The organism is Rhizobium sp. 42MFCr.1, from assembly GCF_000377185.1.
GTDB classification, from domain to species: domain Bacteria; phylum Pseudomonadota; class Alphaproteobacteria; order Rhizobiales; family Rhizobiaceae; genus Rhizobium; species Rhizobium altiplani.
In genome coordinates this window covers 175,694-231,030 of sequence record NZ_KB897822.1, presented here as the reverse complement: position 1 = coordinate 231,030, position 55,337 = coordinate 175,694, and the positions used below count along the sequence as shown (strand labels likewise).

The window sequence follows — 55,337 nt, the reverse complement described above, 5'->3', positions numbered from 1 at the left end:
GTCCTAAACGCCCAGAACGTTCCCACGGCCAGCACCAGACCAATCGCTCCCGACACGAGGACAATGCCGGTCTGCCACCCTTCGGACGCGGAGAGCATTCCATAGAGAAAAATGACTGTTTCGGCTCCTTCCCGGGCTACGGCAAGCGCCGCCAGGCAAGCCAGACCCAGCCAGTTGCCAGCCCGTACATGCCCGAGCGCCTCATTGCGCAGTCCCCCGCTATCGCCCTGTTCCATCCGGCGCATCCAGAACACCATTCGCACCATGAGGACTGACGCCAGCGACGCCATGATCATCTGGAGTATTTCCTCGGCATCCCCGTCGAGCAGTGCGGAGGCCCGGCTCATGATCAACGCCAGGGCGGCGGCGAACAGGATGCCAGAGGCAACGCCCGCGGCAATCCATCCGACGGCTGTTTTTTGAGCAGAAGGCCCCTCCCGCAACGACCAGGTCAAAAGGATCCCGACGACGAGCAAGGCTTCAAATGTTTCCCGCCAGACCACGGATGCGATCTCGAAGGACTGCAGATAAAGATTCGCGCTCATTTGGCGACCATGCTCGCCGGTGGCATGTCGAGGTGAAAGTCGTCGAAGAAGGCATAGGTTCCGACATCCAACGAGCGAAACACGAGAAAGCTTGAGGCGCCCGGAGCGAGCACCTTTTCCTTGCGCAGCGGAATGCTTTCGAATTCGACCGGCGTCGAGCCGTCGTTGTGAAGCTCAAGCTTGAAACGCGTGTTGGCTGGCACCTCGATGACGGATGGCGAGATCATCCCGTTGCTGAAGTGAATCTGGATGATCGGATCGTCGCCCTGCGCAACGGCGGGCGTCACCGCGAGGCAGACCGAGAGCCCCGAAACGAGCGTCCGCAGCCACATCAGTAGCCGCCCTTCTTTCCGACACCGGCAAACACGAATTCATATTTCAGGGTAAATGCTTCAGGCCAAGCGGCTACTCCGGTCTCCTTGTCGACATGCCGGCCGAACGACATCATGCCGTGACCGCCAGGGTGCACGGTGAGTTCAAGCGCATAGCGGCCTGGCCCTGAGAGCTTGACGTTGTCGCCGTAGTGCGGCCCGTCGCTTGCGACCATCGCCTCAAGGGCACCCCCCTGTTCGGCGCCATTGTCCAGGTTCTTCACCCTGTATTCGACATGAAGACCCGGCACCCAATCGCCCTCGGCAAAGCCATTCGCGTTCTCGGCCGTGGCGTGTATGTCCGCTTCCAGATGAACGTCGGATTCGGCCGTTGCAAGCATCATTCCCGGAGGATCCATTTCGATCGGCTGAAGATAGACGGCTGCCACTTCCATCCCACCCGCAAGCTGCGGCGCTCCGATCGGATATTCCGCGGCGCGCACAGCAAAAGGCATGGCGGCGAGAAGAACAGGCGCGAGGCAAAGGCGGGTAGCTCGAAGCATTGTGTGTGATCCGTAAAAGGTGACTGAACGGCTCACCTTTATCAGCGCAATTGCCCCGCTCTTTGCGCTGGCGCAAAGATGAGGACTTCGCAAGGCTGATTTGACATTCCTCAACGCCCGTTCGTGCAGATCGTGCCATCGACAAGAAAAAGGAGGCGAGCGTGACCGAATTTCTAGCCGCGTTTGCGGTGTTTCTGGCGCTTCATTCGATCCCCGCTGCACCAGCGGTTCGCGCAGGCATCATCAGTCGGATTGGGAGGAGGACCTACTTCGTCGCCTATTCAGCTGCCTCGCTGCTGGCCCTGGCGTGGCTGTTTGCCGCTGCGCTGAAACTTGACTATGTGCCTTTGTGGGACCTGCAACCCTGGCATGCGGCGATCACGTTTGTCCTGGCTCCCCTGGGCGGCTTGCTGGTGATTGCAGGACTTATTAGTCCCAATCCCCTTTCGATCACCGTCCGATCATCGGAAAGACCTGGCGCCGTGGTTGGTATCACCCGCCATCCGGTTCTCCTGGGATTCGCGATCTGGGCAGCGGGACACATCATCGCCAATGGCGATCTGCGGTCCATTCTGTTGTTCGGCGGTTTCGCCCTCTTTGCCATCGGCGCCATACCGATGATCGAGAAGCGGGCAAAGCGGCGGCTTGGATCACGGTGGGAGAGCCTGGCTGCGCCGACCTCGATCCTGCCTTTCCGGGCGTTTCTGGCTGGAAGGCGACCCGCCTTCGACGTGCCCTTGGTCGCCTCCATTCTCCTGACTGGTATCCTTGTTGGCTGGCTTTTGTTTGGCGGCGGTCATGCCCTGCTTTTCGGCGCCGACCCTGTTGCAATATTCGGCTGATCGAATAACGCCTCGCCAAGCCAGGCGCGCGATTGATGCGGGACAGGAAGTCCAAGCAGATCGACTGCCCGACGAGCGAGGTGGTCTACCACCTCCTGGATGGACTGGGGCCGATTGTAGAATGCCGGCACGGGCGGCATGACGATCGCTCCCATTTCCGTGACGGTGACCATGTTGCGAAGGTGTCCGAGATGCAACGGCGTCTCGCGGGTGAGCAGGACCAGCCTGCGCCTCTCCTTCAGTTGAACATCCGCCGCCCGAGAAATCAGGTTTTGAGACAGGCCGGTGGAGATCGCTGCCAGCGTCTTCATGGAGCATGGCGCAACAATCATGCCGGTGACCGGAAACGAACCGCTCGCGATGGCCGATCCAATGTCCTTGTTGTCATATGTCCTATGTGCCTTGAGCAGCATGCGTCCGTGGGCTTCAGCCGAAACTTCGTGAGCGAGTGTCCGGCAGCCACTGTCGGAAACAACGAGATGCACCCTTACATTCAGCGAGACCAGCAGATCGAGCGCGGCGACGCCCAGCGCAGCGCCTGACGCTCCGGTCACTGCAAGCACGACATCCTTGTGTTCAGATACCCGCGTCACGTCGCAGCCTTTCCCATGTTTGCGCGGCCTTTTCCTCAAGGTTTTCGGGCATCTCCAGCACTCGACCCCATTCCCTTTCGGTCTCAGCACCGATCTTGTTGGTAGCGTCCAAGCCCAACTTGGCGCCGAGCCCGGACTTCGGAGACGCGAAGTCGAGGTAGTCGATTGGCGTGTTTTCCAGCACTACCAGGTCCCGCGAGGCATCGAACCGGGTTGCGACCGCCCACATGACCTCCTCCCACTTCCTGACGCTGATATCCGGATCGACGACAATGATGAGCTTCGTATAGTTGAACTGCGGGAGCATCGACCACAGCCCCATCATGATGCGGCGAGCCTGACCCGGATAGCGCTTGTCGATCGAAACGACGACTGCCCGGTAGGAGCAAGCTTCCGGCGGAAGCCACAGATCCCTGATCTCCGGAAACTGGCGCTTCACGATCGGGATGAAAAGCTCGGTCATCGCCTCGCCCAGCCGTGATGGTTCGTCTGGCGGGCGCCCGGTATACGTCGAGAGATACACCGGCGAGCGCCGCGTGGTTATCGCACTCAACCTGACGACTGGAAACGGCTCCACGGAGTTGTAGTACCCGGTATGATCTCCATAGGGTCCCTCTGGCGCCGTTTCCTCAGCGGAAACGTAGCCTTCGAGAACTATTTCGGCATTTGAAGGGACCGCAAGCGGGACAGTGAGCGCGCTGGAGACCTCGGTTCTCGATCCGCGCAGAAGGCCGGCGAAGTTCAGTTCGCTCATGCCTTCGGGAAGTGGAATGACGCCGGCGAGAAGCGTCGCCGGATCGGCTCCTATCACAACGGCGATCGGCATATCGAGGCCCTTACGCTGCCACAGCCGGAAATGCTTCGCGCCGCCACGATGGGCCAGCCACCGAACGATCAGCGACGACCGGTCGCGGACCTGCATCCGGTATATGCCCACGTTCACGTCCCTGGGGTCGTCGGGATTGCATGTAATCACCAGCGGCCAGGTCACGAGAGGCGCCGGCTCGCCTGGCCAGCACCATTGCACCGGAAGCTGCCCGAGGTCGATCTGCTGTCCCTTGTAGACGACCTCCTGAGAGGCAGCCGCCCTGCGCAAGCGAGGTCGCATGCTGCCCACCGCCTTGAGCATTGGCAGCTTGCTCCATGCATCGGCGAGCGACACGGGTGGTGTCGGCCGCTGAAGCTCGGCCAGGTCATCCGCGAGGCCCGTCAACCCCGCTTCGCCGACGCCAAAGCCGAGCTCGATCCGCTGCCTTGTACCGAACAGATTTGCAACGACCGGTATCGGGGAGCACCGTCCGTCGGCATTTACGGGGTTTTTGATGAGGAGGGCGGGGCCACCCTCGGAAAGCACTTTCTGGTGCAGGGCGGTCAGTTCATGCACGAGCGACACGGGCTCCTCCACGACAAGCAGCAGTCGTCGCTGCTGCAGGTCGCGAAGGAAGGACTGCAGGTCGCCATGGCGTTTGGCTTTTGGCTCTTCGTTACGCATGACGCTGAAATCGACGAGGAAACCGTCTTTGTCTTTGTCTCAGATCAAACAGAGCCTCGCCAAGAAAAACTAGGATTGCCCTGTTCAATCTGAGAGGCCGTAATGCTCGCCCCATCTCGCCTGATGGCGACCGCCCGCATCATTCCATTGCCGATCGTCGGGCGCATTGCCGACTTCCTGCTCAAGGAGGTTCTTTCAATTCATCCGAAGCTCTTCGACCGGCTCGGTGAGTACAGCCGGTCCCGCTTTGCATTCGTGCCGTCGGACTTCCCGTTTTCATTCCTGATTTGCCCAAAAGATCGCACTGTCCAAGCCTTTCGTCGCGGTACCCACATGGCCGCTGACACCACCATCTGCGGACCGCTGGTCCTGATGCTGGCCCTTGCCGAGGGCAGGATTGACGGCGACGCCATATTCTTCGCCAGAAAGCTCACTGTCACGGGTGACATGGAGGCGGTGCTGGCACTTCGAAACGCCCTTGATGACAATGAAATAGACCTCGTTGACGCAATCGGGAGATTGTCGGGCCCGATGACCCGTTCCATCACCGGAGCCCTTGGTTCGGTCCGTCGGCAAGCACTGAAGGCGCATGGTGTCCAATGGAGCTGATCTGCCCTGCAGGAACCCCTGCATCGTTTCGCGAGGCCGTCGATGCGGGGGCAGATGCCGTTTACTGCGGCTTTCGCGACGAGACAAACGCGCGCAACTTCCCGGGTTTGAATTTTGATCTCGCCGAGCTTCGTGATGCAATGGGCTACGCACGCGCGCGAAAGGTGAAGACGTTTGTCGCTCTCAACACGTTCATGACCGCCGGCAAGGAAGATCTCTGGTACCGCAGGGCAAGGGAAGCGTCGGAAGCGGGCGCCGACGCCCTCATCGTTGCAGACTTCGGATTGATGGCGCATGTCGCGGAACATCACCCGGCACAGCGCCTCCACATCTCCGTTCAGGCGTCTGCCTCCAATCCCGAGGCCCTTTCATATCTGGTCGACTGTTTCGGTGCTGCCCGGATCGTGCTGCCGCGGACCCTCACCATCCAGGACATCGCCCGCATTGCACGAAGCGTAGACTGCGAATTGGAGGTTTTCGTCTTTGGCGGATTGTGCGTCATGGCAGAGGGGCGCTGCTCGCTGTCCTCCTACGCGACCGGCAAGTCGCCAAATATGAACGGCGTATGCTCGCCAGCCAGCCACGTACGCTACCGGCAGGCCGGCGGCGACCTGGTGTCTGAACTGGGTGGCTTCACCATAAACCGGTTTTCCGAAGAAGAACCCGCTGGCTACCCGACGCTGTGCAAGGGTCGCTTCGCGGTCGGACAAAGCGCGACCTACGCTTTCGAGGACCCGGTGTCGCTGGACGTCATGGACCAGCTCGACGAGCTTCGGGCGGCCGGCGTCAAGGCATTGAAGGTCGAAGGCCGACAACGCGGCAAGGCCTACATCTCGGAGGTCGTGTCCACGCTTCGCGCCACGCTGAAGGCGGCGCCCCCGGACCGCCCGGTCCTCATGTCACGCCTTCGCAAACTCAGCGAGGGACAACAGACGACAAAGGGCGCCTATGAGAAGCGTTGGAGGTAGTCGATGAAATCTCCCTTGAAGCTTACCTTGGGGCCGCTCCTCTATCTTTGGCCGACAGAGCGCTGGCGCGACTTCTATTTCGCAATCGCCGACCAGTCGCCTGTCGACGTCGTGGTGCTTGGCGAGACCGTCTGTTCCAAGCGGTTGCATTTCATGGAACCCGAGTTCGTGGCTGTCGTTGAACGCCTGGAGGCGGCGGGAAAGGAAGTCCGTCTCTCCACGCTCGCCCTTGTAACCCTCGATCGTGAATCGAAATATCAGAGATCAGTTGCAGCCGATGAAGGTCACCTGGTCGAAGCCAACGACCTTTCCGCCCTTCAGATGCTGAAGGGCCGGCGTCACACCGTCGGACCCTTTGTCAATGTCTACAATGGACCGTCGGCCAAGCTTCTCGCACGAAACGGCGCGGCCAGCATCTGCCTGCCCCCGGAGCTGCCGGCAGCGTCGGTCGCCGAGATCACGCGATCCTGCCCCGGAGGTGATTTCGAGCTCTTCGCGTTTGGCCGCTTACCACTCGCCATCTCGGCGCGTTGCGCGCATGCCCGATCCAAGGGAAAGACCAAGGACAATTGTCAGTTCGTTTGCCAGGAAGATCCCGACGGCCTTTCCGTAGCCACGCTTTCAAACCAGCCGTTTCTCGCATTGAACGGCGTACAGACGGTCTCCCACTCCTGCCAGGCGCTTCTGGAAGGGCCGGAGGAGTGGGACGCACTGGGCGTCAGCTCACTGCGCCTCTCGCCGCAGGATTGCGACATGGTTGCCGTGTCCGCGCTCTATCGCAAGATGCTCGACGGTCACCTCGAGCCGGCGGAGACGGGCTCAAGAATACGAAGCCTCTATCCCGACGTCCCGTTGTCGAACGGATTTCACCACGGGCGCGCCGGTGCGGAATGGATTGCAAGACAAAGGAACACAGAAGGAGCGAGCAGATGACAGGGAAGCAATCGCGAAGCAGCAGTCTCGCCGATAATCATATTCTTGCAGCGGTTCGCCAGATCAAGGCTTTCGCGAAAAATCCGGCGCTCGATTGCGGCTGCTCCACGGTTGTGGGCCAGGTCCTGGTCAGCCTGGTGCCGAAACAGCGCGCTGCCGTCGTCCAGGAGCTGTTTCTGTCTGCCATGCGACAACGGGACAAAGTGTCGACCCTTATGGAACTTCTGAAGGAACTCGACCAGTTCGGGCCGGCAACAGAGATTGGGGAGGTTGAGGAAGCGGCGTTGATCTTCGACGACCTGGCCCAGCAGGCGCGGTTGGGATCGCAGCTCCTGAGAGCCTTCGCCTTCAATCGAAACGACATGCTCGCTCCATCAACCAGGCATGTTGAGGTGCAGGAGGCCTTGTCATGAATTCCGAACGGAGCTGGCAGAGACATATCGACGCTCTGGAGTTCGTCAGCCTTTGGGGAGCGTCTGGCGGCGAGCAGCGGGCGGTCCTGGAGGCGTTCCTTTTCCATTCCCGCGGGTGGTTCTCGAAAGATCCGGGTGACCTGCAAGACCGGCTTTGCAGGGAACGCTCCGGTGAATAAGCCTTCATTCCAGTTCGCGTTCATCGAGTGCGAGTTCGAGCCGGCTTCACGGAGGTATTTGGGCCCGGCAGGTATGATGTCACGGTTTGACCCAGATCAAGGTTTTGGCAGAGCGCATTGCTAATCTTCGCAGAACTTCGGCAAGGGATCGGCGTCAGCGGCGCTTTTGGCGCGCGGCAAGGAGGGAGCAAGTTTGCGGTATACGGTAGTCGCGGCGTGGCTGGACGGAAAGGAGAGGTCCGGACGCATCGTTTTGCAGGCAGCCGGTCGTTCACGGACGATCGTTGTCACGCGACGTGCGCTCCTCAATGTCGACACCCCTCCCCGCGCCACAGAGGAACGTCTCCTTCAACATCTTGATAGTTTCTGTGAGATGGCGCTCGCCTTTATCGGCGATCGCCAGGACGACTGCGAGACGCTCCTTGTCACAGCGACCGACGTTCGCAACCGCAGAAAAGCAGAACCGGTTCCGGAGCCGCTGTGGACCTGGCAAGACCAGTGGAGCTCCTGGAAACAGAAAGGCAGCCGTTCTCGGCTCGGGTTGGTCTGAGCGGCAGGATCGCCCTGGTCGTCAATATCGCGCCGCTCGGCGCTCATGCCTTCGGCTTTGCGCATTTGCGCCGGACTTTCGGCGCTCAAGGTTCATCAAGCCACAGCGCCGTCGCCAGGTAACCGGCAGCGATCGTGCTGCCGAACAGATAGACAAACATGCCCTGGGCGACATAATAGTCGGGCACTTCAATACCTGCGCCCCAGGAGCCGACCCTCCAGATAGCCAATCCAGCCACGGATCCGATTGCGAATCCGGCCGAAAGGCGGGTAAGCAGAAACCAGATCAAGTGAGGCATCGCGGTACCTCCATCCATGTCCCAGCATAACACGTCGTGTGGCGACAAGTTCTCCCAAAATGATCAATGTCAATGTGGCCGACGTCGCATCGTGCGAGCAGCGAGTTTCACAGGATACGGACCATGAATGACCTCAGCTTTGCACTTGGTGCTTTCACACTTCTGATACTGCCGGGACCGACCAACGCATTGCTCGTCATGGCGTCGCACGGCCTATCTCGCATTGGCTTGCTTGAGGTGCTCGCCGCCGTTGTCTTCGCTTACCTTGCGATCATAGTTCCCGTTTCAAGCGTCGCTGGTCCTTTCCTGCATGCTCACCCTCTCGCGCTGCAAGTCGTGAAGGCCACCTCCGCCGTCTGGGTGCTCTATCTTGCATTCAAGCTTTGGGGGCGCAGTACCGTCACCTCGACGGAATTTGCGGGTCCCCGGCACGTGTTCGTGACGACATTGCTCAATCCGAAGGCAATAATAATCGGATTGACGATCATTCCCTCCGCGCAGGATGGACTTGCGCTCAGCACGATGATGGCGTTCGTCGCCGTGGCACTCTCGACTTCCCTGATTTGGCTTACCGCCGGCAGGCTGGTGATCGGCGAAAGCGATCACATGCCCTTGATCGCCAGGCGTTGCGGTTCAGCAGCCTTGATGATCTTCTCCATCGTTTTGACGGCGAGTGCACTTCGCTAGGAGACGAGCCGTCTTTCCCCAGCAATTTGCGCTGGCTCAATGAAGGGATCCGGGAGGTCGCTACTATTTGCTCCGTTCATTCCGGAGGAAATGCGATGCTCGGCGACGACGGCGAACTCGCTGCATATTTCTCGGCGCTCGCGAATGCCAATCGCCTGGCCGTGTTGAGAACACTCGCCGAGGGCGAAATCTGCGTCAGGGAACTCGCGCTCCGCATCGGTCTGGGCCGGTCTGCCCTTTCGCAGCACCTGAACATCCTTCGACGGCATCAGCTGGTCAAGCAGCGTCGTGAAGCGCAGACGACCTACTATTCCCTGTCTGGCAGCAGAAGCGACAAGGCGCTCCTGCTCGTTAACACCATTCTTTTTCCTTATGGGGTTCAGTTGTCGATGTTCGGGTTCTCGGACGTCACGCGGGACGGCGTGTAGGCATTCGTAGAACCGGTTCCCGTTTGCGCCCTGGAGGTGCCTGAAATGCGCGTAAGTCAAATCATGACAGAAGGCGTCATCACGATCACTGAGCGGGCGACCGTGATCGATGGTGCAGAACTGATGCTCTACCATCGCATCAGTGGCCTTCCGGTGCTTGATGCGCGGGGCGGCCTGGTGGGTTTGCTGAGCCAAAGCGACCTGGTGCGAAGGACGGAGGCGCAGACCGAGACGCGCCGTTCATGGTGGCTGCAACTCTTGACGGGTCAAGACTGCCTTGCCGACGAATATGTGGCCTTGCGCGAACGGCGTGTTGGTGAAGTCATGTCGCGTCCGCTTGTGACCGTCTCTCCTTATGCGACGCTGACCGAGGCGGCAGAATTGATGGAGCAGACAAGTGTAAAGCGGCTGCCGGTGGTCGTGGGGGACAGCCTCGTCGGCATCATTACCAGGAAAGACTTCCTCAAGCCGCTTCGACAATCGCGATCGGTCTCGGTCTTTCCGATTGATGACAGGACGATCATATCGAACGTCGAGGCGGAATTGCAGACCAGAAAATGGGCTCGATGTGGACAGATCCGCGTCAGCGTCAATGCCGGCATTGTCGTGTTGAGAGGGACGGTTCCCGACGAGCGGGTGCGGGCGGCCGTAAGAGTTGCGGCGGAGAATGTCGCCGGCGTGCAGGCCGTTCGGGACGAACTCACCTGGATCGATCAGAGCTTCAGGATTTTGGCGCCGTCACCAACCGTCGAAGAGAGGCTGAACTGAGCGCGCCTCAACTGGCGGCTAGACCGTTGCAAAAAGCCGCATGACAGGCCCGCACCGATGACAGGAGAGGCAAAGGTGCTGAGGCCAAATGCATTGCGGCAGTCTTGCTGGCGATGGCGAGCTTGCGGCGGCATGCGAGACATCAACCTTCTGAAGTTTGAGACGTTTTGCGTCACGTTCGGTTGCGTTCACTGGCGAGCCACGAAACTCGGGTAGGAGACTTGCGCTTCGAGGAACAGGTGTCTTGCTGACAAGGCCGTCTGACAGCGCCGTCTGACAACACAGTCTGACAAGGCCGTTCGCTATTGCGACGCCGGGGTGAAGCGCGCTACCAGTGCGTGCCGGTCGCCGGGATAGGTGAAGCGCACGTGAGTGACTGGCCCGACATTGCTCCAGGTGCGGCGTTCGACGACCAGACAGGCCGTGTTGCGCGGGATGTCCAGGGCGGCAGCCTCGTCCGCGCCGGCCGATACGGCATGGATGCGGTGCTCGGCGCTACTCCATGGGATCTGATTGATCAGCCAGGCGCCCGGTGCCATCTCGGAAAAATCGGCGTCGGCCGCCTCGGGTACGGTCGACAGACTGATTAGCCTTTCCTCGAGGCAGAATGGCCGCCCGCCCGCGTGATGAATGCAGGCCACGTCGACAACGGAAGAGCCCGGCATGACGTCCAGGCGTCCGATGTCCTCGGCCTTGGCCTTGCGTTGCACGCGCTTTGAGACCGTGAAGGCATAGGCAAGATTCAACGACTTGACCTCGGCGCCGATGTCGTGGATCTCGAGGACGGCCGATTGTGCCTGCGGCTGTGTGACGAAGCTGCCGGACTTCTTCCGACGCTCGATGAGGCCCGCCTTGGCGAGCTGGGTCAGCGCCTTGTTCACGGTCATGCGCGAACAGTCATATTGCTTGGTGAGATCCACTTCGAACGGGATACGGTGACCCGGTGGCCATTCGCCCGAGACGATGCGGCCTTCGATGTCACTCACGATCCGCTGATGCAAGGTTATGTCCTTGCTTTGGTTCATCGTCACGCTCCGGTTATACCTCCCGCTCTAATGTGAATGTCGGGACCTGGAAAGCCCTATGCTGAAAGAAGCTCGCCCATCGCCTTCAGGAACCGGCGATTGATTGCCTCGCGCGCTACGTGGCGGCCGCCTTCCACCTGCTTGCGGCCGAGCGCCCAGACACTGTCGACCGCGACACCGCCGGCAAAAATCCAATGATCGAGCAACTGGTCGCCTGAAAGATAGGGCACGGCGGTCGTGTCGAGCGAGATGAGATCGGCGTGATGACCGACGGCAATTCCCCCAGGGGCCTTCAGGGCGGCGCCGCCACCGGTTATTGCATGATCGAACAGGCTGCGCGCCGTTGAGCCGCCGGGTGCAGCCACCACGTTGCGGGCCCTCAACGCCAGACGCTCTGAGTATTCAAGCTGGCGCAGTTCGCCGGAAAGCGAGATCGCCACGTTGGAATCGGAGCCGACGCCGAGACGTCCGCCTTCTTCGATGAAGAGCGGTGCCTCGAAGGTGCCATCGCCGAGGTTGGCCTCGGTAATCGGGCAAAGGCCGGCGATCGCGCCGCTACGGGCCATGCCACGGGTTTCCTCGTCGCTCATGTGCGTCGCGTGGATCAGGCACCAGCGATCATCGACGGGTTGGTTGGCAAGCAGCCATTCGACGGGCCTGGCGCCCGACCAGGCGATGCAATCCTCGACTTCCTTGACCTGCTCGGCGATGTGGATGTGGATCGGGCCGTTACCGGCAAGCGGGACGACCGTGGCCAGCTCCTCGGGCGTGGCGGCGCGCAGGCTATGTGGGGCAAGGCCGAGCTCGGCACCTTGAAGCCCGCTCGTCACCTTGCGGCAGCCGTCCATCAGGGCGGCAAAACTGTCCAGCGAATTGATGAAGCGCCGTTGACCCTCGATCGGTGCCGCGCCACCGAAGCCAGAATGGGCATAGAATACGGGAAGCAGTGTCAAGGCGATGCCGCTGACATTTGCCGCCGCCCCGATGCGCTCGGCCAGCTCGGCAATGTTGGCGTAGGGAGTGCCGTTCTTGTCGTGGTGCAGATAGTGGAATTCGCCGACCCGGGAAAAGCCGGCCTCGAGCATCTCCATGTAGAGCTGGGCGGCAACGGCTTCGACATGTTCGGGCGTCATCGACAATGCGAACTTGTACATGACCGTGCGCCAGCTCCAGAAGCTGTCATTGGCTGGTCCCCGCACTTCGGCAAGGCCGGCCATGGCGCGCTGGAAAGCGTGGCTGTGGAGATTGCCCATCGCGGGCACAAGCGTACCGTGACGATCATCGGCTGGCGTCGGAGCGACGTTGGTCTCGATGGTCGCAATCAGGCCGTCCTCGATCGTCACACGCACGTCCTTGCGCCATCCCTGCGGCAGGAGTGCCGCGCTCGCATGAAGTCTGGTCGCCACCGTCTGAGCCATAACGCTTTTTCTCCTCTTTGGCGCCGCGCATCTTTCTTTTCCATGGAGGCGCACAAAATTTCACTTGTCATCGGTTTATTATGTATATACATGTTTCCGCATAAGGAAAGGCGCAAAGCTGATGAATGGGAACAAATTTTCAAGCCATGAGTCATCCGGCGACGTCCGTCCGCATCTGTGGCGGAATGTGCGCTTGGCAACACTCGACCCACAAAAGCAGGGCCTCGGCATCGTTGAAAAAGGCGCCCTCGTCACCGAGGGTGGGCGCATAAGCTACGTCGGCTCCGAGGACGAACTGCCTGTTGCCGCTATCGAGCGCGCCGAGATCACGGATCTCGAGGGCCGCTGGGTTACACCGGGCCTCGTCGACTGCCACACCCACATCGTCTTTGGCGGCAATCGCGCCCGCGAGTTCGAGATGCGCCTCGAAGGTGCGACCTATGAAGAGATTGCGCGCGCCGGCGGCGGCATCGTCTCTTCCGTCAAGGCAACAAATGCGCTCTCGGTCGAAGGCCTCGTCAAGGCGGCGCTTCCCCGCTTGGATACGCTGATCTGCGAGGGGCTGACGACGATCGAAGTCAAGTCCGGCTATGGGCTGAACGTCGACGGCGAGCTGAAGATGTTGCGCGCTGCCCGCCAGCTTGAGCGCCTTCGCCCGGTGCGCGTCGTCACGTCCTATCTCGGCGCTCATGCAACGCCGATCGAGTATAGGGGGCGCAACAGCGACTACATTGCCGAGGTCGTCCTCCCAGGCCTCGAATACGCCCATGCCGAGGGCTTGGTTGATGCAGTCGACGGGTTCTGCGAGGGCATCGCCTTTTCCACCGCCGAGATCGCCCGGGTCTTCGACAAGGCAGAGGCACTCGGTCTGCCAGTCAAGTTGCATGCCGAACAATTGTCCAATCTTGGCGGCGCCAAGCTCGCCGCCTCCCATGGTGCGCTCTCTGCCGACCACCTCGAATATCTCGATGCCGAGGGTGCTGCCGCCATGGCTGCGGCGGGTACAGTCGCCGTTCTCTTGCCTGGCGCTTTCTACGCCATCAACGAAACGCAGAAGCCGCCCGTTCAGGCGCTGCGCGACGCCGGCACCCCTATTGCCATTGCGACCGACTGCAATCCCGGCACCTCGCCGCTGACCTCGCTGCTTCTGACGATGAATATGTCAGCCACGCTCTTCGGCCTGACTGTCGAGGAATGCATTGCGGGGGCGACCCGCGAGGGTGCACGCGCCCTTGGGCTTCTGGGCGAGACAGGAACACTCGAGACCGGCAAGTCCGCGGACTTTGCGATCTGGGACGTCGAAAGCCTCGCGGAGCTCGTTTACCGCATCGGCTTCAACCCGCTTCATGCACATGTTTTCAAGGGCGAAAGGATCGACCGTTGACCATTACCCTCCATCCAGGCTCCGTTTCGCTCAGGGATCTGGAGACGATCTACTGGACCGGTGAACCGGCGAGGCTCGACGCATCTTTTGATGCCGGTATCGCCAAGGCCGCTGCCCGCATTGCTGAGATCGCGGCCGGCAATGCACCGGTCTATGGCATCAATACCGGCTTCGGCAAACTTGCTTCGATCAAGATCGACAGTGCTGACGTGGCGACGCTCCAGCGCAATCTTATCCTGTCCCACTGCTGCGGCGTCGGCGCGCCGTTGCCCGAAAACATCGTTCGCCTGATCATGGCCTTGAAGCTCGTTTCGCTCGGTCGCGGCGCCTCCGGCGTCCGGCTCGAACTGGTGCGGCTGATCGAAGGCATGCTCGAAAAAGGTGTCATCCCGGTCATCCCGGAAAAGGGTTCCGTGGGCGCTTCGGGCGACCTTGCGCCGCTGGCCCACCTGGCCGCGGTGATGATGGGCGAAGCCGAAGCCTTCCTTGCGGGTGAACGCCTGTCCGGCGCGGCCGCCCTTGCGAAGGCTGGCTTGAAGCCCGTTGTGCTGGCCGCCAAGGAAGGCCTTGCGCTCATCAACGGCACGCAGACCTCGACGGCATTGGCGCTTGCCGGTCTCTTCCGGGCTCACCGCGCAGCTCAGGCAGCACTGATTACCGGCGCCATGTCGACCGATGCGGCGATGGGTTCGTCCGCGCCTTTCCATCCCGATATTCACACGCTGCGCGGCCACAAGGGCCAGATCGATACGGCCGCGGCACTTCGCGCGCTCCTCGAAAGCTCCGTCATCCGCCAGAGCCATATTGAGGGCGACGAGCGTGTGCAGGATCCCTACTGCATTCGTTGCCAGCCGCAAGTCGATGGGGCCTGCCTGGATCTTCTGCGCTCGGTCGCGCGCACACTGGAGATCGAGGCAAATGCCGTCACCGACAACCCGCTGGTGCTTTCGGACAACTCGGTTGTCTCGGGCGGCAATTTCCATGCCGAGCCGGTTGCCTTTTCAGCCGACCAGATCGCCCTCGCCATCTGCGAAATCGGCGCGATCGCGCAAAGGCGCATCGCCTTGCTGGTCGATCCCGCGCTTTCCTATGGACTGCCGGCCTTTCTGGCAAAGAAGCCGGGCCTCAACTCGGGCCTGATGATCGCCGAGGTAACGTCGGCAGCGCTGATGTCGGAAAACAAGCAGATGTCGCACCCGGCTTCCGTCGATTCGACGCCGACATCCGCCAACCAGGAAGATCACGTTTCGATGGCATGCCATGGCGCGCGTCGTCTGCTCCAGATGACCGACAACCTCTTCAGCATTATCGGCATCGAGGCATTGACCGCAGCACAGGGCGTGGAATTTCGTGCGCCACTCACGACCGGTCCCGAACTGCAGAAGGCGATCGCCACCATCCGCAGCGTGGTACCGACGCTGGAGCTCGATCGCTACATGGCGAACGATCTGAAGGCGGCGGGCGACCTCGTCGCGACAGGCGCGCTGAATGCATCAGTCTCAAGCGGCATCCTGCCGGCTCTGGAGGTCTGAGATGGCTGTCGTCGACGTCAAACACGGTTCTTCACCCATTATCCTGGGTTTTCCGCACACCGGGACCGACGTGCCCGCCGACATCTGGGAGCGTCTGAATGATAACGGCAGGATTCTTGCCGATACCGACTGGCACATCCACGACCTCTATGACGGCCTGCTTGCCGATGCGACGACGGTGCGCGCGACGTTCCATCGCTACGTCATTGACGCCAACCGCGATCCGGCAGGCGTCAGCCTCTATCCCGGCCAAAACACCACTGGCCTGGTTCCTGAAACGGACTTCGACGGCAAGGCGATCTGGAAGGATGGACGGGCACCTGATGAAGCCGACATTGCGGCGCGGATCAGGGACTTTCATGCTCCCTATCATGCAGCCCTTGCCGCCGAGGTCGAGCGTGTGAGAGCAATTCATGGCGTGGCGATCCTCTATGATTGCCACTCGATCCGCTCGCATATTCCTTTCCTTTTCGAAGGCAAGCTGCCGGATTTCAACATCGGCACCGATATGGGCAAGACCTGCGATGGGGCCATCGAACAGGCGACGCTCACGGTCGTCGAGGCGGCCGAAGGCTATGACTGCGTGCTCAACGGCCGCTTCAAGGGTGGGTGGACGACGCGCCACTACGGCCAGCCCGAAACGGGCGTGCACGCCATCCAGATGGAACTTGCGCAATCGACGCATCTTGAGACCGAGGCGCCGCCGTTTGCCTACGACGCTGCCAAGGCAGAGCGCCTTCGCGTCCACCTCAAAGACATTCTGGTGCGCATCGAGCAGATCGCGCCGGACCTGAAACGATAACGATCACTCGACAGGGGGAACCCCGCATGACCTCAAATCCACGTCACAACATTCGCGAGATCCGCGCCCCGCGCGGCAGTGAACTCAACGCCAAGAGCTGGATGACCGAAGCGCCGCTGCGCATGCTGATGAACAACCTCGACCCTGACGTCGCGGAAAATCCAAACGAACTGGTGGTTTATGGCGGCATCGGCCGTGCAGCCCGCACCTGGGACGATTTCGACCGTATCGCAGCGACCCTCAAGACTTTGAACGAGGATGAAACACTCCTCGTGCAGTCCGGCAAGCCAGTCGCCGTGTTCCGCACGCATAAGGATGCCCCTCGCGTGTTGATTGCCAACTCGAACCTCGTGCCGCACTGGGCGACGTGGGATCACTTCAACGAGCTGGATAAAAAGGGCCTTGCCATGTACGGCCAGATGACAGCCGGCTCATGGATCTATATCGGCACGCAAGGCATTGTGCAGGGAACCTACGAGACCTTCGTCGAGGCCGGCCGCCAGCACTACGATGGCAACCTCAAGGGCAAATGGATCCTGACCGGCGGTCTTGGTGGCATGGGTGGTGCACAGCCGCTCGCAGCCGTGATGGCGGGGGCCTGCTGCCTGGCCGTCGAATGTGACGAGACGCGCATCGATTTCCGTCTGCGTACACGCTATGTCGACGAGAAGGCGAAGACACTCGATGAGGCCCTGGCGCTGATCGACAAGTGGACGAAGGCCGGCGAAGCAAAGTCGGTCGGACTGCTCGGCAACGCTGCCGAAATCTTCCCGGAACTCGTTCGCCGCATGAAAGCCGGTGGCCCTCGCCCCGATATCGTGACCGATCAGACATCCGCGCACGATCCGCGCAACGGTTACCTGCCAGCCGGCTGGACTGTCGAGGAAGCCAAGGCCAAGCGCGAGAGCGATCCGAAGGCTGTCGAAGTGGCCGCGCGCGCTTCGATGAAGGTCCACGTCGAAGCGATGGTTGCCTTTTGGGATGCTGGCGTTCCGACGCTCGATTACGGCAACAACATCCGTCAGGTTGCCAAGGACGAGGGCCTGGAAAACGCCTTCGCCTTCCCGGGCTTCGTGCCTGCCTATATTCGCCCGCTGTTTTGCCGCGGCATCGGTCCCTTCCGCTGGGCAGCCCTGTCGGGCGATCCGGAGGATATCTACAAGACCGACGCCAAGGTGAAGGAGCTTCTGCCTGACAACAAGCACCTGCACAACTGGCTGGACATGGCCCGCGATCGCATCGCTTTCCAGGGATTGCCGGCGCGCATTTGTTGGGTCGGTCTCGGCGATCGCCATCGTCTCGGCCTTGCGTTTAACGAGATGGTCAGGAACGGCGAGTTGAAAGCACCCGTTGTCATCGGCCGCGACCACCTCGACTCCGGCTCCGTCGCTTCACCGAACCGCGAGACGGAAGCGATGAAGGACGGCTCGGATGCTGTCTCCGACTGGCCGCTTTTGAATGCGCTCCTGAACACCGCATCGGGTGCGACCTGGGTGTCGCTCCATCACGGTGGCGGCGTCGGCATGGGCTTCTCGCAGCATTCCGGCATGGTCATCTGCGCCGACGGCACTGATGAGGCGGCGCGCAGACTTGAGCGGGTTCTCTGGAACGACCCGGCAACAGGCGTCATGCGCCATGCCGACGCGGGCTACGAGATCGCGATCGAGTGCGCCAAGGAACAGGGCCTGCGCCTGCCCGCAATCCTCGGAAACTAAGCCTCACATCAGTCGAACAAGGCCGCCGCATCGTGCGACGGTCTTGTCGACGATGAGAAGGATCAATGCCTCCGAAAAGCCTGTGCCATGAGGAGAGGATCGAAGGCATCTCCCTAAATAGGGGGAAGGGTTTCCAGTGTCGCTCAGTTCCAGCCGGTGACAGGGAGTTCACAATGATGGAGCAACAATGACCCGCGCCACCATCCTCAGAGCCAGCAATTATCGCCGCATGCCGTGGAAGAACGGCGGCGGCGAGACCGTTGAGGTCGCCGTCTCGCCCGAGGGGGCGGCCCTTTCTGATTTCGACTGGCGCGTCAGCATGGCAACGGTCGCGACCGATGGCCCCTTCTCGATCTTTCCCGGCATCGACCGGACGCTTTCGATTATCGACGGCAACGGCATGCAGCTCGCGATCGATGGGGATAATCCGCTGTTGCTGACGCAGGACAGCGCTCCCCTCGCCTTTGCCGCCGATGTCGCTGTCACTGCAACGCTTGCCGAGGGACCCATCACGGACCTGAACGTCATGACGCGTCGCGACGGATTGCGCCACCGGGTCGAGAGGGTTGATATCGATTCCAGGGCCACCTTTCAGCCCGCCGCGCCGACGTGGCTTCTCCTTTGTCATCAGGGCGCGCTCACCGTTGAATGGAGTGGTCAAAGCGTGGATCTTGGCCCAGGTGATACGCTTCTGCTCGAGCACCCCGGGGATGTCGAGCTTCTGCTCGAGCAACCCGGGGATGTCGAGGTGAGCGGCAGAGCGCGCTGCTTCCTGATCCTTATCGGTCCGGTCTGAGGCCATTTCCCAAATGATGCAGACCGAGGACCCTCAGCCGGCCGAGGCGCGAATGTTTGCGCCTCAACTCAATCAAAAAACAATATTGTTCTTATATTCTATAAAATAGATAGTTTTGCCTGTGTCCGCTGAAGCATCCGCCCTACGGTCTAAGCGTCGAAACAAGTTCAGGCGCTGAAGCTGACGCTCAGCCGCAAGGGGGCGAAACATGAATATCAGGACATTATTGGCGGCGATCACACTTGGTTCCGCGAGCCTGCTGGCAACATTTTCCGTACAGGCAGCCGACAAGAAGGTCGTGGTAGCCTATCAGACGGATGCGCTTCCGTCGTCGGTCGCAATCGCCAATGGCGAATTTGCGAAGGCAACCGGCTACGACATCGATTTCCGCAAGTTCAACTCCGGGGCTGAAATCTTCGCGGCCATCGCTTCGGGCGATGTGCAGGTCGGCTACGTCGGCTCGAGCCCGTTCGCGGCTGCGACCTCGCGCGGACTGGAGGTCAAGGCCTTCTACCTTTCCTCGATCTCCGGCATCGACGAGGCGCTGGTCGTTCGCAACGGTTCGGGCATTGCGTCTCTGTCTGACCTCAAGGGCAAGAAGCTCGCTGCCGCGCCGGTATCGACCGACCACTATCAGCTTCTTGCGTTGATCAAATCCCTCGGACTGACGGAAAAGGATGTTCAGGTCTTTGCAATTCCGCAGCCCGAGATCGTCGCCAGCTACAACCGCGGCGACATTGACGGTGGCTTTGTCTGGGATCCGGCGCTGAGCGAGCTGAAAAAGAACGGCAAGGTGCTTGTCACCTCCAAGGATGTCGCCGACAAGGGCGCGCCCACTTTCTCCGCATGGGTTTCCGCATCGAAGTTCGCCGATGAGAACCCGGCGTTCCTGAAGGGCTTCGCCAGCGTGGTCAACAAGTACTACGCCTCCTTCGCGGCAGACAAGAAGGCCTGGGACGCCGACAGCGAAAATGCCAAGCTGCTTGCCAAGACACTTGGTGGCACACCCGAGCAGCAGGCTGCCGCACTGAAGAACCTCACGCTGCTGACCCCTGAGGTGCAGGCGTCCGAAGCCTGGCTCGGTGGCGGCGAAAAGTCGGGCGCTGCCAAGATCCTCAAGGACACGGCCGCCTTCCTGAAGGATCAGGGCAAGGTGAGCGAGGTGCTGCCGAGCTACGCGGCTTTTGTCACGCCGGATGCACTTGTCAACGCAAGTAACTGAAATAACGAACAATCCTCCCATCCTGGTACGCTGGCGCGATATCGCGCCAGCGTCACAACATGAAGAGACGGCACATGCTCAAAGTCGATCACGCAAGCGTCTATTTTCGGACGCGGGATGGCCGGACGGTCCATGCCCTGGATCGCGTTTCTCTCGATATTCCAGACAACAGCTTCGTCGTGGCACTTGGTGCATCGGGTTGCGGCAAGTCCACACTCCTCAATGCGATTGCGGGCTTCCTGCCGCTTTCCTCGGGCACGATTACTCTTGATGGACGACCGGTCACGCGCCCTGGCGCCGACCGAGGCGTCGTGTTCCAGAAGGATACCCTGCTGCCTTGGAAGTCGGTCGTCGACAATGTCGCACTTGGCCTTCAGTTTACGGGTACTCCAAAAGCGGTGCGGCGTACCCGCGCGGAAGAGCTTCTGTTTCTCGTCGGTCTGAAAGACTTCGCGAAAGCCTTTCCCTACGAATTGTCTGGTGGCATGCGCCAGCGCGTCGGGATTGCCCGCGCCCTTGCCGCCGATCCTGATGTGCTTTTGATGGACGAGCCTTTCGGAGCCCTGGACAGCCTGACGCGTGAACAGATGCAGGAACTCCTCGTATCGATCTGGAAAACAACGGGAAAACGCATTTTCTTCATTACACATTCGATCGAGGAAGCTCTGTTCCTCGGGACGCAGCTTGTGGTGATGTCGCCGCGTCCCGGCCGCATTGTGGCGCGCTTCGGACTCGATTTCGTTCGCGAGTTCGCCCGCACTGGCGACGCTCGATCGATCAAGATGGCACCGGAGTTTGCCAGTTTGCGAGAAGAAATCCGGACCATTCTGCATGGCTCCGACGAGATCAGGAGTGCGGCGGAATGAGCAATGTCATCGAAACGACGGGCGTGGTCGTGCGGGCCGAAACGGATCAACCGAAAACCGTCGAGATGAACGGGTTCGGCGTCGGCGAACGCAATACGCTTGTCATCAGCTTCGCGACAGCCGTCGCTTTGATTGGAACCTGGTGGCTGATTGCCAGGCTGGGGTTGGTACCGCGTCTCTTCCTGCCGACACCGCAGGAGGTCGCCACGCAGATTGGAGCCGTCTATCGTGACGGCTATGCCGGCGCCTCGCTCGGCGAACATATTTCGGCAAGCCTGTTCAGGATTGCAACGGCAGCTGCCATCGCGATTGCCGCCGGCATCCCGATCGGCCTGCTGATGGGGCTCAATCGCTGGGCGAAGGGCATCTTCGATACACCGATCGAATTCTACTGGCCGCTACCGCCCCTCGCCTATCTGCCGCTGATGATCATCTGGCTCGGCATCGGCGAGACGTCGAAGGTAACGCTTCTCGTGCTTGCCATGTTCGCGCCGATTTGCCTTTCGGCGCAGGCTGGCGTGCGCGCCCTGCCGATCGAGCGCGTCAACGCGGCGCGGTCACTTGGCGCCCGGCCCTTGCAGCTTCTTGTCAGCATCGTTTTGCCATCGGCTCTGCCGGAGATCCTGACGGGTATCCGCATTGCGCTTGGTGTCGGCTGGGGCACGCTCGTTGCAGCGGAGTTGATCGCCTCCAACCGCGGCATCGGCTACATGATCATGTCGGCGTCCCAGTTTCTGGCAACCGACGTTGTCTTCGTTGGCATCGGCATCATCGCTGCCTGTGCATTTGCCTTCAGTGCTGCCGTTCGCCTCTTGGAAGCGACCCTCGTTCCGTGGAAAGGTAAGAGCTAGGGGTACACACAAAGCGTCCCTCGTGGCTCAAGACGGTGTCGGGTCTACCGGCCCAGGGAATGACTGTATGGAGCAGATGCAGATCTACGCATTCGACATGAACTGCGTCGGTCATATCAATCACGGCATGTGGACGCATCCACGCGATACGTCCCTTCACTATACCGACCTCGACTACTGGGTGGACTTTGCCCAGACAGCCGAGCGGGGAAAGCTGGACGGGATATTCCTGGCGGATATCGTTGGGGTCTACGATGTCTACAAGGGAAGTCCGGCACCCGTCATCGAGGCTGGCGCGCAGATCCCGGTCAACGACCCGCTGATGCCGATCTCGGCAATGGCCTATGTCACCAAGCATCTCGGCTTCGGGGTAACGGTCAACACGACCTACGAGCCGCCGTACTTGTTGGCGCGGCGCATGTCGACGCTCGACCACCTGACAAAGGGTCGCATCGGATGGAACATCGTCACCGGCTATCTCGACAGTGCTGCGCGCGCGATGGGTTTCGACAAACTGCCGGAACACGACGCGCGCTACGACGCGGCCGAAGAATATCTCGAAATCCTCTACAAGCTCTGGGAGGGCAGCTGGGACGATGATGCGGTACTTGGCGACAAGGCGCGAGCCGTGTTCGCCGACCCTTCCAAAGTCCGAGCCGTCAAGCACGACGGCCAATACTACAAGATGCAGGGCATTCATCTCTCGCAGCCTTCGCCGCAGCGCACGCCGCTGCTCTTCCAGGCAGGCGCTTCGGCGCGCGGGCTGGATTTCGCGGCCAGACACGCCGAATGCGTCTTCATCGCGACGCCGACCCCGCAGGCGGCAAGGCCGACCGTGACGGCTCTCAAGCACAAGGCGGCGGCATCAGGGCGCGGGTCGGATGCCTTGCGCGTTCTCGGCCTTGTGACGGTTGTCGTTGGTCGCACCGAAAAGGAGGCATTCGACAAGCTCGAAGACTATCGCCGCCATGCGAGTGTCGAGGCTTCCCTGGCGCACTATTCGGCCTCGACAGGCGTTGATTTCTCGAAATACGGCCTCGACGATCCGATCGAGCAGAAATCCACCAATGCCAATCAGTCTGCGCTCGCCGCAATCACCAGGGAAGCGCCAAAGCCGGTGACGCTGCGCCAGATCATTGATCAAATGGTACTTGGCAGCCGTATGAAACCGATCGTCGGCTCGGCCGAGCAAGTGGCGGACCGCCTGGCGGCATGGGTTTCCGATGGCGGTGTGGACGGCTTCAACCTGGCGCGCACGGTGGCGCCGGAAAGCCTGCGCGACTTCGTCGATCTCGTGGTTCCGGTGCTGCAGGAGCGCGGCCTGTTCAAGGCGGACTACACGGAGGGACCTCTCAGGCAGAAACTGTTTGGCGGCAGCGGCAGGTTGCCATCCTCGCACCCTGCCGCTGCGTTTCGCCGCTGACTACTTGTGGTCAAGCCTTTCGACCAGTCGATCGCCGAGCCACTGTATGCCGCAGACAAGCACGATCAAGACGGCAACGACTGCCACCATGACGGTTGTCTCGAAGCGCTGGTAGCCATAGCGGATGGCAAGGTCGCCGAGACCGCCAGCGCCGATCGCACCGGCCATTGCCGAGGCCCCGATCAGGGTCACCAACGTGACCGTGAAGCCGGCCACGATGCCGGGTAAAGCTTCCGGTACCAATACTTCGCGAATGATCGTCCAGCGATTGCCGCCCATGGCGCGCACCGCATCGATCAGTCCGCGATCGACCTCGCGCAGCGACACTTCCGCGATACGTGCATAATAGGGCGTTGCGGCAATGGCGAGCGGGACGATGGCCGCCCAGGTGCCAAGCGCAGTGCCGACGATCAGGCGCGTCACCGGGATCAGGGCCACCAGCAGGATGATGAACGGCACGGAACGGAACCCGTTGATGATGGCCCCAAGGATGCCGTTTATCCAGGCGTTCTCGGCTATGCCGCCTTTGTTCGTGAGAACGAGCGCGAGACCGAGCGGCAGGCCGAAGACCAGCGAAATCAGTCCGGATGCACCGGTCATCAGGATCGTTTCCCAGAGGGAACGAAGCAGAAGATTAAACATGATCGGTGTCATAGCCAAGGACCTCCACCCGCGCAGAGCGAGCCTTCAGAAACTGCAGAACCTTGTCCTTGAGCGCAGGGTCGCGCATCGGGACAGCAATGAAGAACCGCGCCACCGGCTGGTTCTGAATATGGTCGATACCGCCGTGGACGAGTCGGAAAGATTGCGGCAGCGCCGCAGACAGGTCGGCAAAGACCGCGCCCTGTGCGGCGAGGCCCGCCATGTCGATGCTTATGATCGCTTCCTCCCCTGATGTCGGCGAAAGGCGGGCGGCGATATGCTCCGGCAATTGTGGGCGGCTGCCGGACAGCAGACTCCGGGTGATCGGCGCGCTTGGGTCAGCGAACACCGACCATACCTGCCCCTCTTCCACGATCCGGCCGGCATCGATGACGGCGACGCGATCGGCAATGCCGCGGACGACTTCCATCTCATGCGTGATGAGGATGATGGTGAGGCCGAGCTTGCGGTTGATGTCCTTCAGAAGGGCCAGGATCGACCGTGTGGTCTCGGGATCGAGCGCCGATGTCGCCTCGTCGGACAAGAGCAAGGCAGGGCGTGCGGCAAGCGCGCGCGCAATGCCCACCCGCTGCTTCTGGCCACCGGACAGGGACGATGGATAAGCCTTCGCCTTACCCGCGAGACCGACAAGCTCCAGCAATTCATGTGCGCGCCTCAGGCGCTCGGTCTTTGCCACGCCGGCGATCTTGAGCGGCAGTGCGACATTCTCCTCTACCGTCCTGGAGGCCAGCAGGTTGAAATGCTGGAAGATCATTCCGACGCGGCGGCGAAGCGGCTGCAACTCCTTTTCGTCGAGACCAACGATGCTGCGCCCCTCGATTTCGATTAAGCCGCGATCCGGACGCTCCAGGCCGTTGAGGCAGCGGATCAATGTGGATTTGCCGGCTCCACTGCGCCCGATTACACCCAGGATTTCTCCCTTGTGGACGGTGAGCTCTACGCCATCGAGGGCCGGGGTGGTGCCGAAATGCCGATGTACGTCGACCAGGCGGACCACCGCCTCAGCAGTTGCTTGCGGCGTCTCGATTACAGAGGCCGTTACGATTGAATTCATAGTCTTTCCCTTCGGAAACGCCCAAGGCGGCCCGGGCAAGGAACGCCCGGGCCGCCTTGTTCAACGCGCCTAACCCCTCGGCGCGAATGTCGATCAGTAAGCGCTGAGGCCGGTTCCCTTATACACCTTGTCGAACTCCGCCTTGACCGCATCGTTCTGGTAGGACGAGACCAGCGTCTTCACCCAGTCTTCGTTCTCGCTGCCCTGCTTGACAGCGATGAAGTTGCGGTACGGATTGTCAGCGATAGGTTCCTGCGCAATGCGGTCGGCCGCCGAGAGCCCGGCCTTCAGGGCCCAGTCGGTGTTCACCACTGCCGCATCCAGATCATCGATGGCGCGGCCGACCACACCGGCATCAAGCTCCTTGATCTCGACGTTCTTCGGGTTCTCGGTGATGTCGGTAACGGTCGCGAGGATGCCGGTGCCGTCCTTGAGCTTGATGATGCCTTCATTTTGAAGAACGCGTAGCGCACGACCCTCGTTTGACGGATCGTTCGGCACGCCGATCGCCGCACCTTCGGCGAACTCGGCGATGGTTTTGTGCTTCTTCGAATAAAGGCCGATCGGCCAGACGCCGGTATATCCGACCGGGACGATATGATAGCCGTGCTGCTTTATCTGATTGTCGAGATAGGGCTTGTGCTGGAAGGCGTTGGCGTCGATTTCGCCGCGCTCCAGCGCCTCGTTTGGCTGCGTATAATCGTTGAAGACGATCGTTTCGATCGTCAGGCCCTTCTTGGCGGCTTCGGCAGCCACAACGCGCCAGACGTCTTCGTCCTCGCCACTCATGATGCCAACCTTGATCGACTTGTCTTCGGCGAAGGAAGCGACAGGCGATGCAAATGCGATCAGAGCGATCGTGGAGGCGGCGATCGCGGCAAGGCTTGCGCGACGTGTCAGGCTGGATTTGGACGTCTTCTTGTTCATTGTGGTGTTTCCCGTCTTGAATTGATGAGGCAAGCCTCGAACGGCCAGATAATTTCAAAATCGCTGAGGATAAACCAAGCAAGCCCATCTCTATTGCGCTGCAGCACGGAAAAACTCTTCGGCGCTTTGGTGGGATAGCGGGATAAAAATTCTACTAATTTTGTAGAATATTGAAGTTGCTGTCCTGGCTATGAGCCTTTAAATTGAATCATCGGGGCGCGAGGGACAAAATCGCGCCTTACAAGAAATGCGATCTGGGTCGCGATCAAGTGAAGCAGGGCAGCGTGACATCTCGACAGGACACCCGTGGCAAGACGTGTCGCCCCGTCGTGGCGATTATCGGCGGAGGCGTTTCTGGTGCGGGTGTTGCGTACCATCTGGCATCCTCCACATGCAGCCCGCCACCAACAATCGTGGTTTTCGAGCCACGAGAAGAGCTTGGTAGAGGGCTCGCCTACGATACCACCGATCCAACGCATCGGATCAATGTTCCCGCCGCCCGCATGAGCCTGTTGCCGGATCGGCCGGAGGACTTCGTCGAATGGATGGCCCGCAACGATGCTGTCGCAGACGATCCGGACGCGTCTCGGCCGGATGGCAACCTCTTCCCCCGACGCCATGTCTTCGGCACCTATATTGCTTCGGCGCTCGCTCCCCTGGTGCAAAGCGGGACCGTGCATCATCGCCGTGCGGCCGTTGTCGAGGTATGCCGGGGCGGCAGGCGCTGGGAGATCCTCGATGACAAGGGCGGACGAACGGTTGCCGATTTCCTGGTGATCGCCACCAGCCATCCAGCGCCGTCAGCGCCTCGTGCTCTCAGAGTTCTCGAAGGACACCCCCGCTTTGTCGCCAACTCCACCGTTGCCGGCGCGCTTGACGTTGTCCGTCCGGCGGACCGGGTGCTGGTCGTCGGCAACGGCCTAACCGCAGCCGACATCGTCGCTTCGCTGACGCGTACCGGCCATCGCGGACAGATCACATCGATTTCCCGCCGCGGATTGAGATCGAGAGGGCATGCTCCGTATCCACAGGAGCCGTTCGGTGCGTTCGACACCGCCGCGGCTCATAGCGCGACGGCGCTGCTGCGGGGGATCCGGCGGACCATTGCAGAAGCCACAGCCGCGGGGTTGACGTGGCACGCCGTGATCGACCAGGTTCGCGGTCACGGCCACGCGATCTGGCAGAGCCTGCCGATTGCCGAACGCTGCAGGATCGTACGCAATATCAGGCCATATTGGGACGCTCACCGGTTCCGCATCGCTCCGCAGGTGGAAGAGGTGCTGGAGCGAGCGATTGCAGAAGGAAGGATGGAAGTGTTGGCGGCCTCTGTCGCTCGGGTGCAACGTGACGGCGAGGCAATCCATGTGGAACTGAGACGGCGACACGGCGCACCACTACAGAAGACCTTTGATGCCGTCGTTGTCACAACCGGTCCCGCGCATGGAAGCATTTTGGAAAGCCAGGCGTGGCTCGCTCGCCTGCGCGATCAATCACGCTTGCAGCTCGATCCGACCGGCCTCGGCATTGCATGTACCGAACGATCGGAGGCGATAGGTGCCGATGGCAGTCCTGATCCGACCTTGCTGATTTCCGGCCCCTTGGCGCGTGGGACATTTGGGGAGTTGATGGGACTGCCACAGATTACAGAACATGCCGTCCTTGTGGCCCGTGAGCTGACCACAAAGGTGACGGCAGCCGGCGAATACGGTTAGGCTCGCCTGACCTCGACAGGATGCGGTCCGTCAGGACGCCGATCGGCCGGTTTCGGCAAAGGGCTCGAGCTCTGGATCGAAGTCAACCTCCACGACATTGTTGAAGACCGCTGTTGCAAGCATGATGCCGGCAAAGGCCACGAGATCGACCAGCGTCTTGGCATCGTAGCGCCCCTTCAGCTGCGTCCAGATCTCGGCGGGAACCGCGTTGGAATTGGCAACGATCGCCGTGCCGAACGCATCGAGCAACGCCTCTTCCTCGGAAAGTACCAGGGCCTGCGGGTCGAAACCCGCATTGATCAGTGCCCGGCGAAAGAAAGTGATGGCGATCCTTGAGTTCGCAGCTTTTGAAATGGCATGCGAGAAGATCCAGATCGGTCGATCCGCGATTGCAGAAAGCTCTGCGCGCAGCGTGAACCATTCGGCATAGATGCGGTGGGCGGCAGGCGAATGCAGCAAGGTACGCTTCATGTTCGTCATGCGCCCCCGCACCTTCATCTCCTCGTCATGCGCGGCCCGAATCTCTTCAGAGGCTGTGGTGTAGTCGATCTGCGGAATATGGCTCATGGCGGTGCTCGTTCGGTGGGTAAATCTGAATGACGCTTGAAAAATCGGAAAAGCCGGTGCTGCCCCAGCTGCTTCAAGCATGGTGCAAGTCCGCCGGACGAGACGAATCTCTCCGTTCGCGCTGGATATAGCAGGAAATCTCCAGGCCGTTCTTGACAATGTTCGGCCATCGAGACACGATGAAACCGGTTTCACTCGTGCTCATGGAGAGATCGTGCGGCTCGACCTGTCGATTCTCTTGCCCCATCTTGGCTTTCTCGCACAAGGCGCGCTGCTGACAGCAGAAGCGTGTGTTCTCGCGCTCGTCGGCAGCGTCATCATGGGCGCCTTCGTGGCAATCGCGCGCACATCCTCGTCAGCGGCGCTGCGAAGAATTGCGTTCGTCTACGTCGATATCTTCCGCAACGTGCCATTCATCGTGCAGCTGTTTTTCTTCTACTACGGCCTGCCCGAGATCGGTCTTTACATCGATGCGTTCACAACAGGCGTGATTGCGCTGTCGATCGCAGGTGGCGCATACGCGTCCGATATCATCCGCGCCGGTATCCTGGCGATCGATCAGGGCATCATCGAAGCAGCGGAGGTGAGCGGCTTGTCACGCAGGGTGATCTTCACCCGTATTGTCCTGCCGATCGCACTCAGGACATCCGTGCGCCCGCTCGGCTCGGTTCTGATCAACATGATCCTCACCTCTTCGATCCTGTCCACGATCACGCTCAACGAACTGACCGGCTCGGCGCAGATCGTGGTGTCGCAGACCTACCGGCCGTTCGAAGTCTATGTTGTGCTTCTCGTCGTCTATGCGGCTTTGACCTATCTCGTATCGCTCGCGATTGCGATCCTCCATCGCCGTCTCAACCGTGACATGATGGAGGCGGTTGCCTGATGCGCTTTGCCGATTTTACAGCCTTTGATCTGGTTCTTCTCGCACAAGGGCTCGGGGTCAATATCGCGCTTTTTCTCGCGACCTCGCTGATCGGCCTGGTGATCGGCATTGCCTGGGCAATTGTGCGCTACTACCGTGTGCCCGTCCTCAGCGAAGTGATCACCTTCGTTTCTGAACTTTTGAAGAATTCGCCAGTGCTGGTGCAGCTGTTTCTGGTGTTCTTCGGTCTGCCGGGGCTATTCCATATCCGGGTCACGCCGATTACCGCGGCGACGATCACGCTGTCGGCCAATACAGCCGCCTTCATCTATGTCATCGCGGTTTCGGCAATCGAGTCCATCGGCCGTGATCAGATCGAGGCGGCACGAGTCTTCGGTCTTACACGGTGGCAGGTCCTTCGACATGTGCTCGCCCCGCAGGCTGCCGCCTTCGCGGTCGGGCCACTGATTGCACTTCTCGTCAACCAGTTGCAGGTCACATCGCTGATCTCGGTGATCGGCGTGGTCGACCTTACCAAGATCGGCAACATCCTCAACATGCGAACGCTGAAACCGTTTGTTGTATGGACGGCCGTTGGCTTGCTCTATTACGCCGCCGCCAAGCTGGTTGCCTTGCTTGGGACGCGCTTCGAAAATCGCCTTCGCGCCCACAGCGCCTGGAGAGGGCTCTGACATGATCAAAGTTGAAAACGTAAAAAAGGCCTTCGGCCAGACCACCGTGCTCGATGGTATCGATCTGACGATCGAGCTGGGCGAGGTCGTCTCGATCCTCGGCTCCTCCGGCTCGGGAAAGTCGACGCTGATCCGGTGCATCAATGGCCTGGAGAAGCTGAACGGCGGCCAGATCACGGTCGATGAGTTCGATGTCGGCAAACCCCGGGAACTGGCGGAGGCCCGCAAGCGGTCAGGTACGGTCTTCCAGCTCTTCAACCTCTATCCGCATATGACGGTGCTCGGCAACATCACGCTGGCGCCGATCGAGGTGTTGAAGAAACCGCGCGCTGAGGCGGAGGCGACGGCGCGAGCACTGCTCGAGTCGGTTGGTCTCGGGAGCCGGGCTGATGCCTATCCGGCGCAGCTTTCGGGCGGTCAGCGCCAGCGTGTCGGAATATGCCGGGCGCTTGCCATGCAGCCGCGCTATCTGCTGCTCGACGAAGTGACCAGCGCGCTTGATCCGGAGATGACGGCAGAAGTGCTGGCGATCCTTGCAAAGCTCGCCCAGGAAGGCACGACGATGCTGTTCGTGACGCACGAGGTCGAGTTCGCCAGGCAGATTTCGGATCGTATCGTGTTCCTCGACAAGGGCCGGCTGCTGGTCGACCTGCCGACCAAAGAGTTTTTCGCCGCCGACGGCGGCATGGCACAGCCGCGCGTCGCCCAGTTCCTTTCCAAGATGCGTAAAGATTAGAGGTTCAAGATGCTGCTTTTGGCCAATAAAGAGGCGTGGCCGGGTTTCCCGACCTCCGTGGAGATGCTGCGGGACGGTGCAATCAGTCTTGATGCAATGGTCGCCGGGATCAGCAAGGTGGAGAGCGAAGTCAAGGTCCGCAGCGTCGGCTATGGCGGCTGGCCCAACATGCTCGGCAACATGGAGCTGGACGCTGCGGTGATGGACGGCAACACACGTGATGTCGGAACAGTCGGTGCCGTGCCAAATACGTTGCCGGTGGCGCGTCTTGCCTATGAGGTGATGAAACGCCTTCCGCACGTCATGCTGACCGGCGACGGCGCTCGGCGCTTTGCAACTGAAATCGGTTTGGCCGAGGATGACGTGTTGTTCGAAGACAGCAGGCGGGTCTGGTGGGAACGATTGGAAAAGGAACTTTCGCCGGAGGATCTCGCAAAGTTTCCCGATATTCCGCTCGCGCCGTTGAGCCGCGCCATCACTGATCCGGAGCGCGTGCGCGATACGACCGTCTTCCTCTCGGCTGATTCAGCGCGCGGCATTCACGCCGCAACGTCCACCTCCGGCTGGGCGTGGAAATATCCAGGCCGCCTTGGCGATAGTCCGATCCCCGGCGCCGGCTTTTATGCCGACAGCCGCTATGGCGCGGCTGCCTGCACCCACACGGGTGAGATGACGATGCGCTGCTCGACCGCACGCACCGTTGTTCTTGCAATGAAGCTTGGCTATTCGCTCTCCGACGCGGTGAAGCTCGCCGTCGATGAGCTCGATGAACTCTCCACCGGATTTCTCGCCGGCGTCGTGATCCATGCAGTCGACGCCAAGGGAAACCATGAGGTCGTGAATTTCAGATGCGAGGGCGAAATTCGCTACTGGCTCTGGGAGGAATCGATGCCCGAACCGGAACTGCGGGCAGCGAAACTGGCATAATCAAAAGAGGGAATGAAACCATGAAGCGTATTCTGACTACCCTTGCCGCCCTCGCCATCGCGGCCGGTTCGGCATTTCCGTCCTTTGCCGGAATGATCGATGACATCCGCTCGCGCGGCACCGTTCGGATCGGCGTATCGCTCGGCGGCGAGCCGATCGGCTTCCGTGACGCGCAGAACAATCCTGTTGGTTACGATGTCGACGTTGCAACGCTGCTCGCCCAGAAGCTCGGCGTACCCGTCGAATTCGTCGACGTCTCGGGTGACGCCCGGATCTCGATGCTCGTTTCGGGTCAGATCGACGTTGCCGTTGCCAATACCTCGGCAACGCTCGAACGCGCCAAGACGGTGAACTTCACCATTCCCTACAATCGTGCTGGCTTGCGCATCATCGTTCAGAAGGATGCAGCTATCAAGGAATTGAAGGACCTGGCCGGCAAGAAGGTTGTCGTCGGACGCGGCACGACGGGCGAGAGCTTCCTGAAGACCGCCGTTCCCGATGCCCAACTCGTCTACGTCGATCAGTTTGCTCCGGATGGCGTTCTGCAGCTGCAGCAGAAGCGCGTCGATGCGGCCATCGAAGATTCATCGCTGCTCGATTATCTGGCTACCAAGAATCCGTCGCTCGTGACGCTGCCGGGCCTCTTTTCCAACGATCCGATCGGCATTGCAGTTGCCAAGGGTGACCCGGAATTCGTGCGCTGGCTCGACATGTTCGTTTCCGACTACATCCAGTCGGGTTCTTATGCGGCGAACTACAAGAAGTGGTGGGGTCCGGAATCCAATCCCCCTGCCCTGAACCCCCTGTGGTAAGTTGAACTGCGGGCTGCCTCCTGGCAGCCCGTTTTTCGTTTAAGCGGTGAGGCGGGGCACAAAACGTGTGGGCACCGTGATCGGCGGTTGACCCGGCGTGAAATTGCCGGGGTTGGCAACGGATTCAACGATATGGCGAACATAGAGGAGCTTGTCGTAGCCAATGGACGAGATCGGATAGGCGTCGAAATCGGTCAGCGACAGATTGTCGAAACCGTAGAGCCGGAACCGCGATGGCCGACCAGCAGGAAAATCGGTCCGACAGACGTCAAGGATGCCCATCGCCATGGCATCGGATGTACAGAAGACCGCATCAGGACAATCGGCGCCGGCCAACGCGTTGGCCGCGGCATGCCCGCTCTCATAGGAATAGTCGCCCAGGACAGTCCGGGTAAGATTGATGCCGTAGCGCGAAAACGCCTCGTGGTAAGAGCGAATGCGTGCCTGCTCCACGGGAGAGGAGGCGCGGCCGGTGACGAGCCCGGCTGTGCGCACCATCTTCGACGCAGCGTCGGCCACAGCTTCCGCAATGCCAGCATCTTCGTCCGGGATGATTGCGGGGGAGAACTCGTCGTGCAGACCGTTCAGCATGATAACGCTGTCGGAACGGAACAAGCGACGGACAGTCGGGGCGTCTGCAAAGTCGGAGAAGACCAGCGCTGCGTCGACATGGTAGGCGACGCCGTTGCGCAGAAACTCGTCCACGCGCGCAACCGAGCCGATCCGGATCAATATGACCTGCTTGCCAATCGACTGGACCTGATCAATCAGCCGGTCGAACAGGTCGAGATCCGACAGATCGTGAATGTGGTTGACGACGACGGCGACCAGGTTGACGGTTTTGGTGGTCAGGCTCTGCGCCAGAAGGTTCGGCTTGTAGCCAAGGTTTGCGGCAGCGGCAATTACGCGCTCACGCTTCTCGGACGATACCGGCCGCGGTTCGTTCGACAGCGCCCGGCTCGCGACGGCGCGCGAGACACCCGCCATGCGCGCGACATCGGCAATCGTGGGAGGAGCGTCGCGGCTATTGTCGTGATTCATGATCGAGAGCTTTCCACCTTTGATAGGGTGATATCGCAACGTTGCGTGCTTCGGCTATGCTAATCTTTTGCTGCTTGGCGGTCGGGCCGCCGCTGTACACGGTTTTGCGCCTTTTATCTTTGTCTGGTTTTCATTTTCGCTTGGAGGAACTTGATGTCGATTAGTCTAGCACCTGTTGCATTGCCAAATTTCGGACCACTTGGAGCGCAGCCGAAAATCCCGTCGACGACCTACGCCGCGCGCGCGGACGCAGCCCTTGAGGCCGCTGGCACCGATTGGCTGGTCGTCTATGCTGATCGCGAGCATTTCGGAAACATCATGCATCTTTCCGGCTTCGAGCCCCGTTTCGAGGAGGCGCTGCTACTCCTCGGTCCTGGTGGGCGCCGCATCATCATCACCGGAAACGAATCCGAGAGCTATACGGCAATTGCCGGTCTTCCAGGTCTCGACGTATTGCGCGCGCAAACCTTCAGCCTCCTGGGACAGGACCGCAGTCAAAACCCGCGGCTCAGCGATCGACTTCGCGAGGCAGGGATCAAGAGTGGAGATTCCATTGGACTGGTCGGCTGGAAATATCTCGCGGCCGAGGAGGACGAAGAATATGGGCAGAGTTTCTTCGTTCCCCATTTCATCGTGAATGCGTTGCGCCGGGCGATCGGTCATTCGGCGCGACTGGTCGATGCGACGCCTGTGCTCATGCACCCGGAAACCGGCCATCGCGCGATCATCGATGTCGATCAGCTCGCGGCCTTCGAATGGGCCGCCGTGCGGTGCTCGGACGCGCTCTTCAGGGTCGTTTCCGGCGCAAGGGAAGGAGATACGGAATTCGAGGCTCTTGGCCGCCTCGGCTACGAGGGGGACCCTGTAAACGTCCACACCATGTTTGCTTCCGTCAGTGCCGGCGAGAGCATCATTGGTTTGCGAAGCCCGACGACCCGCCGCCTGAAGAAGGGAGATGGCGTAACGACCGCACTCGGTTACTGGGGGGCGTTGTCTTCGCGCGCCGGCCTGCTCACCGACCATGACGAGGCATTCCTGAAGCCCTCGAAGGCCTATTTCGAAGCCTTGATCACATGGTATGAGACCGCAGAGATCGGCGTGACCGGTGGTGATCTGTTCTCCGCGGTCACCGAAAAGCTCAAATCCGCGGGTCTCAACTCAGCGCTGAATCCCGGTCACCTTGGAAGTCACGAGGAGTGGCTTCATTCACCCGTACGCCCCGGCTCGACCGAGCGCTTGCGATCCGGCATGCCGTTCCAGGTCGACGTGATACCGGTGCCGATGCCTGCCGGTTGGGCTCTCAATTGCGAAGACATGGTGGCCTTCGCGGACGTTGGGCTGCGCGAAGAGATACGCCAGCGCTATCCTGACATGCATGCCCGCATTGCCGCACGACGCACTTTCATGGAAGATCAGCTCGGCGTGACACTTTCCGACAATATTCTGCCGTTCTCTTCGACGCCGCTCTATCTGCCGCCATTCTGGCTGCGGTCGGGCAACGTCCTCGTGCGGAAATGACGGAGGCTGGCGCGGCGCCGGAGCGCTGATCGGGCGCCGGTTGGTTGCTCACGCGGATGCCTTTTGTTCCTCAGCGCGGACACTGACGCCGTTTTCAACCTCGCCGGAGTGCATCAAGCGGCGCATGGTCCGCAGCCGCTCGATGAGGTCGCTGCCGTCGACCGAGGCGCGGGTCAGTTCGAGCTGCTGATACTCGCGTGCCGCCTGCCGCCAATGTTCGCCACCGCGCCCCTCCGGCCGTCCTTCGGCTTCCCAGAGTGCGTAAGCGCGCTGATTGATCCAGTCGTCTTTGCTGCGTGACATACCAAGCCCAGCCGTGAAGGAACCTATTGTTGCCTTCAGGCTGACAAACGAGCATTACGGAGTCGTTACCGCAGTGCAAAAAAACACTTCGGGCGCCTTCTCGTTTGCGATCAGTCGAGCTTCCGTTCATGACGGCGTTCGGCAAGCTCGACGATGATACCGTCGGGGTCGCGAAGGAATGCCACTCGGTCCAGCACCTCCGAATTGACGGCTGGACGCGGTCGCTCCTTGATTGCCACTCCGGCAGCCTCCAGCTTCGCGAAGCTTTCATCGACGTTATCGACAAGGAAGGTAATGTGCAGCACGCCCGATGTTGCGGCTGGAAGATCAGAGGCAGGCCCAGCGCCGCCGGGCGGCGCAAAAATCTCAAGCATGCCATTGCCACTATCCAGGAATGCCACTTCGGTGCCGTTTGCCATCGTCTTCCGTAAATGAAGGCGCAGACCCAGGAGGTCGCGGTAAAATGCCAGTGACCTGTCCATGTCGCCGGTGACCATGCCGACATGCTCGAAGCTCTTGATCATGGATCAGGCCCCGGCCGCCAGACGCCGCTCTTCTTCCGGCAACCAGGAATGGTAGAGCGGATGATCAGAAAGGATCGGCAGCGGTGTCGGCTTGCCGGTGCGCTGCGAATGATAGGCCGCCGTGACGAGCTCCAGTGAGTTGCGAGCATCCTCCAACGTCACCGGCGGCTCGCCTCCCGATGTCAGCGCATGGTGGAACAGTTCGAACTGTCTGGTATAGCCGTCTTCCTTGACCACATAACCGGCCAGCGCCGCATCGACACGCTGCTGATGCTCCTCGGTCCCGGCAACGAAGCTCCAGGGGTCCCGGCCCATCGTGTAGGGCTCGAGAATGCTTTCCGCGACGAGATTTGAAAAGCAGAACCGCAGACGCGAGATTTCTTTCCGTGAGCCAAGTGTCATCGACAGCGTCGCCAGCGAGCCGTTCTTCATCTTCACCGAGAGGGCTGCCGTATCCTCGACCTGAATCGGGTTTACGAGTGTCGCCCCGTAGGAAAAGATTTCCGCGCAAGCGCCGTGAACATAGTTCAGCATGTCATGCGCATGGATCGCGTGACCAAGCAGACCGCCGCCCAGCTCGGTCACCCATTTTCCGCGCCACGGGACGGCATAGTAGTCGGGGCCGCGCCACCAATGTGTTTCGATCGTGGTGAGGAACGGCGTCCCGGTCAGGCCGAGGTCGATCAGCATTTTCAGCTTCTGAAGTCCCGAGCCATACCGGTACTGAAATATCGGCATCAGTTGCGGACCTTCGGCTCGCGCTACGATCCTAGCCATCTCGTCCACTTCGGCGATAGAACCGAAAAGCGGCTTCTCGCAAATGACATGTTTTCCCGCCTCGATTGCCTTGCGGCAGAGCTCGAAATGCGAACTTGGCGGGGTGCAGATATCGATGATGTCAAGATCCGCACGAGCGATCATCGTCTCGGCATCCTGGGTATATTCGGGAATGCCAAACTCCCCGCAAAGCGCTTGGCCGCGTTCCTCGTCCAGCGAACAAAGGACCGCAACCTCAAACAGATCCTTGTTCCAGGCAAAGCCTGTCAGGTGGCGCGAGGCGATCCCCGCTCCGACGATGCCGACACGAAACTTCTTGGACATGGCGGATTCCTCAACGATGACCCAGGCGCGCTGCCCTTGATTGTGCTTCCAGCGAAAGGCGGCAGACTTCGTAAACATGAGCCTGGGACATCGCCGTCTCCGTACGGTCGCGCACGTCGGCGGCGAAGGCATCGAAATAGTCGAGCTTTTCACCGCTGCAATCGATGTGCGTCATCTCAGTGCCGTTGACGAGGAAGAGGTGGTCCTTGCCGGGCCGTCCGGCGATATCGATGTATTTGCGCAGTTCGATGTAGCCTTCGGTGCCAAGGATGGTCAGGCGACCATCACCCCAGGTCGGCAGCGCCTCCGGGGTGAACCAGTCGACCCGCACATAGCCTGAGGCTTTCTCGGAGCGAAGCAGTACCTCGCCGAAGTCCTGAAAGGCCGGCTTGTCGGACATGCCGAAGTTTCCGACCGAGCTTGCGACAACCTCGCCGCTGGTCGAGCCCGTATAGAAGAGAAACTGGTCGACCTGATGCGAAGCAATATCCACGATGATGCCGCCGAACTGCTCCGGATCGAAGAACCAGGCGGGGCGTGTGGGCAACTGCAGCCTGTGCGGCCCCATGCCGAGCGTCTGGATCACCGTGCCGATCGCCCCCTCCTTGACGAGCTTGCCCGCCTTGACAGCGGATCGCACGCAATGGCGCTCGGAAAAGCAGATCGAAAAGATGCGACCGGTGTCGGCGACGGTGCGCTTGACTTCCTCGAGTTGGGCAAAAGTCGTCACGCCTGGCTTGTCGGTCATGACATCCTTGCCGGCCTTCATCGCACGGACGGCCAATCCGGCGCGGTCGCGCGGGATTGCGGCGATGCAGATCACGTCGATCGAAGGATCAGCGAAGATCCTATCGCGATCGATCTGCGGCGTATCCGGATAGGTCTTCTTGAAGTTTTCCAAGAGCGCTGGCACTGAGGTCTGCGGGCAGTATCCAACGAACTCGGCACCGGCCGCAAGCAGGCCCTTCACATGATCAAACGTGTGCCCATGATCGATCCCGACGACGGCAAATCTCAACATAACAGCAATGTCCTCCTGGAAATTTCTAGCGTGCAGTCTTGAGCCCTGCGCGGTCTCCTCTGGTCGAAGCAGACAGTGAAACTCAGAGGCTGTCAAGCTTGGACAGGCAGTGTAATTTCAGCGAAATCAGGCTAACATTAGGAAAATAAACGATAAAATTTTGTATCTAAATAGTTATTTAATTGATTGAGGTGAGGTAAGGCATGTCGGCAGCGGCTCGCTCGTATCAGGTATCTCCACACGCCATCGATGCTAAAGATTCTCGGAAAAATCCGACCGCGGCGCAAATGCCACTTATCGGACTGAGCAGGCACTCGCTTTTGAGATTAGTATCGCCGGTGGGATCGAACGATGGTACCGGTCGGGGCGCCTAGCGAATCAACGCCGACAACCAAGCGAACCAGCGGCTCTTGAAGCACCTTTATTGAGTCCGCGAGGGAGTGAGCTTCGTTCAGGATCCGCCAGCCGTCCGGCTTAACGTGAGACTTGATCACATCCCGAACATTGTACGCTGTCAGCAAAAGCAGGCTTTCCTCCGCTTTCGACCTCTCGCTAACAAATCTTATGACGTCAAATATAGTGAATGCGGCCTGGGGAACGCCCTCGGCATCTACATATACGATCGCAGGATGAGCGTAGTCTATCTTGTGGAATATCTCATCGATTGTCGTCGTCGCATCCACTCGCAAAAACGTCCTATCGAGCTTCGAACTCAATCTCGTGCCGCCCGTGCCCGAGCGGGTGGGACGCGTCCGGAGTACCTTGCCGACGGTGGTGTGATGACGCATCCACTCCCTTACAACGGGATTACAATAGCCAACGAGCTTTAGAATCGTTGCCTGAACAGTGGGTGCATTCTCCGATAAGATCGGTTCATGATGTGCAATGCGGTTTCGAAAGTTGTTCACCAACTTCACCGCATCCTGGATATTCTGACGCGTTGTTCCGATGGGCATGTGTGGAAATGCCACGTTCAGGGTAAATCGCCAGATGTCACCGTACTCTGGCCGGAAAAGGTTGGACCAGAAATCGAAAGTAAGCGCGGCGACGGTCTTGCTTGTCCCCCGCCCTTGCGACCGCGAGACCGCCAAGTCGAGGGCTCGAATACCATGCACGGGATCTAACAGCCCTCGAAAAACCGGATTACTGGGCCAGTCTTCGCCAAAATCCTTGGTCAGAATTTGGTTCACCCTATTTCTGAGGGTAACTTCCACGACGTTCAGCGGAAACAGGAACGCCTTTGCAAGCCTACTGTTGTAAAGATAGAGAGCGGCTGCATAATCTGCATGGTTACCGGCCAATCTTAGATACGTTCCGAAACGCGGTTCAGACAAACTGTCTCGCAGTTCTTTCAGTGATGGTCCGTCGTAATGATACGGGACTTGACTTTCAGCCATGTTTGATACACGTTCCACCCAGAGCAGTCGACGAGGCCTCTCTGGCAGATGCTGAAAAGCATTTTGCTACGCGCCCACGACAACTTATTTAGTGCACCAGGTCAGGCTAGCCCTCACCTGGTGTTTCTATTTCAAGCACCTGGTTCGACTGTAGGCGCCAAAGCTAAAGCATTTATTGCGATCAGCGCAAGCGCAAGATCTGGGCACCGCTACCGCTGCGCCACCAGCGTCGGCCCGCCGACGACACAACGAGCGGGCTTCCCGATTGGACCTCCTCGATGCGTCGCTGCTCGCGACGAGTCGTGAGCCAGATGCTAGTCCTCGCCCTTTGAATTCTTGGCCTTGCGGCCGGCAAGATCGATATCGTGGGCTGCCTGTTCTATAAGCTTGCTCGCAGCCGCTCCGGCCCCATCGACATCGCGCATGCGCAACGCTTCCACCACTGCGTGATGACACCGAACGGCATCGTCACGATTGAAGACGGTCTTGTTGGAGGTCTCGAACGAGTAGGTGAGGGCTGCATCGATCAGGCTGCTAATTTGCCTCAGCACGGGATTGTGGCTGGCTCGATACAGAATACGGTGAAACTCGACATCGGCAGCTGAGAACTTCTCGACGTCCTCGCTGGCTTCTTTCATGAGTTGCCAAGCGCCATCCAGGTCAGCGATCTCGCGGAGCGTCGCACGCTCGGCGGCCAGACTGGCGGCGAGCGGCTCAAGCACACGTCGGGTTTCCAGGACTGCGCCAAGGAGGTTGGCATCGAAGAGCCCTGGTCCGTGCCAGCTGATCACCTGAGGATCCAGCAGGCTCCAATTGTCCGGGGCAGAAACGACCGTACCCACCCGGGGCCGCGTCACCACCAGACCCTTAGCGGCGAGAACCTTGATCGCCTCTCTTATGACCGTACGACTGACTCCGTACGCTGTCCCCAATTCGTTTTCAGTGGGAAGTGCAGTGCCGGGAGCGTATTTTCCCGACAAAACTTCCTCGGCTAGCGCTCTTGTCACATCGGGCATTACCCGGGGGCGCAGGCCTCCAGAAGCGCTCGTTTCTCCGATGTTTTGCGCCGAGCGCATCACGATTCTCCTCACTCTTTGACGCCACTTTTCTATCAGATCGCGGAGTCGGGAAACAAGCTAGTTAGGCCAGCGATATAAATTCATCGGACAAGCCTGACTGCGGGGACTCACGCCGGATGCTGTTGGACACTCAAGCCCCCATCTACGGTCAGGCAGGTAGCGTTCATGAACGGGCACTCGTCGGAGATCATAAAAACCGCCGCCATTGCGATCTCTTCAGGAGATGCAATTCTTCCGCCAGGATGAAGCTTCATCGTCTCGGCCTTCGCCGCCTCCGGATCGGGAAAGCTATTCCAGTAGTCGATAACCTTCTGCGTGGCGACATAGCCAGGAGCCAGCGCATTCACGCGAACATTCTTCGCCGCATATTCCAGACCCAGCGACTTCGTCATGCCGAGAAGCGCGTGCTTGGCCAGAGGGTATGGAAAAGTATGTGGAATGATCGTGAAGGCATGGGTGGACGCGATATTGAGGATCACCCCACCCCCCTGCTCGATCAGCCCGGGCAAAACCGCCTTCGAGCAGTTCCATGCCCCTTTCAGGTTGATGTCGAAGCAACGGTTCCATTCGTCGTCTGTCGTTTCCAGCGGCTCCGAGAAAACATTGACCCCGGCATTGTTCACCAATGCGTTTATCTGGCCAAAATCGTCGGAAGCTTGGCGGGCAGCCTGTCTGATCGCGGCGCCATCCGTGATGTCCACCGCGTGTGCTATCACTCGATAGCCCTCTTCTCGCAGCTTCAATGCCTCGGCGTTCAGGAGAGCCTCGTCACGGTCGATGAGAAGCAGGCTTGCGTCTTCTCGGACAAATCCTTTGGCAATGGCAAGGCCAATGCCCTGTGCCGCGCCCGTTATCATGATGCGCTTGCCTGACAGCCGCTTCGACATAAGTGTTTACTCCTCCGATTGTCTTGTGATGCCGCCACCCGGTTCACACCTTAGGTGCGGCAACCGTTGTATGTCTGTACCGTATGCCATCCGTCAGCTTGTCTCGACCCGCAAACGGAAACCTCCCATAAGCGACTCGCCCGGTGCGAGAACCGTAAGCCCACCAAGACCCGTTAAATTGTGCCCGTTCGCCAGGTGAGACATGGGCTCGAAGCAGAAATAATCCCGCTTGAACCCGGGATCGAAGGTCGTGTCCGACAGGAAAAGGATAGCGTGCCGAAGTATCGGATCAGCCTCCATACTGAGAGCGACGCCATGCTCGGGCCACGAGATTCTCGCGTGGCCGCTCCAGTTCTCAAATCCGTTGTTGACCCATCGATGAGGCAGACCGATGGCTCGGCTGAAGTCCAGATCCGCTGGTATGCTTGTCCGCTCTCCCGGCAGCCATCCCTCGACCTCCGTCCAGAATGCCTCGGCGCGGGCCTCAAGTGTGGTCTGGGGCGTCAGCGGAAAATATGGATGCCAGCCGAGGCCGAATGGCAATCTTTGACGACCGCGATTTTCGACCGTCATCGCGATTGTCAGGCTGTCGTCGTCGATCGTAAAGCACTGGCTCGCCAGATACTCATAGGGCGTGTGCCCGCCCCTGTGCTCGAAGCTCATCTCGATCGACCTGTCGGTCTGGCCGCCGAGGTGCCAGTCAGCTAGCCAACCATCTCCGTGGAGGTAGTGAGGGTCCCATTCGGTATTCGGGCGAAGGGTAAACACAGCTCCGTCGAAGACAAACCTGTTGTCCCTAACGCGATTACCGAAGGGGACAAGCGGAAAGCAGGACGCTTCGGGTGCGCCTGCATCGACTGTGGGTGCAGGTCTGAGCAAAGGCACTCTCCGGCCGCCGCCCTGCTTCCACAGGCCAAGGATCGATCCCCCATGGGTGCTTACCCGAAGCGAAAGTGATCCTGAGCCGATATCCACGAGTGTCACAGCTTAGCCCTCTGGACCCTGATCCACAACGGTCGATCGAGAAGTGTCCTCAGCTGGGCTTGAGAGATGCGCACCATCACCACTCGGCAAAGCTGCCGTCTTCGTGACGCCAGATGGGATTGCGCCAGCGATGACCTTCCTTGGCCCGCTCGATCACGTACTCCTCGTTCACCTCGACACCCAAACCTGGGCCTTGCGGAATGCTGACGAAACCGTCGGCATAATGGAACACCTCCTTGTTGGAGATGTAATCCAGAATATCGTTGCCCGTGTTGTAATGGATACCCAGGCTCTGCTCCTGGATGAAGGCGTTGTAGCTGACAGCATCGACCTGGAGGCACGCAGCAAGCGCGATCGGACCGAGGGGGCAATGCGGCGCGACGGCGACATCATAGGCTTCTGCCATCGCGGCGATCTTTCTACACTCTGTGATACCGCCAGCGTGGCTGAGGTCCGGCTGTATGATATCGACATACCCGTCCGCCAGCACGGACTTGAAGTCCCAGCGCGAATAGAGACGTTCCCCAAGCGCGATCGGGGTCGAGCAATGGTTGGCGATTTCCTTCAGCGTCTCGCGATGCTCGGAGAGCACGGGCTCTTCAATAAACATCAGCTTGTAGGGTTCCAGTTCCTTGGCAAGAACCTTTGCCATCGGCTTGTGAACGCGGCCATGGAAATCCACACCGATTCCGATGTGCGGGCCGATTGCTTCCCGGATTGTCGCGATTGTCTGGACAGCCTTGTCGATTTTCTCGTTCGTATCGACGATCTGCATCTCTTCGCAGCCATTGAGCTTGATCGCTTTGAACCCGCGAGCGACGACGTCCCTGGCATTTGCTGCAACATCTGCCGGGCGGTCCCCACCAATCCACGAGTAGACCTTGATCTTATCGCGTACCTGGCCGCCGAGCAGCGAATGGATCGGCTGCCCCAGCGCCTTGCCCTTGATGTCCCAGAGCGCCTGATCGATTCCCGCAAGCGCCGACATGTGGATGGCTCCGCCGCGATAGAAGCCGCCGCGGTACATCACCGTCCAGTGGTCCTCGATCAGGAACGGGTCCTTGCCGATAAGGTAGTCTGCCAGCTCATGCACTGCCGCCTCGACGGTCAGAGCGCGCCCCTCGACGACCGGTTCACCCCAACCGACAATGCCCTCGTCGGTCTCGATCTTCAAAAACAACCAGCGCGGCGGGACCATGTATGTCGTCAGCTTTGTAATCTTCATCCGTACTCTCCTCAGCGCGTCGAAGTCAGCTCAAACGCGGTTCTATGGCACATCGACGCGGCATTCCTCCCGCTACCAAGGCATGTAGCCAATTTTTCATACAATAGCAATTGACTGGTATGATAAATTGAAATAGTTCATCTACATGCCAGGGAGGCATAGTGTTTCCACCAGGAGGGAGAGAGAAATGCGCATTTTTCGTGCAGCAGTTTTGTTCGGGACCGTGGCTCTGATGGCCGCAAGTTCGGCTTTCGCGGCCGACCTCAAGATTGGCTTCATCGTCAAGCAGCCCGAAGAGCCGTGGTTCCAGGACGAATGGAAGTTTGCCGACGTAGCAGCCAAGGAAAAGGGCTTCACGCTCGTCAAGATCGGTGCGGAAGACGGTGAGAAGGTTCAGTCCGCCATCGACAACCTGGGAGCGCAGGGTGCTCAGGGCTTCATCATCTGCACTCCTGACGTCAAGCTTGGACCAGGCATCGTAGCCAAGGCCGCGGCCAATGACCTCAAGATCATGACCGTCGACGACCGCCTGGTAAACGCCGATGGCAGCCCGCTTGAGGACGTGCCTCACATGGGTATCTCGGCGACCAAGATCGGTGAGGCCGTTGGCCAGACGATCGCCGACGAGGTCAAGAAGCGTGGCTGGGACGTGAAGGAAGTGGGCGTAATCCGCGTTTCCTACGACCAGCTTCCGACTGCCGTTGACCGTGTGAACGGTGCCCTCTCTGTGCTCAAGGCGGCCGGGTTCCCGGACACCAACATCTTCGACGCCCCTCAGGCCAAGACCGACACGGAAGCCGCCCTTAACGCGGCAACGGTCGTGCTCAACAAGAACGCTGGTATCAAGAAGTGGGTCGCAGTCGGCCTCAATGACGAAGCCGTGCTTGGTGCTGTTCGCGCCACCGAAACGGTTGGCATTCCCGCCGACAGCATGATCGGCGTCGGCATCGGCGGTGCGGATTCGGCAATCAACGAGTTCAAGAAGCCGACGGCAACGGGCTTCTTCGGCACTGTGATCATCTCGCCGAAGCGCCATGGCTACGAAACTGCACTCAACATGTATGAGTGGGTAGCCAACGGCAAAGAACCTGAGAAGCTGATCCTGACGGCTGGCCAGCTCGCGCTGCGCGACAACTACGAGGTAGTCCGCAAGGAACTGGGTATCGAATGATCAGCTTCTAAGATGAATTCAGTCCGGCGGCTTTCTGTCGCCGGACCTTCTTATGGGATGCTGTCATGCAGGACTTTCTCGAATTCAAAGCGATATCCAAGGGATATCCCGGCGTGCAGGCGCTCGCCGATGTTTCGTTCTCTGTAAAGAAGGGAGCGGTCCACGGCCTGATGGGCGAAAACGGAGCTGGCAAGTCAACGCTCATCCGCGTTCTCTCAGGTGACCAATCCGCCGATACCGGCGAAATCTCGATCGATGGCTCGACCCAGCATTATCGCTCGGTTCGTGATGCCTTCGATGCGGGCGTTATTGTCATTCACCAGGAACTGCAGCTCGTCCCCGAACTGACGGTAGCGGAAAATCTCTGGCTCGGGCGCTTTCCCGGGAAGGCCGGGGTCATCGACCGCAGTCGCCTTACGAACGTCGTTCGAGAAAAGCTCAGCGAGATCGGGATTGAGATCGAGCCTGGTGCCAAGGTGGCCTCGCTATCGATCGGCGAACGCCAGATGGTGGAAATCGCGAAAGCCGTGATGGCGGATGCTCGCGTGATCGCACTCGATGAGCCGACGTCGTCGCTGTCCTCGCGGGAGAGCGAAATCCTGTTCTCCCTGATCGAACGCCTACGCTCTCAGGGCAAGGTCATCCTTTACGTATCGCACCGCCTCGACGAGATATTCCGTCTTTGCGACAGCCTAACGGTCCTTCGTGACGGCAAGCTTGCAGCACATCACGCGGACATCACCGCTGTTACTCGCGAGCAGATTATCTCGGAAATGGTCGGGCGCGAGATATCCAACATCTGGGGATACCGGCCGCGCGAGTTCGGCGACGTCCGTCTTGAGGTCAAGGACATTGCAGGCCGCAAGCTCCGCACACCAATGAGCTTCTCGGTTCGCCAAGGAGAAATTCTCGGGTTCTTCGGCCTGATCGGCGCGGGCCGCAGCGAGATGACGCGCCTCGTGTATGGCGCGGACACACGCTCGCAAGGCACGGTTAGCGTCGACGGCATAGAGGTAGTGGCCGACAGCCCTCCGCACGCGATTCGCGGGGGAATTGTTCTGTGCCCGGAGGATCGGAAGTTCGACGGCATCGTGCAGGGCCGCAGTATCGAAGAGAACATGGCGATCTCCTCGCGCCGCCACTTCTCGCCGTTCGGGATCCTTCAGCCCAAGAAGGAAGCCGAACTCGCCGAGCAGTTCATTGCCAAGCTGCGTGTACGCACGCCTTCCAGGAAGCAGGACATCGTCAACCTGTCCGGCGGCAATCAGCAGAAGGTGATCCTTGGACGCTGGCTGTCCGAACAGGGCGTGAAGGTTCTGATCATTGACGAACCAACGCGCGGTATCGACGTCGGTGCGAAGTCTGAAATCTATGAAATTCTCTACGAGCTTGCTGCACAGGGCATGGCAATAGTCGTTGTCTCAAGCGAATTGCCGGAAGTGATGGGCATCACCGACCGCATCGTCGTGATGTGCCAGGGTCGCGTCGCAGCAGATATCAGGCGCGACGACTTCGATGAGCGGCGAATTCTCGCCGCCGCCCTCCCCGATGTGGCCAATGCCAGCGAACTCCTCAACCAGCAGGTCCAGTAGCGATGACGTCCTTGAAAAAACTCCTACTCGGCGAGCAAGGCCTCGTCGTTATTTTTGCCATCGCTTTCGCCATCGTGGCAGCAACCGTTCCAAACTTCCTCACCGAGCGAAACATGCTTGGGCTGCTGCAGTCGGTCGTCACCATCGGCATTGTCGCCTGCACCATGATGTTCTGCCTCGCATCCCGCGATTTCGACCTTTCGGTCGGATCGACCGTCGCGTTCTCGGGGATGATAGCCGTCATGGCCTCGAACGCCACCGGTTCGATCGTCCTTGGACTTATAGCAGCGCTCCTCTGTGGTGGTGCTGTTGGTCTCGTGAACGGTGTGGTTATCGCCCGTTTTCGGATCAACGCCCTTATCACCACGCTGGCGACGATGCAGATCGTTCGCGGTTTGGCGCTTATCGCATCCGATGGCCGCGCAGTCGGTATCAACGATCCCGGCTTCTACCAGTTGGCACTTTCGAAGTTCTTGGGCATCCCAACTCCGATCTGGGTCATGGCGATCTTCTTCGTGATCTTTGGCTTCGTACTGAACCGGACGGTCTTCGGGAAGAACACGCTGGCGATCGGCGGCAACCCGGAAGCGTCGCGTCTCGCGGGTGTCAATGTCTCCAGAATGCGCATCTGGATCTTTGCGCTGCAGGGACTCGTTTGCGCCGTGGCGGGTGTCCTGCTTGCGTCGCGCATCACATCGGGTCAGCCGAATGCTGCAACCGGGCTGGAACTATCGGTCATTTCGGCCTGTGTTCTGGGTGGCGTATCGCTCGCGGGTGGTCGTGCAGCTATGACCGGAGTGATCGTCGGTGTCCTGATTATGGGCATTGCAGAGAACGTGATGAACCTCCTCAATATCCAGGCTTTTTATCAGTATGTCGTGCGTGGATTGATCCTTCTGCTCGCCGTTCTGTTGGACAACCTGAGATCTGCTGCGGCTGGGAGGCGCGGCTGATGTGAGGCGGCGCATTACGGCAATCTCAGACCGATTCCAGCGTAAGCCAACCACGGCACCGCGTCCGAAAGCCTTTTGTGGGGAACAAGGTTTTTTTAATCGCACGTTGGAAACGGGCATGTCGAAATCGCCGCCGTCCCATATTCGCTGGGCCTTCGTCTCCTGATAATCGATGATACTGATTATCGGATGCCAAGTACAACAGCCCATCCCGAAACTGAGGGCCAAGGTAGCAGCTCCTGAGGTTGCTCACTCTCGCGGTTTGACGGACCATACATTTAATGGGAACGGCGTGCGCGGATCTCATCATGGCCTGGCTGCAACAGCAGCCCTCTCGGGAGAGGCCGGATAGATTTACGCAACTGGGTCCGTCATTTTGCGATGTCGCGGCCCCTCGCACGACGAGGCGGACCATACATTTTTTGCGAGAAGCTCGCGGAGTGCGCTGCATCCAACATCTGTTCGGCGAGCAGCTTCTTCAGCCTCGCGTTCTCGTCCTCGAGCGCCGTCAGCCGCTTCGCCTCTCATACCGCCATGCCGCCCGCTCGATATTGCCCACAATGAGCGACGGCGATGCTATCATTTGCATACTCTCGGGTGCTAAAATCCCCGCGACGAACAGCGAGGGCGACAGCCAGCCCATCAGACGCCAGACGAGGAGCCCGTGTCTTGAGATTGCTGACGCGCCTTTTCCGGAGGTTTCTGGTTTTCTGTCTGGGTGTACTCAGCGTTTGGCTGATCGTCTTCGTTGTTTTCGATACTGCGGACCACAGGTTTCCATGGCTCGTTGCGGTGTGCCTCACATATGGCCTGGCTGCTTACGTCATTCTTCCGAACGTGGTCCGATTGTCACTGAAGGTTCTTCATCGGGGGCTGATCCCCAGATACACGATCACGGCGGATGGCCTGCCCGGCGATCCTATAAATTTCGCCCTCATCGGCAATCTTCAACAACTACGCGAGGCCTTTGCAACGGCGGGCTGGACTACGGCCGACCATTTGGGGATCGCAAGCACGTTGCGAATGATACGCGCTTTCCTGATGAACTCTGCCTATCCCACCGCACCTTTCAGCACCTTCTATCTCTTTGGAAGACGGCAGGACATAGGATTCCAGGAGCCCATCGACGATAGCCCCCGCAAGCGCCATCACATCCGTTTCTGGGCCCTTAGTCTTGCCCATTCCGAGGACGATATGAGCACGGCGAGCTTCTGGTTGAATACCGACAGGCCATCGCCCGACGAGCGCGTCCTGTGGGTTGGGGCGGGCACCAAAGATACCGGGCTTTCTCTGACTTGGCTGACATTCCAAGTCACACATAAGACCGATGCCGATACGAACGCCGAGCGCGACTACATAGTCAATGAACTGAGGGCAAACCAAGTAATCGGGGAGGTCGCGCGGCACCAATCCGGCTCTCGTTTGAACACCGGAAAGGTCAACCATTACATTACCGATGGTGAGATCGCGTTTGCCACCTTGACTGTCAGTGTCGCGGGCGCCGGTCACGCCGGTGCCGTTGTCGGGCAGGATCACCCTGATCCGACCAACCCGACCGAATGAGTTCAAAGTGCCGGGCGCCTCTTGATCGAGAGAAAGACCGAACTTGACTAAGACTTAACAAGAGAACAAAATGTGAACACAGCTAATCAACCTGACCGTTCGACTGCATTCTCCACGAGAGCGTCGTCGCGGCGACGGAGTTTCCCATGCTAATGCGCGTTCAAAAACGGACCACGGAAACGGAAACAGCCTTTAACGACTGGTGGTCGGCGCAATCCAGCGATTTTAAAGCGCTTCACAATATGGATGAACTCCTGCGTGCTTTCAAAGCTGGCTTCGCTGCCGGACGGAGAAAGAAGGTTCGCCGCTTCACATTCACTGCCGGTAAAATGAGGGTCACGGTCTGGGCCGCGAACCAGGCCACGGCAAAGGCCATGGCAATGAGGGAGGCAGACAGAAGAGCGCAAGCCATCGGTATTTCACCGCCAAAGGCTGGTTGGACATTGCGCATTGTTGGGATTGCCGCGCCGTGAGTATCGACGGACGCAGCAGCGCGGCAGCAGCAACCATTCACGTGAACCATTGGTGTTCCGTTGCCGGCTGCGAGACATGGGGCGGTTTTGGCCATGCTTCATCGAAGTCGATTGAGACGCAATGGTGGTGCTGGGAGCACTATCCCTACAAGCCTAGTGCAACGACAGCTGTTTTAGATGACCTTGCCACTCAGTTGCAGCAACCTGGCGACTGACAACTTTCTCGTCGTTTCTTTTTTGGTGCTGCAATGAACATGTCCTCGGACATCTCGAGGGGTTAGCCGTGCGGTCAGCCATGAAGTCCATCGACCAAATCATGCTTGGCTCCTATTATGTACAAAATTCTGGGCGCGAACTGCCTTTATGGCCAATCAAATGAACAGAACTTGACTAGACGCCGATCTGGATGCCATAATGTACAGAATTCCGGACGTGAGAAGGTTTCATGTCCACTCAAATGAACAAATCGGGTATAACTGTGCCTCGTCAGAGAAGCTACTCTAGAGTCACGCGCCAGGCCCTCACGATGCTCGGCAAGCTGATCCGCGTCGCCCGCGCCAAACGGGGCCTAACCGCACAGGAACTGGCCGACCGCGCCGGCATCAGCCGTACAACGCTCTCCAGCATTGAAAAGGGCGCGCCGGGCCCTGAGATCGGCATCGTCTTCGAGGTCGCTTCGCTCGTGGGCGTTCGCCTGTTCGACTACGACGAGCGCACCCTAGAGATGCATAATGCCCGCCTCGACGAAAAACTGACCCTGCTGCCCAAGAGCGTCCGCCACGCCGTGAGGGAGGTCGATGATGACTTCTAAGGCGGATACTACCGAAGCCTTTGTCTGGAATTGGCTGCCGGGGGCGACGGAACCGGTGGTCGCGGGCCGCCTCGATCAGGACGGCGATCGCCTGCTCTTCACCTATGGCGCCAGCTACCGGCGCCGCAAGAGCGCCATTTCCCTCTATGAGCCTGAACTGCCGCTTCAGGAGGGCACGATCGCCCCGATCACCGGCCTGTCGATGGCAAGCTGTATTCGCGACGCCTCGCCTGACGCCTGGGGCCGCCGGGTCATCATCAACAGGCTGACGGGCAAAAGGCCCGACGCTGCCGGCGTACCGGAGATCAGCGAACTGACCTTTCTGCTCCAGTCAGGCTCCGACAGGATTGGCGCACTCGATTTTCAGGCATCGGCTACGGAGTATGTCCCCCGCCTTGCCGCGCAAGCTTCGCTCGCCGAACTCCTCGAAGCGGCCGAACTCATTGAAAGAGGCGTCCCTCTTCCCCCGGCGCTCGACCAGGCCCTCAATCACGGCACCTCGATCGGCGGCGCGCGTCCCAAGGCTCTGATCGATGACGACACGAAGAAGTTCATCGCCAAATTCTCGGCGACCAACGACACCTACGGCGTCGTGAAGGCAGAGTTCATCGGGATGAAGCTGGCGACCGCCTGCGGTCTCAACGCCGCTTCAGTCTCCATGACTCGCGCCGCACAAAAAGACGTCCTCTTGATCGAGCGCTTCGACCGCACACACACAAAGGACGGCTGGATACGCCACGGCATGGTCTCGGCCCTGACCATGCTGGGCCTGGATGAGATGATGGCCCGCTATGCCTCCTACGAAGACCTCGCCGAACTCATCCGCCACCGCTTCACCGATCCCAAGGAGACCCTCAAGGAGCTCTACGGGCGGATTTGCTTCAATGTGCTGTGCGGCAATACCGACGACCATGCCCGCAACCATGCCGCGTTCTGGGACGGCAAGAAGCTGACCCTGACACCGGCCTATGATATCTGCCCGCAAGGCCGCACCGGCAACGAAGCGACGCAGGCCATGCTGATCAAGGGCGAGAGCCGCGCCAGCACGCTCGCCACCTGCCTTGCCGCGGCGGCGGACTATCACCTGAAAGAGGCGGAAGCCGCCGCGCTGATCGAACACCAGATCAAGACCATCGCCGAGCATTGGCAAGCCGCCTGCGATGAGGCCGAACTGAATGCCGTCGACCGCAAGCTGTTTGCCGGGCGCCAGTTTCTCAATAGCTATGCCCTTGACGGGCTCGAAGGTCACAAAGCGCTGCAAGGCTCATTCGCTGCCGCCCGGGCTGCGCTGATCGCCAGCGGAGGCATCCAGGGATGAAACGGCCAGGCAGCTCAAAGGACGCGCATGGCCGGGAGCCCCTCCCCATCGACCCCGCTGCGTGAGGTCGTACTGGATACCAGGGGGCATACCGGGCACCAGCTTGGATCTTCATGGGAGGTTCTCCATGAAACCGATCGCCATACTCAAACGCCTCCAGCTCGGCCGGAATATAGCCAATTGCTGATAAAAGGCACAGTTGCATAGAATTTTATCGATCGCGTTACATTCCTATGAATGTTTCGGCGCTACAACACCCGAAAAGATCGCGGAATGGATGCGAATGGGGTGTTTCGTGAGGGGACTTGTATTGACGCGCTTCCGCACCTCGGTGGACGGAGCGACCGCAGTCGAATTCGCAATCATCGCTCCCGTTCTTATTTTCCTGACATTCGCTATTGCCGAATCCGGTATTGCCTTTGCTGCCGACATTGTTCTCAAAAACGCTACCTATGACGCAGCGAGGACCGGCCGAACGGGGTTTGTGTCGGAAAACTCGACACAGGATGCGACCGTAAAGGCGAAAATTCGCAACCAGGCGGGCGTATTCATGGATGCCGACAGGCTCGTCATCACCAGCCTGTCCTACAAGGGCTTCGATGCTCTCAAAAAGCCCGAGCCGTTCACAGACAAGAACGGCAACGGCGTTCGCGACAATGGCGAAAACTTCACCGACGTCAATGGGAATGGTGTCTACGACACCGACCAGGGGGCGAACGGCTACGGCGGTACGGCACAAGTCGTCCTCTACACCGTAACCTACCCATGGACCTTCCACACTCCCGTCCTCAAGCAGCTTGTTGGCAACGACGGCACCGTCGAACTGACGGCAACAGCGGTGGTGCAGAATGAGCCGTACTGACCTGATCTCCAAGCCCTTGCGCGTTCTCTCTTCCATAACCCGTCGGCTGGCGGGAAACGACGAGGGCGTCGCGGGTATCGAAATGGCGATCATCACGCCCGTGCTGTTGCTCCTTCTCTGCGGCGGCAGCGAAATCAGCCTCTATGCCCGCTCGCACTTCCAGACTGCGCAGATGGCATCGACGGTAGCGGATGCGGTTGCGCGCTACGAAGCGATCACGTCGTCGGACATCACTTCGATCTTTTCGGTGTCGTCCGAGGTCATGGGAAACGAAGACTTCAAGGAGAACGGCTACGTGATCCTGACGTCGGTTTCCCGCACCGGCGGCGCCGCACCGGTCGTTGCGTGGCAGTGCAAAGGCGGCTCTGACGCCCAGACGAGCAAGATCGGGATCGTCACCAAGGCCGCCACACTTCCGGGCAACCTTACCCTCGATGCAACCGACAATGTGATCGTCGCCGAGGTCTTCTATCGCTACACCCCGCTATTTTCCAATTTTACGCCGGTCGAGACGCAGCTCTACAAGACGGCGGTCTTCCGCCCCCGTCTCGGCAGCCTCACGAGCGCGCCCGGTTGCTAGTCCACAAGGAAAGGACGATCCAATGTCGTTGATGTCCATGATCTCCCGCTTCCGCAAGGCCGAGGAAGGTGCCGTCCTCCCCTTCGTCGGCATCGTCAGCCTGGCGCTGATCGGGGCAACGGGGTTCGGCATCGACGCGGCCCGCCTGATGCTTCTCCATTCGAGCCTTCAGCGCGCCATCGACGCCGGCGCTCTTTCGACCGTTGCCAAGCTGGACACCGCCACCATCGACGTGGAGCTGCGAAAGTTTGCGGTCGCCAATTTCAACAATGGGGAGATTGGCGGGACGCTCGACAGCCTGACCTGGACCATCAGCTCGGACAACAAGACACTGACCGTCAAGGCATCGGCCAGCGCTCCCGCGACGTTGATGAAAATCCTCGGCGTCCAGACGATCAGCACCAGCGCGGAAAGTATCATCGAACGATCGACCAGCGGCCTTGAACTGGCACTTGTTCTCGACAACACCGGCTCCATGAAGGGAACGCCGCTCACGAGCCTCAAGTCCGCGGCCAACACACTGGTGAACATCCTTTACGGCAACGACGAAGTTGCCGAAAACCTCTATGTCGGCATCGTTCCCTTCTCGCAGTCGGTCAATGTCGGGACCAGCCATACCAGCTGGATGAAGTCCGGCTCCATCGCCGCGCTAGACTGGGGAGGGACAGGGACATCATGGGGCGGCTGCGTCGCGGCGCAGGCCGTCAAGGCGAACGACATTTCCGACGCGGTTCCCTCCAGCAAGCCGATCACGCCCTATTACTGGCCAGACGGCACGGGTAACGACTGGATCAGCGTCGACAAGAATGGCAAAAAAACATACGCCACGAATCTCGGCAGGTCCCTCGGTCCCAACAAGAACTGCCCCGCCGAGGTAACGCGCCTGACCCCCAAGAAGGCAACGGTTGTTGCCGCCATCTCGGCGATGGAGGCGGTGGGCAACACCCACATCAACTTCGGGGCCGTGTGGGGCTGGCGGATGTTGTCTCCCAAATGGCGTGGTCTCTGGGGCGGCGACATGTCGACCTACAATCTGCCTCTCGACTACTACACGAAGAACATGAACAAGGCGGCAGTCATCATGACCGACGGCGAGAACACGATGTCGGCAGACGTCTACAGCGCTTATGGCTGGCTTGCCGACAAGAAACTTGGGACGAGCAACGAGACGGCCGCGGAGACGGAACTCGACAACCGTCTGACCTCGGTCTGCACGGCGATGAAGAACTCCGGCATCATCATTTACACGATCGCCTTCAATGGGCCCAGCGAAGCCACCCAGGACCTCCTGCGCAACTGCGCCAGCCAGAACGCCTTCTTCTTCAACTCGCCGACAACCGCCGCGCTCCAGTCGGCCTTCAAGCAGATCGGGGATTCACTCTCCAACCTCCGTGTCAGCAAATAGAAATCGCGCGATAGTGACGAATGCCTCTCCATCAGACGCGGACCCACAATATGTCCGACTGTAGGAACAGATGCTGGCTGCCGATAGGCACTCTTCACTACTGAGAGCAACGCGGTCACATCTTCAGCTGTGTTATCTGGCTGTCCCTTGGGGAGGATCGTCCTGATCAGTGTTGGAGCGGATCGACGTAAGTCGAGGCAGCTTGCGGGTTGGGGAGCTCTGCTGCCGGGAAGTCCAAAGCCTTAGTTGCAAAACGCGATACTGCGGCGCGTTAGAGGGAGTTTCCAATCCAATCTTCGTGACAATGACGGATACGGATCACGAGAACGCTCCCATCATCGTTGATCCGATAGATTACCAGGTGAGCCTTGAATGTATGGATTCTGACAGGCGGCGAAATCTCATGGCGCTCACGCGTCATTCGAGGACTCGCGGCTATGAGATCGAGCACATCAAAAAGCTCATCGTGATATCGTTTGGCGGCCAAGGATCCGAAGTTGCGGATACCTTGTTCGGCGATTGAGACGATAATCCTCTTCCGCTTCAACAGAGAGCCTGAATGGCATCAATCACGTCTGCGGATGATCTCGGCACGCGCAACGGCAGCGGAAAACAACTCGTCCTTCGAACGGCCTCCTACGCCGCTTTTGATTCCGTCATCGAAGAAACGTTGCATCTCCGCAATTTTGTTGGTCCGGGCCCGGTCTCTGCGGATAAGGTCTCGAACGTAGTCACTCGCGTTCGAATATCGACCGGTCTTGGCTTGCGCTTCGACCCAGTCTTTCATCGGGTCCGGCAGGGATACACTCATGGTTGCCATTAGAGTCTCCTTGAGGTCTCAAGGCTACCTTGTGATGGCAAAGTTTGTCAAACTATTGAAGCCCCTAAGAAAGCTCCTGAAAGGGGTTCTGCGATTGGCGGCCTAACCCCAACTGCAAGTCCAGCGCATTCCGCGGCCAGGACGGCGACAAGTAAGGTCGCGGCCACAGGAATGCGTAAAGGTCATTGCGGTTCGCCCACTTCCACTGCCGCGCGGAATTGCCTCGCGTGCAGCGATGTGAGCGTCCGCGGGGCAGGTGCCTGAGCTTGCCTTTTGAGTTTTTGTCGGTGGGGTGACTGGGTTTTTAATTGTGCGTTTTGCGGGTGCTGTTATTGCCACGCAAAGACCGTCTCGTTCTTGGTAATTTTGGGCACAGACGAGCGGGCAGATCCGGATCTTCTGCATGCGAAGTTGCTCAAGGAGCACCGATTCTTGACCCATGTGTGTCAAATCCTCTTGCGCGATTTGTAATGCGTTCGCGCCGAGGCGCTACGCCGCACGCCTTCTCATCGTTCCCGGCCGCCATCAACCCCTACGGCAG

General features: G+C 59.7%; 59 protein-coding genes and 2 pseudogenes (1 of these 61 cut by a window edge). 36 read left to right on the top strand and 25 right to left on the bottom strand.

Features of this window, described 5'->3' with window-relative positions; all coding sequences use genetic code 11:
- The 3 genes in view from C934_RS0108060 to C934_RS0108050 are tightly spaced (each overlapping or abutting the next) and all read right to left on the bottom strand, a layout consistent with a single transcriptional unit that may run on beyond the window.
- A protein-coding gene (locus tag C934_RS0108060; RefSeq protein WP_018856201.1) for an FTR1 family iron permease crosses the window boundary here: on the bottom strand, positions 1-545 show its 5' portion. It extends 310 nt beyond the left edge of the window; 545 of the gene's 855 nt are visible here — the first part of the coding sequence; it begins with the start codon at positions 543-545; its stop codon lies off the left edge, out of view.
- Entirely contained in the window at positions 542-877 is a 336-nt protein-coding gene (locus C934_RS0108055; RefSeq protein WP_018856200.1) for a cupredoxin domain-containing protein, read from the bottom strand. The genes C934_RS0108060 and C934_RS0108055 overlap by 4 nt, the downstream gene beginning before the upstream one ends.
- Positions 877-1,419, bottom strand: a complete 543-nt coding sequence (locus C934_RS0108050) for an iron transporter (RefSeq protein ID WP_018856199.1) — start codon at positions 1,417-1,419, stop codon at positions 877-879. The genes C934_RS0108055 and C934_RS0108050 overlap by 1 nt, the downstream gene beginning before the upstream one ends.
- A 161-nt stretch (positions 1,420-1,580) precedes the next feature.
- On the opposite strand from C934_RS0108050, the gene C934_RS0108045 reads away from it, so the two are divergent.
- On the top strand, positions 1,581-2,261 hold the full coding sequence (locus C934_RS0108045; RefSeq protein ID WP_018856198.1) for an NnrU family protein: 681 nt from the start codon (positions 1,581-1,583) through the stop codon (positions 2,259-2,261).
- On the opposite strand, the gene C934_RS0108040 is transcribed toward C934_RS0108045, so the two are convergent.
- Both C934_RS0108040 and C934_RS0108035 read right to left on the bottom strand, forming a co-directional pair.
- Complete coding sequence (locus tag C934_RS0108040; RefSeq protein ID WP_018856197.1) at positions 2,216-2,854, bottom strand: UbiX family flavin prenyltransferase; 639 nt, start codon at positions 2,852-2,854, stop codon at positions 2,216-2,218. The two genes, C934_RS0108045 and C934_RS0108040, sit on opposite strands and share 46 nt — an antisense overlap.
- The gene (locus tag C934_RS0108035) at positions 2,838-4,346 is read right to left on the bottom strand and encodes a UbiD family decarboxylase (RefSeq protein WP_026371658.1); all 1,509 of its coding nucleotides are present in this window, start codon (positions 4,344-4,346) and stop codon (positions 2,838-2,840) included. Before C934_RS0108035 ends, C934_RS0108040 begins: the two co-directional genes overlap by 17 nt.
- A gap of 102 nt (positions 4,347-4,448) precedes the next feature.
- Here C934_RS0108035 and ubiT point away from each other — a divergent pair, with 102 nt between their 5' ends.
- From ubiT to C934_RS34590, 6 genes are all read left to right on the top strand, one after another.
- Positions 4,449-4,955, top strand: coding sequence for a ubiquinone anaerobic biosynthesis accessory factor UbiT (gene ubiT, locus C934_RS0108030; RefSeq protein ID WP_018856194.1), 507 nt, complete (start codon positions 4,449-4,451; stop codon positions 4,953-4,955).
- Positions 4,946-5,923, top strand: coding sequence for a ubiquinone anaerobic biosynthesis protein UbiU (gene ubiU / locus C934_RS0108025; RefSeq protein ID WP_018856193.1), 978 nt, complete (start codon positions 4,946-4,948; stop codon positions 5,921-5,923). The genes ubiT and ubiU overlap by 10 nt, the downstream gene beginning before the upstream one ends.
- A gap of 3 nt (positions 5,924-5,926) precedes the next feature.
- A complete protein-coding gene (gene ubiV / locus C934_RS0108020; protein ID WP_018856192.1) occupies positions 5,927-6,856 on the top strand; it encodes a ubiquinone anaerobic biosynthesis protein UbiV in 930 nt (309 codons plus the stop codon).
- Positions 6,853-7,269 (top strand): hypothetical protein, encoded by a 417-nt coding sequence (locus tag C934_RS0108015; protein ID WP_018856191.1) that lies wholly within the window; start codon positions 6,853-6,855, stop codon positions 7,267-7,269. Before ubiV ends, C934_RS0108015 begins: the two co-directional genes overlap by 4 nt.
- A complete protein-coding gene (locus C934_RS0108010; protein WP_018856190.1) occupies positions 7,266-7,448 on the top strand; it encodes a hypothetical protein in 183 nt (60 codons plus the stop codon). Before C934_RS0108015 ends, C934_RS0108010 begins: the two co-directional genes overlap by 4 nt.
- 193 nt (positions 7,449-7,641) lie before the next feature.
- The gene (locus C934_RS34590) at positions 7,642-7,998 is read left to right on the top strand and encodes a hypothetical protein (RefSeq protein WP_113471729.1); all 357 of its coding nucleotides are present in this window, start codon (positions 7,642-7,644) and stop codon (positions 7,996-7,998) included.
- 85 nt (positions 7,999-8,083) lie between these two features.
- On the opposite strand, the gene C934_RS0108000 is transcribed toward C934_RS34590, so the two are convergent.
- Positions 8,084-8,296: a hypothetical protein gene (locus tag C934_RS0108000; protein ID WP_018856187.1), complete on the bottom strand. Its 213-nt coding sequence runs from the start codon at positions 8,294-8,296 to the stop codon at positions 8,084-8,086.
- 123 nt (positions 8,297-8,419) lie between these two features.
- Here C934_RS0108000 and C934_RS0107995 point away from each other — a divergent pair, with 123 nt between their 5' ends.
- The 3 genes from C934_RS0107995 to C934_RS0107985 all read left to right on the top strand — a co-directional run bounded on the left by C934_RS0107995 (position 8,420) and on the right by C934_RS0107985 (position 10,179).
- Positions 8,420-8,983 (top strand): hypothetical protein, encoded by a 564-nt coding sequence (locus C934_RS0107995; RefSeq protein WP_018856186.1) that lies wholly within the window; start codon positions 8,420-8,422, stop codon positions 8,981-8,983.
- A 95-nt stretch (positions 8,984-9,078) separates the two neighbouring features.
- A complete protein-coding gene (locus tag C934_RS0107990; RefSeq protein WP_018856185.1) occupies positions 9,079-9,411 on the top strand; it encodes an ArsR/SmtB family transcription factor in 333 nt (110 codons plus the stop codon).
- 45 nt (positions 9,412-9,456) lie between these two features.
- Positions 9,457-10,179, top strand: coding sequence for a CBS domain-containing protein (locus tag C934_RS0107985; RefSeq protein ID WP_018856184.1), 723 nt, complete (start codon positions 9,457-9,459; stop codon positions 10,177-10,179).
- A 302-nt stretch (positions 10,180-10,481) separates the two neighbouring features.
- Here the strand turns inward: C934_RS0107985 and hutC are convergent, their stop codons facing one another.
- Complete coding sequence (gene hutC / locus C934_RS0107980; RefSeq protein ID WP_018856183.1) at positions 10,482-11,204, bottom strand: histidine utilization repressor; 723 nt, start codon at positions 11,202-11,204, stop codon at positions 10,482-10,484.
- A 56-nt stretch (positions 11,205-11,260) separates the two neighbouring features.
- Complete coding sequence (locus C934_RS0107975; protein WP_018856182.1) at positions 11,261-12,622, bottom strand: formimidoylglutamate deiminase; 1,362 nt, start codon at positions 12,620-12,622, stop codon at positions 11,261-11,263.
- A 121-nt stretch (positions 12,623-12,743) separates the two neighbouring features.
- Here C934_RS0107975 and hutI point away from each other — a divergent pair, with 121 nt between their 5' ends.
- From hutI to C934_RS0107925, 9 genes are all read left to right on the top strand, one after another.
- Positions 12,744-14,006, top strand: coding sequence for an imidazolonepropionase (gene hutI, locus C934_RS0107970; protein ID WP_018856181.1), 1,263 nt, complete (start codon positions 12,744-12,746; stop codon positions 14,004-14,006).
- A complete protein-coding gene (gene hutH / locus C934_RS0107965; protein ID WP_018856180.1) occupies positions 14,003-15,538 on the top strand; it encodes a histidine ammonia-lyase in 1,536 nt (511 codons plus the stop codon). The genes hutI and hutH overlap by 4 nt, the downstream gene beginning before the upstream one ends.
- 1 nt (position 15,539) lies before the next feature.
- On the top strand, positions 15,540-16,340 hold the full coding sequence (gene hutG, locus C934_RS0107960; protein WP_018856179.1) for an N-formylglutamate deformylase: 801 nt from the start codon (positions 15,540-15,542) through the stop codon (positions 16,338-16,340).
- 26 nt (positions 16,341-16,366) lie between these two features.
- Positions 16,367-18,055 carry a urocanate hydratase gene (gene hutU, locus C934_RS0107955; protein ID WP_018856178.1) on the top strand — a complete coding sequence of 563 codons (1,689 nt, stop codon included), beginning with the start codon at positions 16,367-16,369 and terminating at the stop codon, positions 18,053-18,055.
- Between the two features lie 187 nt (positions 18,056-18,242).
- The gene (locus C934_RS0107945) at positions 18,243-18,851 is read left to right on the top strand and encodes a HutD/Ves family protein (protein ID WP_018856176.1); all 609 of its coding nucleotides are present in this window, start codon (positions 18,243-18,245) and stop codon (positions 18,849-18,851) included.
- Positions 18,852-19,059: 208 nt separating this feature from the next.
- Positions 19,060-20,073, top strand: a complete 1,014-nt coding sequence (gene tauA, locus C934_RS0107940) for a taurine ABC transporter substrate-binding protein (RefSeq protein WP_026371657.1) — start codon at positions 19,060-19,062, stop codon at positions 20,071-20,073.
- 74 nt (positions 20,074-20,147) lie between these two features.
- Positions 20,148-20,939 carry a taurine ABC transporter ATP-binding protein gene (locus C934_RS0107935; protein WP_018856174.1) on the top strand — a complete coding sequence of 264 codons (792 nt, stop codon included), beginning with the start codon at positions 20,148-20,150 and terminating at the stop codon, positions 20,937-20,939.
- The gene (locus C934_RS0107930; RefSeq protein ID WP_018856173.1) at positions 20,936-21,790 is read left to right on the top strand and encodes an ABC transporter permease subunit; all 855 of its coding nucleotides are present in this window, start codon (positions 20,936-20,938) and stop codon (positions 21,788-21,790) included. The genes C934_RS0107935 and C934_RS0107930 overlap by 4 nt, the downstream gene beginning before the upstream one ends.
- Positions 21,791-21,857: 67 nt before the next feature.
- On the top strand, positions 21,858-23,213 hold the full coding sequence (locus C934_RS0107925; protein ID WP_018856172.1) for an LLM class flavin-dependent oxidoreductase: 1,356 nt from the start codon (positions 21,858-21,860) through the stop codon (positions 23,211-23,213).
- Here C934_RS0107925 and C934_RS0107920 read toward each other — a convergent pair whose 3' ends face one another.
- The 3 genes from C934_RS0107920 to C934_RS0107910 form a co-directional block, all read right to left on the bottom strand.
- Positions 23,214-23,867 carry a methionine ABC transporter permease gene (locus C934_RS0107920; RefSeq protein WP_018856171.1) on the bottom strand — a complete coding sequence of 218 codons (654 nt, stop codon included), beginning with the start codon at positions 23,865-23,867 and terminating at the stop codon, positions 23,214-23,216. It lies immediately after the preceding gene.
- Entirely contained in the window at positions 23,848-24,930 is a 1,083-nt protein-coding gene (locus C934_RS0107915; RefSeq protein ID WP_018856170.1) for a methionine ABC transporter ATP-binding protein, read from the bottom strand. Before C934_RS0107915 ends, C934_RS0107920 begins: the two co-directional genes overlap by 20 nt.
- A gap of 93 nt (positions 24,931-25,023) precedes the next feature.
- Positions 25,024-25,857, bottom strand: coding sequence for a MetQ/NlpA family lipoprotein (locus C934_RS0107910; protein ID WP_018856169.1), 834 nt, complete (start codon positions 25,855-25,857; stop codon positions 25,024-25,026).
- 284 nt (positions 25,858-26,141) lie between these two features.
- On the opposite strand from C934_RS0107910, the gene C934_RS0107905 reads away from it, so the two are divergent.
- Positions 26,142-27,569, top strand: a complete 1,428-nt coding sequence (locus tag C934_RS0107905) for an FAD/NAD(P)-binding protein (protein ID WP_051085575.1) — start codon at positions 26,142-26,144, stop codon at positions 27,567-27,569.
- Between the two features lie 30 nt (positions 27,570-27,599).
- Here the strand turns inward: C934_RS0107905 and C934_RS0107900 are convergent, their stop codons facing one another.
- Positions 27,600-28,136, bottom strand: coding sequence for a hypothetical protein (locus C934_RS0107900; protein WP_018856167.1), 537 nt, complete (start codon positions 28,134-28,136; stop codon positions 27,600-27,602).
- A 214-nt stretch (positions 28,137-28,350) separates the two neighbouring features.
- Here C934_RS0107900 and C934_RS0107895 point away from each other — a divergent pair, with 214 nt between their 5' ends.
- Genes C934_RS0107895 through C934_RS0107875 form a run of 5 tightly spaced genes read left to right on the top strand, consistent with a single transcriptional unit; the run spans position 28,351 to position 32,168 of the window.
- Entirely contained in the window at positions 28,351-29,022 is a 672-nt protein-coding gene (locus C934_RS0107895) for an amino acid ABC transporter permease (protein WP_018856166.1), read from the top strand.
- Positions 29,022-29,693 carry an amino acid ABC transporter permease gene (locus C934_RS0107890; protein ID WP_018856165.1) on the top strand — a complete coding sequence of 224 codons (672 nt, stop codon included), beginning with the start codon at positions 29,022-29,024 and terminating at the stop codon, positions 29,691-29,693. Before C934_RS0107895 ends, C934_RS0107890 begins: the two co-directional genes overlap by 1 nt.
- 1 nt (position 29,694) lies before the next feature.
- Positions 29,695-30,429 (top strand): amino acid ABC transporter ATP-binding protein, encoded by a 735-nt coding sequence (locus C934_RS0107885; RefSeq protein WP_018856164.1) that lies wholly within the window; start codon positions 29,695-29,697, stop codon positions 30,427-30,429.
- A 9-nt stretch (positions 30,430-30,438) separates the two neighbouring features.
- A complete protein-coding gene (locus tag C934_RS0107880; protein WP_018856163.1) occupies positions 30,439-31,356 on the top strand; it encodes a N(4)-(beta-N-acetylglucosaminyl)-L-asparaginase in 918 nt (305 codons plus the stop codon).
- Between the two features lie 20 nt (positions 31,357-31,376).
- Positions 31,377-32,168 (top strand): transporter substrate-binding domain-containing protein, encoded by a 792-nt coding sequence (locus tag C934_RS0107875; protein WP_018856162.1) that lies wholly within the window; start codon positions 31,377-31,379, stop codon positions 32,166-32,168.
- A gap of 39 nt (positions 32,169-32,207) precedes the next feature.
- Here the strand turns inward: C934_RS0107875 and C934_RS0107870 are convergent, their stop codons facing one another.
- Positions 32,208-33,209: a LacI family DNA-binding transcriptional regulator gene (locus C934_RS0107870; protein ID WP_018856161.1), complete on the bottom strand. Its 1,002-nt coding sequence runs from the start codon at positions 33,207-33,209 to the stop codon at positions 32,208-32,210.
- Between the two features lie 153 nt (positions 33,210-33,362).
- Here C934_RS0107870 and C934_RS0107865 point away from each other — a divergent pair, with 153 nt between their 5' ends.
- Entirely contained in the window at positions 33,363-34,727 is a 1,365-nt protein-coding gene (locus tag C934_RS0107865; RefSeq protein WP_018856160.1) for a M24 family metallopeptidase, read from the top strand.
- Positions 34,728-34,775: 48 nt separating this feature from the next.
- Here the strand turns inward: C934_RS0107865 and C934_RS0107860 are convergent, their stop codons facing one another.
- The 9 genes from C934_RS0107860 to dgoD form a co-directional block, all read right to left on the bottom strand.
- Positions 34,776-35,030, bottom strand: a complete 255-nt coding sequence (locus C934_RS0107860) for a DUF2934 domain-containing protein (RefSeq protein WP_018856159.1) — start codon at positions 35,028-35,030, stop codon at positions 34,776-34,778.
- Between the two features lie 110 nt (positions 35,031-35,140).
- Positions 35,141-35,554, bottom strand: a complete 414-nt coding sequence (locus C934_RS0107855) for a VOC family protein (RefSeq protein WP_018856158.1) — start codon at positions 35,552-35,554, stop codon at positions 35,141-35,143.
- Positions 35,555-35,557: 3 nt separating this feature from the next.
- The gene (locus C934_RS0107850) at positions 35,558-36,655 is read right to left on the bottom strand and encodes a Gfo/Idh/MocA family protein (protein ID WP_018856157.1); all 1,098 of its coding nucleotides are present in this window, start codon (positions 36,653-36,655) and stop codon (positions 35,558-35,560) included.
- Positions 36,656-36,665: 10 nt separating this feature from the next.
- Positions 36,666-37,676, bottom strand: coding sequence for a Gfo/Idh/MocA family protein (locus C934_RS0107845; protein WP_018856156.1), 1,011 nt, complete (start codon positions 37,674-37,676; stop codon positions 36,666-36,668).
- Positions 37,677-38,002: 326 nt separating this feature from the next.
- The gene (locus C934_RS0107840; protein ID WP_037089415.1) at positions 38,003-39,073 is read right to left on the bottom strand and encodes a hypothetical protein; all 1,071 of its coding nucleotides are present in this window, start codon (positions 39,071-39,073) and stop codon (positions 38,003-38,005) included.
- Positions 39,074-39,387: 314 nt separating this feature from the next.
- Positions 39,388-40,149, bottom strand: a complete 762-nt coding sequence (locus tag C934_RS0107835) for a FadR/GntR family transcriptional regulator (protein ID WP_051085572.1) — start codon at positions 40,147-40,149, stop codon at positions 39,388-39,390.
- A 110-nt stretch (positions 40,150-40,259) separates the two neighbouring features.
- Positions 40,260-41,039 carry an SDR family oxidoreductase gene (locus C934_RS0107830; RefSeq protein ID WP_018856153.1) on the bottom strand — a complete coding sequence of 260 codons (780 nt, stop codon included), beginning with the start codon at positions 41,037-41,039 and terminating at the stop codon, positions 40,260-40,262.
- Between the two features lie 93 nt (positions 41,040-41,132).
- Positions 41,133-42,014, bottom strand: coding sequence for an aldose 1-epimerase (locus tag C934_RS0107825; protein ID WP_335326725.1), 882 nt, complete (start codon positions 42,012-42,014; stop codon positions 41,133-41,135).
- An 85-nt stretch (positions 42,015-42,099) separates the two neighbouring features.
- Positions 42,100-43,248, bottom strand: coding sequence for a galactonate dehydratase (gene dgoD / locus C934_RS0107820; protein ID WP_018856151.1), 1,149 nt, complete (start codon positions 43,246-43,248; stop codon positions 42,100-42,102).
- A 187-nt stretch (positions 43,249-43,435) separates the two neighbouring features.
- Here dgoD and C934_RS0107815 point away from each other — a divergent pair, with 187 nt between their 5' ends.
- The 3 genes from C934_RS0107815 to araH all read left to right on the top strand — a co-directional run bounded on the left by C934_RS0107815 (position 43,436) and on the right by araH (position 46,964).
- Positions 43,436-44,419 carry an arabinose ABC transporter substrate-binding protein gene (locus C934_RS0107815; protein ID WP_018856150.1) on the top strand — a complete coding sequence of 328 codons (984 nt, stop codon included), beginning with the start codon at positions 43,436-43,438 and terminating at the stop codon, positions 44,417-44,419.
- 65 nt (positions 44,420-44,484) lie between these two features.
- Positions 44,485-46,011 (top strand): L-arabinose ABC transporter ATP-binding protein AraG, encoded by a 1,527-nt coding sequence (gene araG, locus C934_RS0107810; RefSeq protein ID WP_018856149.1) that lies wholly within the window; start codon positions 44,485-44,487, stop codon positions 46,009-46,011.
- A gap of 2 nt (positions 46,012-46,013) precedes the next feature.
- Positions 46,014-46,964: an L-arabinose ABC transporter permease AraH gene (gene araH, locus C934_RS0107805; protein ID WP_018856148.1), complete on the top strand. Its 951-nt coding sequence runs from the start codon at positions 46,014-46,016 to the stop codon at positions 46,962-46,964.
- 407 nt (positions 46,965-47,371) lie between these two features.
- Here araH and C934_RS36405 read toward each other — a convergent pair.
- Positions 47,372-47,488, bottom strand: a pseudogene (locus C934_RS36405) (IS3 family transposase); the annotation flags it as partial.
- Positions 47,489-47,633: 145 nt separating this feature from the next.
- Here C934_RS36405 and C934_RS0107800 point away from each other — a divergent pair.
- From C934_RS0107800 to C934_RS0107770, 7 genes are all read left to right on the top strand, one after another.
- Positions 47,634-48,527, top strand: a complete 894-nt coding sequence (locus C934_RS0107800) for an LssY C-terminal domain-containing protein (RefSeq protein WP_026371652.1) — start codon at positions 47,634-47,636, stop codon at positions 48,525-48,527.
- A 146-nt stretch (positions 48,528-48,673) separates the two neighbouring features.
- Complete coding sequence (locus tag C934_RS0107795) at positions 48,674-49,000, top strand: hypothetical protein (RefSeq protein ID WP_018856146.1); 327 nt, start codon at positions 48,674-48,676, stop codon at positions 48,998-49,000.
- A gap of 526 nt (positions 49,001-49,526) precedes the next feature.
- Positions 49,527-49,811: a helix-turn-helix transcriptional regulator gene (locus C934_RS0107790; RefSeq protein WP_018856145.1), complete on the top strand. Its 285-nt coding sequence runs from the start codon at positions 49,527-49,529 to the stop codon at positions 49,809-49,811.
- Entirely contained in the window at positions 49,801-51,129 is a 1,329-nt protein-coding gene (locus tag C934_RS0107785) for a type II toxin-antitoxin system HipA family toxin (protein WP_018856144.1), read from the top strand. The genes C934_RS0107790 and C934_RS0107785 overlap by 11 nt, the downstream gene beginning before the upstream one ends.
- Before the next feature lie 295 nt (positions 51,130-51,424).
- On the top strand, positions 51,425-51,991 hold the full coding sequence (locus C934_RS0107780; RefSeq protein ID WP_245267921.1) for a TadE/TadG family type IV pilus assembly protein: 567 nt from the start codon (positions 51,425-51,427) through the stop codon (positions 51,989-51,991).
- Positions 51,978-52,571, top strand: a complete 594-nt coding sequence (locus tag C934_RS0107775; protein ID WP_018856142.1) for a TadE/TadG family type IV pilus assembly protein — start codon at positions 51,978-51,980, stop codon at positions 52,569-52,571. The genes C934_RS0107780 and C934_RS0107775 overlap by 14 nt, the downstream gene beginning before the upstream one ends.
- Positions 52,572-52,593: 22 nt before the next feature.
- Positions 52,594-53,976 carry a Tad domain-containing protein gene (locus tag C934_RS0107770; RefSeq protein WP_018856141.1) on the top strand — a complete coding sequence of 461 codons (1,383 nt, stop codon included), beginning with the start codon at positions 52,594-52,596 and terminating at the stop codon, positions 53,974-53,976.
- A gap of 271 nt (positions 53,977-54,247) precedes the next feature.
- Here C934_RS0107770 and C934_RS33570 read toward each other — a convergent pair.
- Positions 54,248-54,542, bottom strand: a pseudogene (locus C934_RS33570) (type II toxin-antitoxin system RelE/ParE family toxin).
- Positions 54,542-54,796: a type II toxin-antitoxin system ParD family antitoxin gene (locus C934_RS0107760; RefSeq protein WP_018856139.1), complete on the bottom strand. Its 255-nt coding sequence runs from the start codon at positions 54,794-54,796 to the stop codon at positions 54,542-54,544. The pseudogene C934_RS33570 and the gene C934_RS0107760 overlap by 1 nt, the downstream one beginning before the upstream one ends.
- Positions 54,797-55,337 lie beyond the last annotated feature (541 nt).

What these genes read in the sequence shown, in the direction of transcription:
- dgoD (WP_018856151.1), bottom strand. Translation starts at nt 43,248, where the DNA reads ATGAAGATTACAAAGCTGACGACATACATGGTCCCGCCGCGCTGGTTG.
- C934_RS0107890 (WP_018856165.1), top strand. Translation starts at nt 29,022, where the DNA reads ATGCGCTTTGCCGATTTTACAGCCTTTGATCTGGTTCTTCTCGCACAA.
- C934_RS0107910 (WP_018856169.1), bottom strand. Translation starts at nt 25,857, where the DNA reads ATGAACAAGAAGACGTCCAAATCCAGCCTGACACGTCGCGCAAGCCTT.
- C934_RS0107975 (WP_018856182.1), bottom strand. Translation starts at nt 12,622, where the DNA reads ATGGCTCAGACGGTGGCGACCAGACTTCATGCGAGCGCGGCACTCCTG.
- C934_RS0107850 (WP_018856157.1), bottom strand. Translation starts at nt 36,655, where the DNA reads ATGTCCAAGAAGTTTCGTGTCGGCATCGTCGGAGCGGGGATCGCCTCG.
- C934_RS0107795 (WP_018856146.1), top strand. Translation starts at nt 48,674, where the DNA reads ATGCTAATGCGCGTTCAAAAACGGACCACGGAAACGGAAACAGCCTTT.
- C934_RS0107870 (WP_018856161.1), bottom strand. Translation starts at nt 33,209, where the DNA reads ATGAATCACGACAATAGCCGCGACGCTCCTCCCACGATTGCCGATGTC.
- C934_RS0107985 (WP_018856184.1), top strand. Translation starts at nt 9,457, where the DNA reads ATGCGCGTAAGTCAAATCATGACAGAAGGCGTCATCACGATCACTGAG.
- C934_RS0108015 (WP_018856191.1), top strand. Translation starts at nt 6,853, where the DNA reads ATGACAGGGAAGCAATCGCGAAGCAGCAGTCTCGCCGATAATCATATT.
- C934_RS0107925 (WP_018856172.1), top strand. Translation starts at nt 21,858, where the DNA reads ATGGAGCAGATGCAGATCTACGCATTCGACATGAACTGCGTCGGTCAT.
- C934_RS0107945 (WP_018856176.1), top strand. Translation starts at nt 18,243, where the DNA reads ATGACCCGCGCCACCATCCTCAGAGCCAGCAATTATCGCCGCATGCCG.
- C934_RS0107915 (WP_018856170.1), bottom strand. Translation starts at nt 24,930, where the DNA reads ATGAATTCAATCGTAACGGCCTCTGTAATCGAGACGCCGCAAGCAACT.
- C934_RS0107785 (WP_018856144.1), top strand. Translation starts at nt 49,801, where the DNA reads ATGACTTCTAAGGCGGATACTACCGAAGCCTTTGTCTGGAATTGGCTG.
- ubiV (WP_018856192.1), top strand. Translation starts at nt 5,927, where the DNA reads ATGAAATCTCCCTTGAAGCTTACCTTGGGGCCGCTCCTCTATCTTTGG.
- araG (WP_018856149.1), top strand. Translation starts at nt 44,485, where the DNA reads ATGCAGGACTTTCTCGAATTCAAAGCGATATCCAAGGGATATCCCGGC.
- araH (WP_018856148.1), top strand. Translation starts at nt 46,014, where the DNA reads ATGACGTCCTTGAAAAAACTCCTACTCGGCGAGCAAGGCCTCGTCGTT.
- tauA (WP_026371657.1), top strand. Translation starts at nt 19,060, where the DNA reads ATGAATATCAGGACATTATTGGCGGCGATCACACTTGGTTCCGCGAGC.
- C934_RS0107995 (WP_018856186.1), top strand. Translation starts at nt 8,420, where the DNA reads ATGAATGACCTCAGCTTTGCACTTGGTGCTTTCACACTTCTGATACTG.
- C934_RS0107990 (WP_018856185.1), top strand. Translation starts at nt 9,079, where the DNA reads ATGCTCGGCGACGACGGCGAACTCGCTGCATATTTCTCGGCGCTCGCG.
- C934_RS0107845 (WP_018856156.1), bottom strand. Translation starts at nt 37,676, where the DNA reads ATGTTGAGATTTGCCGTCGTCGGGATCGATCATGGGCACACGTTTGAT.
- C934_RS0107790 (WP_018856145.1), top strand. Translation starts at nt 49,527, where the DNA reads ATGCTCGGCAAGCTGATCCGCGTCGCCCGCGCCAAACGGGGCCTAACC.
- hutU (WP_018856178.1), top strand. Translation starts at nt 16,367, where the DNA reads ATGACCTCAAATCCACGTCACAACATTCGCGAGATCCGCGCCCCGCGC.
- C934_RS0107760 (WP_018856139.1), bottom strand. Translation starts at nt 54,796, where the DNA reads ATGGCAACCATGAGTGTATCCCTGCCGGACCCGATGAAAGACTGGGTC.
- C934_RS0107930 (WP_018856173.1), top strand. Translation starts at nt 20,936, where the DNA reads ATGAGCAATGTCATCGAAACGACGGGCGTGGTCGTGCGGGCCGAAACG.
- C934_RS0107880 (WP_018856163.1), top strand. Translation starts at nt 30,439, where the DNA reads ATGCTGCTTTTGGCCAATAAAGAGGCGTGGCCGGGTTTCCCGACCTCC.
- hutC (WP_018856183.1), bottom strand. Translation starts at nt 11,204, where the DNA reads ATGAACCAAAGCAAGGACATAACCTTGCATCAGCGGATCGTGAGTGAC.
- C934_RS0107885 (WP_018856164.1), top strand. Translation starts at nt 29,695, where the DNA reads ATGATCAAAGTTGAAAACGTAAAAAAGGCCTTCGGCCAGACCACCGTG.
- C934_RS0107815 (WP_018856150.1), top strand. Translation starts at nt 43,436, where the DNA reads ATGCGCATTTTTCGTGCAGCAGTTTTGTTCGGGACCGTGGCTCTGATG.
- C934_RS0108010 (WP_018856190.1), top strand. Translation starts at nt 7,266, where the DNA reads ATGAATTCCGAACGGAGCTGGCAGAGACATATCGACGCTCTGGAGTTC.
- hutG (WP_018856179.1), top strand. Translation starts at nt 15,540, where the DNA reads ATGGCTGTCGTCGACGTCAAACACGGTTCTTCACCCATTATCCTGGGT.
- C934_RS0107865 (WP_018856160.1), top strand. Translation starts at nt 33,363, where the DNA reads ATGTCGATTAGTCTAGCACCTGTTGCATTGCCAAATTTCGGACCACTT.
- C934_RS0107770 (WP_018856141.1), top strand. Translation starts at nt 52,594, where the DNA reads ATGTCGTTGATGTCCATGATCTCCCGCTTCCGCAAGGCCGAGGAAGGT.
- C934_RS0107840 (WP_037089415.1), bottom strand. Translation starts at nt 39,073, where the DNA reads ATGGCTGAAAGTCAAGTCCCGTATCATTACGACGGACCATCACTGAAA.
- C934_RS0107835 (WP_051085572.1), bottom strand. Translation starts at nt 40,149, where the DNA reads ATGCGCTCGGCGCAAAACATCGGAGAAACGAGCGCTTCTGGAGGCCTG.
- ubiT (WP_018856194.1), top strand. Translation starts at nt 4,449, where the DNA reads ATGCTCGCCCCATCTCGCCTGATGGCGACCGCCCGCATCATTCCATTG.
- ubiU (WP_018856193.1), top strand. Translation starts at nt 4,946, where the DNA reads ATGGAGCTGATCTGCCCTGCAGGAACCCCTGCATCGTTTCGCGAGGCC.
- C934_RS0108035 (WP_026371658.1), bottom strand. Translation starts at nt 4,346, where the DNA reads ATGCGTAACGAAGAGCCAAAAGCCAAACGCCATGGCGACCTGCAGTCC.
- C934_RS0108050 (WP_018856199.1), bottom strand. Translation starts at nt 1,419, where the DNA reads ATGCTTCGAGCTACCCGCCTTTGCCTCGCGCCTGTTCTTCTCGCCGCC.
- hutI (WP_018856181.1), top strand. Translation starts at nt 12,744, where the DNA reads ATGAATGGGAACAAATTTTCAAGCCATGAGTCATCCGGCGACGTCCGT.
- C934_RS0107875 (WP_018856162.1), top strand. Translation starts at nt 31,377, where the DNA reads ATGAAGCGTATTCTGACTACCCTTGCCGCCCTCGCCATCGCGGCCGGT.
- C934_RS0108000 (WP_018856187.1), bottom strand. Translation starts at nt 8,296, where the DNA reads ATGCCTCACTTGATCTGGTTTCTGCTTACCCGCCTTTCGGCCGGATTC.
- C934_RS0107900 (WP_018856167.1), bottom strand. Translation starts at nt 28,136, where the DNA reads ATGAGCCATATTCCGCAGATCGACTACACCACAGCCTCTGAAGAGATT.
- C934_RS0107830 (WP_018856153.1), bottom strand. Translation starts at nt 41,039, where the DNA reads ATGTCGAAGCGGCTGTCAGGCAAGCGCATCATGATAACGGGCGCGGCA.
- C934_RS0107775 (WP_018856142.1), top strand. Translation starts at nt 51,978, where the DNA reads ATGAGCCGTACTGACCTGATCTCCAAGCCCTTGCGCGTTCTCTCTTCC.
- C934_RS0107860 (WP_018856159.1), bottom strand. Translation starts at nt 35,030, where the DNA reads ATGTCACGCAGCAAAGACGACTGGATCAATCAGCGCGCTTACGCACTC.
- C934_RS0108055 (WP_018856200.1), bottom strand. Translation starts at nt 877, where the DNA reads ATGTGGCTGCGGACGCTCGTTTCGGGGCTCTCGGTCTGCCTCGCGGTG.
- C934_RS0107855 (WP_018856158.1), bottom strand. Translation starts at nt 35,554, where the DNA reads ATGATCAAGAGCTTCGAGCATGTCGGCATGGTCACCGGCGACATGGAC.
- C934_RS0107935 (WP_018856174.1), top strand. Translation starts at nt 20,148, where the DNA reads ATGCTCAAAGTCGATCACGCAAGCGTCTATTTTCGGACGCGGGATGGC.
- C934_RS0107920 (WP_018856171.1), bottom strand. Translation starts at nt 23,867, where the DNA reads ATGACACCGATCATGTTTAATCTTCTGCTTCGTTCCCTCTGGGAAACG.